Annotated in this window: 53 protein-coding genes (1 of these 53 running past the window's edge); 19 read left to right on the forward strand and 34 right to left on the reverse strand. The window is 71.0% G+C overall.

What is annotated here, in order from left to right; translation table 11 throughout:
* Positions 1-469: 469 nt before the first annotated feature.
* Entirely contained in the window at positions 470-1,807 is a 1,338-nt protein-coding gene (locus E9549_RS08585; protein WP_236826125.1) for a PP2C family protein-serine/threonine phosphatase, read from the forward strand.
* 208 nt (positions 1,808-2,015) lie between these two features.
* Here E9549_RS08585 and glgX read toward each other — a convergent pair whose 3' ends face one another.
* Together glgX and E9549_RS08595 are read right to left on the reverse strand one after the other, a co-directional pair.
* The gene (glgX, locus tag E9549_RS08590; RefSeq protein WP_236826126.1) at positions 2,016-4,151 is read right to left on the reverse strand and encodes a glycogen debranching protein GlgX; all 2,136 of its coding nucleotides are present in this window, start codon (positions 4,149-4,151) and stop codon (positions 2,016-2,018) included.
* 168 nt (positions 4,152-4,319) lie between these two features.
* The gene (locus tag E9549_RS08595) at positions 4,320-4,898 is read right to left on the reverse strand and encodes a DoxX family protein (RefSeq protein WP_236826127.1); all 579 of its coding nucleotides are present in this window, start codon (positions 4,896-4,898) and stop codon (positions 4,320-4,322) included.
* Between the two features lie 181 nt (positions 4,899-5,079).
* Between E9549_RS08595 and E9549_RS08600 the strand changes: the two genes are divergently transcribed.
* Positions 5,080-5,805: an HAD family phosphatase gene (locus E9549_RS08600; protein ID WP_236826128.1), complete on the forward strand. Its 726-nt coding sequence runs from the start codon at positions 5,080-5,082 to the stop codon at positions 5,803-5,805.
* 128 nt (positions 5,806-5,933) lie between these two features.
* Here E9549_RS08600 and E9549_RS08605 read toward each other — a convergent pair whose 3' ends face one another.
* From E9549_RS08605 to E9549_RS08640, 8 genes are all read right to left on the reverse strand, one after another.
* Complete coding sequence (locus E9549_RS08605) at positions 5,934-6,407, reverse strand: Dps family protein (protein ID WP_236826129.1); 474 nt, start codon at positions 6,405-6,407, stop codon at positions 5,934-5,936.
* Between the two features lie 66 nt (positions 6,408-6,473).
* Positions 6,474-6,857: a DUF2267 domain-containing protein gene (locus tag E9549_RS08610; protein ID WP_236826130.1), complete on the reverse strand. Its 384-nt coding sequence runs from the start codon at positions 6,855-6,857 to the stop codon at positions 6,474-6,476.
* A 75-nt stretch (positions 6,858-6,932) separates the two neighbouring features.
* Positions 6,933-7,223 carry a glutaredoxin family protein gene (locus E9549_RS08615; RefSeq protein WP_236826131.1) on the reverse strand — a complete coding sequence of 97 codons (291 nt, stop codon included), beginning with the start codon at positions 7,221-7,223 and terminating at the stop codon, positions 6,933-6,935.
* Between the two features lie 56 nt (positions 7,224-7,279).
* The gene (locus E9549_RS08620) at positions 7,280-7,990 is read right to left on the reverse strand and encodes a peroxiredoxin (protein ID WP_236826132.1); all 711 of its coding nucleotides are present in this window, start codon (positions 7,988-7,990) and stop codon (positions 7,280-7,282) included.
* Positions 7,991-8,163: 173 nt separating this feature from the next.
* The gene (locus E9549_RS08625) at positions 8,164-8,607 is read right to left on the reverse strand and encodes an Hsp20/alpha crystallin family protein (RefSeq protein ID WP_236826133.1); all 444 of its coding nucleotides are present in this window, start codon (positions 8,605-8,607) and stop codon (positions 8,164-8,166) included.
* Positions 8,608-8,815: 208 nt separating this feature from the next.
* Entirely contained in the window at positions 8,816-10,201 is a 1,386-nt protein-coding gene (locus E9549_RS08630; protein ID WP_236826134.1) for an NAD(P)/FAD-dependent oxidoreductase, read from the reverse strand.
* Between the two features lie 188 nt (positions 10,202-10,389).
* Positions 10,390-12,339, reverse strand: coding sequence for an ATP-dependent zinc metalloprotease FtsH (ftsH, locus tag E9549_RS08635; RefSeq protein WP_236826135.1), 1,950 nt, complete (start codon positions 12,337-12,339; stop codon positions 10,390-10,392).
* Positions 12,340-12,691: 352 nt separating this feature from the next.
* Positions 12,692-13,708, reverse strand: coding sequence for a TerC family protein (locus E9549_RS08640; protein WP_236826136.1), 1,017 nt, complete (start codon positions 13,706-13,708; stop codon positions 12,692-12,694).
* Between the two features lie 336 nt (positions 13,709-14,044).
* Between E9549_RS08640 and E9549_RS08645 the strand changes: the two genes are divergently transcribed.
* On the forward strand, positions 14,045-15,328 hold the full coding sequence (locus E9549_RS08645; RefSeq protein ID WP_236826137.1) for an ATP-binding protein: 1,284 nt from the start codon (positions 14,045-14,047) through the stop codon (positions 15,326-15,328).
* Between the two features lie 157 nt (positions 15,329-15,485).
* On the forward strand, positions 15,486-16,049 hold the full coding sequence (locus E9549_RS08650; protein WP_236826138.1) for a bacterial proteasome activator family protein: 564 nt from the start codon (positions 15,486-15,488) through the stop codon (positions 16,047-16,049).
* A 626-nt stretch (positions 16,050-16,675) separates the two neighbouring features.
* Here E9549_RS08650 and E9549_RS08655 read toward each other — a convergent pair.
* Positions 16,676-17,092 (reverse strand): helix-turn-helix domain-containing protein, encoded by a 417-nt coding sequence (locus tag E9549_RS08655; RefSeq protein ID WP_236826139.1) that lies wholly within the window; start codon positions 17,090-17,092, stop codon positions 16,676-16,678.
* Positions 17,093-17,166: 74 nt separating this feature from the next.
* Positions 17,167-17,667, reverse strand: coding sequence for an Hsp20/alpha crystallin family protein (locus E9549_RS08660; protein WP_236826140.1), 501 nt, complete (start codon positions 17,665-17,667; stop codon positions 17,167-17,169).
* A 1,522-nt stretch (positions 17,668-19,189) separates the two neighbouring features.
* Here E9549_RS08660 and E9549_RS08665 point away from each other — a divergent pair.
* From E9549_RS08665 to E9549_RS08685, 5 genes are read left to right on the forward strand one after another with little or no spacing between them, the layout of a single operon-like run.
* Positions 19,190-19,912: a hypothetical protein gene (locus E9549_RS08665; RefSeq protein ID WP_236826141.1), complete on the forward strand. Its 723-nt coding sequence runs from the start codon at positions 19,190-19,192 to the stop codon at positions 19,910-19,912.
* Complete coding sequence (locus tag E9549_RS08670) at positions 19,909-21,681, forward strand: hypothetical protein (protein WP_236826142.1); 1,773 nt, start codon at positions 19,909-19,911, stop codon at positions 21,679-21,681. The genes E9549_RS08665 and E9549_RS08670 overlap by 4 nt, the downstream gene beginning before the upstream one ends.
* 29 nt (positions 21,682-21,710) lie before the next feature.
* A complete protein-coding gene (locus E9549_RS08675; protein ID WP_236826143.1) occupies positions 21,711-22,442 on the forward strand; it encodes an ATP-binding protein in 732 nt (243 codons plus the stop codon).
* A complete protein-coding gene (locus E9549_RS08680; RefSeq protein ID WP_236826144.1) occupies positions 22,442-23,659 on the forward strand; it encodes a hypothetical protein in 1,218 nt (405 codons plus the stop codon). Before E9549_RS08675 ends, E9549_RS08680 begins: the two co-directional genes overlap by 1 nt.
* A complete protein-coding gene (locus E9549_RS08685) occupies positions 23,656-24,378 on the forward strand; it encodes a helix-turn-helix domain-containing protein (protein ID WP_236826145.1) in 723 nt (240 codons plus the stop codon). Before E9549_RS08680 ends, E9549_RS08685 begins: the two co-directional genes overlap by 4 nt.
* Positions 24,379-24,505: 127 nt before the next feature.
* On the opposite strand, the gene E9549_RS08690 is transcribed toward E9549_RS08685, so the two are convergent.
* From E9549_RS08690 to E9549_RS08720, 7 genes are all read right to left on the reverse strand, one after another.
* Positions 24,506-25,321, reverse strand: coding sequence for a DUF3800 domain-containing protein (locus tag E9549_RS08690; protein ID WP_236826146.1), 816 nt, complete (start codon positions 25,319-25,321; stop codon positions 24,506-24,508).
* 188 nt (positions 25,322-25,509) lie between these two features.
* Positions 25,510-27,444, reverse strand: coding sequence for an AAA family ATPase (locus E9549_RS08695; RefSeq protein WP_236826147.1), 1,935 nt, complete (start codon positions 27,442-27,444; stop codon positions 25,510-25,512).
* A gap of 401 nt (positions 27,445-27,845) precedes the next feature.
* Positions 27,846-28,160 carry a DUF2188 domain-containing protein gene (locus E9549_RS24460; protein ID WP_374201428.1) on the reverse strand — a complete coding sequence of 105 codons (315 nt, stop codon included), beginning with the start codon at positions 28,158-28,160 and terminating at the stop codon, positions 27,846-27,848.
* 125 nt (positions 28,161-28,285) lie between these two features.
* On the reverse strand, positions 28,286-31,159 hold the full coding sequence (locus E9549_RS08705) for a vitamin B12-dependent ribonucleotide reductase (RefSeq protein WP_236826148.1): 2,874 nt from the start codon (positions 31,157-31,159) through the stop codon (positions 28,286-28,288).
* Between the two features lie 144 nt (positions 31,160-31,303).
* A complete protein-coding gene (nrdR, locus tag E9549_RS08710; protein WP_236826149.1) occupies positions 31,304-31,828 on the reverse strand; it encodes a transcriptional regulator NrdR in 525 nt (174 codons plus the stop codon).
* A gap of 426 nt (positions 31,829-32,254) precedes the next feature.
* A complete protein-coding gene (locus tag E9549_RS08715) occupies positions 32,255-32,977 on the reverse strand; it encodes a hypothetical protein (protein WP_236826150.1) in 723 nt (240 codons plus the stop codon).
* Positions 32,978-33,101: 124 nt separating this feature from the next.
* Positions 33,102-33,599, reverse strand: coding sequence for a LysM peptidoglycan-binding domain-containing protein (locus E9549_RS08720; RefSeq protein WP_236826151.1), 498 nt, complete (start codon positions 33,597-33,599; stop codon positions 33,102-33,104).
* A gap of 205 nt (positions 33,600-33,804) precedes the next feature.
* Between E9549_RS08720 and lexA the strand changes: the two genes are divergently transcribed.
* Positions 33,805-34,569, forward strand: a complete 765-nt coding sequence (lexA, locus tag E9549_RS08725) for a transcriptional repressor LexA (protein ID WP_236826152.1) — start codon at positions 33,805-33,807, stop codon at positions 34,567-34,569.
* Between the two features lie 67 nt (positions 34,570-34,636).
* On the opposite strand, the gene E9549_RS08730 is transcribed toward lexA, so the two are convergent.
* The 5 genes from E9549_RS08730 to E9549_RS08750 are packed head-to-tail and all read right to left on the reverse strand — an operon-like array spanning position 34,637 to position 40,865.
* Positions 34,637-35,425, reverse strand: coding sequence for an enoyl-CoA hydratase/isomerase family protein (locus tag E9549_RS08730; protein WP_236826153.1), 789 nt, complete (start codon positions 35,423-35,425; stop codon positions 34,637-34,639).
* Entirely contained in the window at positions 35,422-37,251 is a 1,830-nt protein-coding gene (locus E9549_RS08735) for an iron ABC transporter permease (protein ID WP_236826154.1), read from the reverse strand. The genes E9549_RS08730 and E9549_RS08735 overlap by 4 nt, the downstream gene beginning before the upstream one ends.
* A gap of 43 nt (positions 37,252-37,294) precedes the next feature.
* Positions 37,295-38,386: an extracellular solute-binding protein gene (locus E9549_RS08740; protein WP_236826155.1), complete on the reverse strand. Its 1,092-nt coding sequence runs from the start codon at positions 38,384-38,386 to the stop codon at positions 37,295-37,297.
* Positions 38,387-38,445: 59 nt separating this feature from the next.
* Positions 38,446-39,591, reverse strand: a complete 1,146-nt coding sequence (locus tag E9549_RS08745; protein ID WP_236826156.1) for an ABC transporter ATP-binding protein — start codon at positions 39,589-39,591, stop codon at positions 38,446-38,448.
* Complete coding sequence (locus E9549_RS08750; RefSeq protein WP_236826157.1) at positions 39,588-40,865, reverse strand: CaiB/BaiF CoA-transferase family protein; 1,278 nt, start codon at positions 40,863-40,865, stop codon at positions 39,588-39,590. Before E9549_RS08750 ends, E9549_RS08745 begins: the two co-directional genes overlap by 4 nt.
* 110 nt (positions 40,866-40,975) lie before the next feature.
* Here E9549_RS08750 and E9549_RS08755 point away from each other — a divergent pair, with 110 nt between their 5' ends.
* Positions 40,976-41,731, forward strand: coding sequence for an IclR family transcriptional regulator (locus E9549_RS08755; RefSeq protein WP_236826158.1), 756 nt, complete (start codon positions 40,976-40,978; stop codon positions 41,729-41,731).
* 3 nt (positions 41,732-41,734) lie between these two features.
* Here E9549_RS08755 and E9549_RS08760 read toward each other — a convergent pair whose 3' ends face one another.
* From E9549_RS08760 to hflX, 3 genes are read right to left on the reverse strand one after another with little or no spacing between them, the layout of a single operon-like run.
* Complete coding sequence (locus tag E9549_RS08760; RefSeq protein ID WP_236826159.1) at positions 41,735-42,787, reverse strand: hypothetical protein; 1,053 nt, start codon at positions 42,785-42,787, stop codon at positions 41,735-41,737.
* On the reverse strand, positions 42,759-43,481 hold the full coding sequence (locus E9549_RS08765; protein ID WP_236826160.1) for a phosphatase PAP2 family protein: 723 nt from the start codon (positions 43,479-43,481) through the stop codon (positions 42,759-42,761). Before E9549_RS08765 ends, E9549_RS08760 begins: the two co-directional genes overlap by 29 nt.
* 59 nt (positions 43,482-43,540) lie before the next feature.
* Positions 43,541-45,004 carry a GTPase HflX gene (gene hflX / locus E9549_RS08770; RefSeq protein ID WP_236826161.1) on the reverse strand — a complete coding sequence of 488 codons (1,464 nt, stop codon included), beginning with the start codon at positions 45,002-45,004 and terminating at the stop codon, positions 43,541-43,543.
* A gap of 143 nt (positions 45,005-45,147) precedes the next feature.
* Between hflX and E9549_RS08775 the strand changes: the two genes are divergently transcribed.
* Positions 45,148-45,363 carry a hypothetical protein gene (locus tag E9549_RS08775; protein ID WP_236826162.1) on the forward strand — a complete coding sequence of 72 codons (216 nt, stop codon included), beginning with the start codon at positions 45,148-45,150 and terminating at the stop codon, positions 45,361-45,363.
* Between the two features lie 15 nt (positions 45,364-45,378).
* On the opposite strand, the gene dapF is transcribed toward E9549_RS08775, so the two are convergent.
* From dapF to E9549_RS08790, 3 genes are read right to left on the reverse strand one after another with little or no spacing between them, the layout of a single operon-like run.
* Positions 45,379-46,251 carry a diaminopimelate epimerase gene (gene dapF / locus E9549_RS08780; protein WP_236826163.1) on the reverse strand — a complete coding sequence of 291 codons (873 nt, stop codon included), beginning with the start codon at positions 46,249-46,251 and terminating at the stop codon, positions 45,379-45,381.
* Positions 46,248-47,165 carry a tRNA (adenosine(37)-N6)-dimethylallyltransferase MiaA gene (gene miaA / locus E9549_RS08785; RefSeq protein ID WP_236826164.1) on the reverse strand — a complete coding sequence of 306 codons (918 nt, stop codon included), beginning with the start codon at positions 47,163-47,165 and terminating at the stop codon, positions 46,248-46,250. The genes dapF and miaA overlap by 4 nt, the downstream gene beginning before the upstream one ends.
* A complete protein-coding gene (locus E9549_RS08790) occupies positions 47,162-47,887 on the reverse strand; it encodes a hypothetical protein (protein WP_236826165.1) in 726 nt (241 codons plus the stop codon). The genes miaA and E9549_RS08790 overlap by 4 nt, the downstream gene beginning before the upstream one ends.
* A 40-nt stretch (positions 47,888-47,927) precedes the next feature.
* On the opposite strand from E9549_RS08790, the gene E9549_RS08795 reads away from it, so the two are divergent.
* The gene (locus E9549_RS08795; RefSeq protein ID WP_236826166.1) at positions 47,928-49,394 is read left to right on the forward strand and encodes a DUF349 domain-containing protein; all 1,467 of its coding nucleotides are present in this window, start codon (positions 47,928-47,930) and stop codon (positions 49,392-49,394) included.
* Positions 49,395-49,404: 10 nt separating this feature from the next.
* On the opposite strand, the gene miaB is transcribed toward E9549_RS08795, so the two are convergent.
* A complete protein-coding gene (gene miaB / locus E9549_RS08800) occupies positions 49,405-50,883 on the reverse strand; it encodes a tRNA (N6-isopentenyl adenosine(37)-C2)-methylthiotransferase MiaB (RefSeq protein WP_236826167.1) in 1,479 nt (492 codons plus the stop codon).
* Positions 50,884-50,955: 72 nt separating this feature from the next.
* Between miaB and E9549_RS08805 the strand changes: the two genes are divergently transcribed.
* A complete protein-coding gene (locus E9549_RS08805; RefSeq protein WP_308113126.1) occupies positions 50,956-51,234 on the forward strand; it encodes a helix-turn-helix domain-containing protein in 279 nt (92 codons plus the stop codon).
* A 24-nt stretch (positions 51,235-51,258) separates the two neighbouring features.
* Here the strand turns inward: E9549_RS08805 and E9549_RS08810 are convergent, their stop codons facing one another.
* Complete coding sequence (locus E9549_RS08810) at positions 51,259-52,035, reverse strand: hypothetical protein (RefSeq protein WP_236826168.1); 777 nt, start codon at positions 52,033-52,035, stop codon at positions 51,259-51,261.
* 179 nt (positions 52,036-52,214) lie between these two features.
* On the opposite strand from E9549_RS08810, the gene E9549_RS08815 reads away from it, so the two are divergent.
* The 5 genes from E9549_RS08815 (at position 52,215) to E9549_RS08835 (ending at position 56,113) form a co-directional block, all read left to right on the forward strand.
* Complete coding sequence (locus E9549_RS08815) at positions 52,215-52,970, forward strand: amino acid ABC transporter ATP-binding protein (RefSeq protein ID WP_236826169.1); 756 nt, start codon at positions 52,215-52,217, stop codon at positions 52,968-52,970.
* Between the two features lie 38 nt (positions 52,971-53,008).
* Positions 53,009-53,899, forward strand: a complete 891-nt coding sequence (locus E9549_RS08820; RefSeq protein ID WP_236826170.1) for a glutamate ABC transporter substrate-binding protein — start codon at positions 53,009-53,011, stop codon at positions 53,897-53,899.
* 88 nt (positions 53,900-53,987) lie between these two features.
* On the forward strand, positions 53,988-54,641 hold the full coding sequence (locus E9549_RS08825; RefSeq protein ID WP_236826171.1) for an amino acid ABC transporter permease: 654 nt from the start codon (positions 53,988-53,990) through the stop codon (positions 54,639-54,641).
* A complete protein-coding gene (locus tag E9549_RS08830; RefSeq protein WP_236826172.1) occupies positions 54,638-55,537 on the forward strand; it encodes an amino acid ABC transporter permease in 900 nt (299 codons plus the stop codon). The genes E9549_RS08825 and E9549_RS08830 overlap by 4 nt, the downstream gene beginning before the upstream one ends.
* A 111-nt stretch (positions 55,538-55,648) precedes the next feature.
* The gene (locus E9549_RS08835) at positions 55,649-56,113 is read left to right on the forward strand and encodes a hypothetical protein (protein ID WP_236826173.1); all 465 of its coding nucleotides are present in this window, start codon (positions 55,649-55,651) and stop codon (positions 56,111-56,113) included.
* 82 nt (positions 56,114-56,195) lie between these two features.
* On the opposite strand, the gene E9549_RS08840 is transcribed toward E9549_RS08835, so the two are convergent.
* A complete protein-coding gene (locus E9549_RS08840) occupies positions 56,196-56,846 on the reverse strand; it encodes a regulatory protein RecX (RefSeq protein WP_236826174.1) in 651 nt (216 codons plus the stop codon).
* Between the two features lie 7 nt (positions 56,847-56,853).
* On the reverse strand, positions 56,854-57,410 hold the 3' portion of the coding sequence (recA, locus tag E9549_RS08845) for a recombinase RecA (RefSeq protein WP_236826175.1). It continues 481 nt past the right edge of the window; the window shows 557 of its 1,038 coding nt (coding positions 482-1,038); its start codon lies beyond the right edge, outside the window; its stop codon occupies positions 56,854-56,856.

The following is a 57,410-nucleotide window of genomic DNA, read 5'->3' on the forward strand; positions in this document are numbered from 1 at the left end:
CCACCGGCCGAGCACGAGGACACCTTCTACCGGCACAACCCCGCGGCGGCTACCGTCGCCGCGTCAGTTTCGAGCCTCCACTGAACCCGGGGCGGGACACGGGGTGACCGACACGGCGCAGCCGGAAGTCGCCACGGCGACTTGGCCGGCGCTGACCGGCGACAGTCACCCGGACGCATCGTCCCCGCGGCCGGTAGGTCAGGTCTCCCCGACCATCACCTGCTGTTCACCACCCGGTGCCGTCCTGGCGCGCTTGCTTCCGACGCTCCTCCTCGTAGCGGGCCGTTGATGCCGCGCCGAGTGCGACAACCAGCGCGTTCAACACGAGGAAGCCCAAGACCGTCCCGATCAGCCAGCTTCTGCTCCGAGGATGCGGAGACAAGACGCCTGTTGACCGCCTGCTGGTCAGCCGACCGGCGCTGCACCGAAAGCGGGTTTGCCGCTGGCCGAAGGTGATCATGAGAGTGCCATGTCCGCTGATTCGACGATGGACGCCTCCAAACCGGTCGGCTTCAGCAGCGGCGTGGCGGGGCGCCCGACGGCGGAGAGCATGGGCGAGGCCCTGCTGGGCTCGCTGCTGGACCGGGCGCACCTCATCCCACCGCGATTGGTCGGCCCCTTGATCGCGCAGGAGATCCAGGCGATCGGCGGCACCGAGATCGCCATCTACCTGCAGGACTACGACCAGGTGCATCTGCAGCCCCTGGAGGGATCAGGCCTGGTCGGAGAGCGGGTGCTCATCGACAGCAGCCTCGCCGGACGCGCTTTCACCACCGACACTCCTGTCGAGGAGGATCTTGCCGACGGTTCGGTGCGGATGTACCTGCCCATGCTCGACGGCTCTGATCGAATCGGCGTTCTGGCATTACGTCTGCCGGCTGTCAACGATGCCGATCGACGACTGGCCAGAAGGTTGGCCGGCCTGGTCGCCGACTTGGTCGTCACCAAGTCCGGTTACAGCGACACATTCGCTCGATTCCGCACCGCGCAGCCGATGAGCCTGTCTGCCCATCTGCTGCGCCGGACTCTGCCGCCGTTGTCCATGACGAATCCTGATGTCGAACTTGCTGGCATTCTGGAACCGGCGTATCAGGTCGGCGGCGACACCTTCGACTACGCCCTCAACGGCCACATCCTGCACTTCGGGATGTTCGATGCCATGGGCCACGGGCTGGAGGCCGCCACGATGGCCAGCGTCGTCCTCGCGGCTTACCGACATGGACGCTTGAGCGGAATGGGACTCCCGCAGTTGCATGCGGCGATGGACCGCACTGTTGCCGAGGTCTTTCCGGGCCGGTTCGTCACCGCCCAGATCGGTGAACTGGACACCGAGCGTGGCGTGATGACGTGGATCAACGCAGGGCATCCGTCGCCGCTATGGATCCGCGACGGTCGCGTGATCGGCGAGCTGACCGGCACGATCGCCCGCCCGATTGGCTTCGGTGGGGCCAGCGCCCACGTGATGACGGCGAAGTTGGAGCCGGGCGACCGGGTGCTGATCTTCACCGACGGCGTGGTGGAGGAACGACTGGAGGGCGGTGAACAGTTCGGCGATGCCCGACTTCGCCACCTCCTGGAGCGCACCACCTCTCAACGGCTTCCGGTGGCTGAAGCCGTCCGCCGCCTCTCCCACGCGCTCACGGCCGCCCGCTACGGACGGACCAGCGACGACGCCAGCCTGCTGATGATCGAGTACAAGGGGCCGCCGCGTGACGACGAGTTGGCGGCGAACCTCATGGCGACCTTGCGGGCTGGCCAGCACCGCTCCGGGCACCTGAATGTGCAGCGAACCGACGAAGTGGGGTGAGCAGGAGCAGGGTGAGCACCGCGCCACCGCGCGAGGATCGGGGGCGCTGGCGTGGCGGGCGCCCTCAGCCCTGCGGTTGCGGCCGTCGGAAGATTGGCGGGACTTTGATCGCCTCGGCGCGAGGCGCACGGTTGCACTGAGCGTGTTCCAGCGGCTGGTCGGCCGACAGCGGATGCAGGGTGTCTCGGCGTAGTAAGTGTGGCCCGGGTTAGCCGGCCGCGGGCTTCGTTCCGCGGAGCAGACACAGGCAGTGCCCACTCAGCGTCAGGGTCTCCCCCGCGTCGAAGCACGTGCCGTTGCCGTTGCCGCGTTCGAGATCAAGCCCCCAGAGCGGGGCGGTCACCAGCTCCGGTGCCCACGTGAGGCCGTAGGCGCGGTCGGGGAGCGTGAACGTCCGTTCATCGGCGGTGGGATTCACCAGCAGCAGGAAGGAGTGGTCGCGGATCGGGCGGCCGTAGCGGTCGGGTTCGGGGATGCCGCCGCCGTTGAGGAAGACGGTCAGCGCGCCGGCGTGTCCGCTTGTCCATTCGGCGTCGGTCATCGGCTGGCCTTCGGGGGTCAGCCAGGCGATGTCTTCTAGGTCGGTTCCGCGCACCGGGCGGCCCTCGAAGAAGCGGCGGCGACGGAAGACAGGGTGTTCGCGGCGCAGCCGAGTCAGCTTGGCAACGAACTCGGTCAGGTCGCTGAACTGATCGGCCCGGTCCCAGTCGATCCAGGAGGTCGGGTTGTCCTGGCAGTAGGCGTTGTTGTTGCCGCCCTGAGTGTGGCCTAGTTCGTCACCGGCCAGGAGCATGGGCACTCCTTGGGACAGCATCAGGGTGGTGAGCAGGTTGCGTGCCTGGCGCGCGCGCAGTGCCTGGATCTCGGTGTCGTCGGTGGGGCCTTCTACGCCACAGTTCCAGGACCGGTTGTCCTCGGAGCCGTCCCGGTTGTCCTCGCCGTTGGCTTCGTTGTGCTTGCGCTCGTAGGACACCAGGTCGTGCAGGGTGAACCCGTCGTGGGCGGTGACGAAGTTGATAGAGGCGTGAGGGCGTCGTCCGCTGGACTCATAGAGGTCGCTGGAGCCGGTGAGCCGGGAGGCGAACTCCCCGACCGTGCCGGGGGTGCCGCGCCAGTAGTCGCGGACAGCGTCGCGGTAGCGGCCGTTCCACTCGGTCCACAGCGGCGGGAAGTTGCCGATCTGGTAGCCGCCGTCTCCGACGTCCCAGGGCTCGGCGATCAACTTGAGCTGCGAGACGATCGGGTCTTGCTGGACCAGGTCGAAGAAGGCGGCCAGCCGGTCGACGTCGTGGAACTCGCGGGCGAGGCTGGCGGCGAGGTCGAACCGGAACCCGTCGACGTGCATCTCGGTCGCCCAGTACCGCAGCGAGTCCATGATCAGCTGTAGGGAGTGCGGGTGCCGGACGTTGAGGGTGTTGCCGGTACCGGTGTAGTCGACGTAATAGGCCGGGTCGTCGGCAAGGCGGTAGTAGGCCCGGTTGTCGATGCCGCGGAACGACAACGTCGGGCCCAGGTGGTTGCCCTCGGCGGTGTGGTTGTAGACCACGTCGAGGATCACCTCGATGCCGGCCTCGTGCAGGGTGCGGACCATCGCCTTGAACTCCTGCACCTGCTCCCCTCGGCTGCCCCGGGCGGCGTAGCGGTGGTGCGGGGCGAAGAACCCGATGGAGTTGTAGCCCCAGTAGTTAGACAGCCCCCGTTGCACCAGGTGGTGGTCGTCGAGGAACTGGTGCACCGGCATCAACTCGACGGCGGTGACACCGAGCCGCTGCAGGTGCTCCACGACGGCCGGATGCGCCAGCCCGGCGTAGGTGCCGCGCAGGTGCGGTGGCAGGTCAGGATGGCGCATGGTGAGCCCGCGCACGTGGGCTTCGTAGATGACCGTTTCGTTGTAGGGGATCCGCAGTGGGTGGTCGTGGCCCCAGTCGAAGTAGGGATTGACGACCACGCAGCGGGTCTGGTGCGCGGCGGAGTCGTCATCGTTGCGGACGTCCGGGGCGCCGAAGCGGTAGTCGAACAGCGACTCATGCCAGTCGACCGGGCCGTCGATGGCCTTGGCGTAGGGGTCGAGCAGGAGCTTGGCCGGGTTGCACCGCTGGCCGGTCGCAGGAGCGTGGCTGCCGTGCACGCGGTAGGCGTAGCGCTGTCCGGGCCCGACCGCGGGGAGGAAGCAGTGCCAGATGAACCCGTCGACCTCGGTCAGCTCGATGCGCGTCTCGGTGCCGGCGTCGTCGAATAGGCATAGTTCGACGCGGTCGGCCGCCTCGGAGAACAGTGAGAAGTTGGTGCCGTTGCCGTCATAGGTGGCGCCCAGCGGATACGGCTGCCCCGGCCAGATCTCCACGACCCCATCCTGGGGGACGACCGGTTCGACTCGGCCGCGCACACCCCGTGCCGGTCGGCGTCGAAGAGATCCGGTTTAGACGCAGCGGCGGACTCCCCGCCCGCGGGGGCGGGAGCCCGCCGCGCGCCCTCTCCTGCGTGAGGTTGGCTCAGTCCGTGACCGGAACGGCTACTCGGCGGCTGGCGCTGCCGCGGCCGACTCGCTGCCCGTGTTCGTATCGGGCTGCGGCTGGTCGCCCGGCGTGGCGGTTGGCAGTGCCGGCGCGCCGCGGCGACCCAACGCCATGGTGGCGATTGCGGTGGCGACCCCGGTGCCCAGTGCGGCCAGGGCCCAGCGCGTTCCGCTGCGTTCGATGCCGAGCACGTGATCCAGCGACAGCTTGCCCGGCCCCGTCTCAGCCAGTGCGGTGAGCGCGCCGATCAGCACGGCGTTGTATTCCCAGCCGCCGTTGGCCGCCCATGGGCCGTTGGGCAGGTGCACCTTCTTGATCGCGGTCGTCATCACCCCGGTCAGTGCCGCTGACGCCAGCGGGGTGCCCAGCCCGGCCGCCAACAGACCACCACCGACGGTCTCGGTCACCCCGGCGAGCAGTGCATGCACCTTGGCCGGGCGCATGTCCAGCGACTCCATCATAGCTTCAGTTCCGGCCCGACCTGGACCGTCGAACCAGCCGAACAGCTTCTGCGTGCCATGTCCGATGAACAGGCCGCCGATGAGAGCACGTGCCCCTAACCGTGCAACGCTCACGTCGTCCTCCTTTCCTTCTGAGGCGCCCGCTCCATACCGCGGTAGTTGAGGTCTCACACATCGATCGAACCGGATCAAAACAGGCACGCCCGGCGGAAGGCAGTGCTACCGCCGGGCCTTGATCGCTCCTGCCAGGAACGCCGATACCGCACGCCGGTCGAAGACTGCCTACCGTCGCGGTGTGTTCGGTCTTCCTGCTGGTATCCGCGCGTGCCTGTTCGACATGGACGGCGTCCTGACGCGGACCGCGACACTGCACCAGGCGGCCTGGCGACAGGTGTTCAACGAGTTCCTGCAAGCCCGACACCCCGAGCAGCGCCCCTTCACCCAGGATGACTACAACCGGTACGTCGACGGCAAGCCACGGGCCGACGGAGTTCGCGACTTTCTCGCTAGCCGCGGCATCCGCCTGCCTGAGAGCAGCGTCGATGATCCGCCGGGTACCGCGACGGTGCACGGCTTGGCCCGGTACAAAGACGAGTTGTTCCTCCAGCAGTTGGCTGACCGCGGGGTTGGGGTCTTTCCCGGCTCGGCCCGCTACCTACGTGCCGTCAGAGAAGCCGACCTGAGGACGGCCGTGGTGACCGCCTCGGTCCATGGTGCCGAGGTTCTTGCTGCAAGCGGCCTGGCGTATCTGGTCGATGTGCGCATCGACGGCGTGGTCGCCGCGCGCGACGGCTTGCGGGGGAAGCCGGCACCCGACGGTTTCCTGGCCGCAGCCCAGGCGCTCGGTGTGCCCCCGGCGCAGGCGGCGGTGTTCGAGGATGCGCTCGCCGGCGTGGCCGCCGGCCGCGCGGGCGGCTTCGGTTACGTCGTGGGGGTGGACCGCACCGGGCAGGCGGCGGAGCTGCGTACGCACGGGGCGGATGTAGTGGTCACCGACCTGGGGCAGTTGCTGAACGACTGACCAGATCGGGCTGCGCGACGGGCCGGCCGCCCCAGCGTTCGCCCTGCTCGGCCGAGTACAAAGCGATCGGCCGGCCCCCGTGCGGGGGCCGGCCGTTGCCGTCGCGTGGGCTGCGTCGCGTGGGCTGCTCAGCGGGACTGGTTCTCCGCCTGCCACATCCAGTAGTGCTTCTCCAGGGCGGCGGTGATCTCGATCAGCAGATCCTGGGTCACCTGGTCGTCCTCGGTTGCGTCGATGCGCTCCCGCATCCGGGCGACCATCTGGTCGAAGACATCGACGAAGAAGCTGATGGCGTCCTCGGCGGAGATCCACTCGACCGGAGGCTGGGGCACCCGGCTTTGCTCCTTCAGCGCACCGAAGCGGCCGTCGGGCAGCACGCCGATCGCGGCGGCGCGTTCGGCCGCGGTGTCGGTGTACTGGCGAGCCGTCTCCACCACGTCGTCGAGCTGCAGGTGGATGCTGCGGAAATTGCGTCCCACGATCGTCCAGTGGACCTGCTTGGCGATGAGGCTGAGGTCGACGAGGTCGACCAGGGTGCCCTGCAGCGCGTCACCGGCGATCTTCTGGACGTTCTCGGGAAGGGGGCTCTTGATCAGCGCCATGTGCGGTTCCCTTCTTTCAGAGTTGTCGTTGGACGGTGATGGGGGGTGACCGGCTCCGCCCGGTGGTCAGGCGAGGTGTGCCTTGCCGAACAGCGGTGCGTAGCCGGCCGGGAGCTGGGTCAAGATTTGGTTGAGCTCTCCGCCGCTGACGGCCTCGGCAAGGGTGGTGAGCACGGCACTGGCGTCCCACTGGGCGGTCTGCTCGGTCGCGGACAGTTGCCGGGCCAGCCGGCGCAGGAACTCCTCCACGCCGAACGCCTCCTGCGGGCCGGCGGTGAGCACAGCGCTCTGCAGCTCTTCCGGCAGCTGGGCCGCCAGGTCCTTGCGCTCGCCGTCGACCAGGCGCTGGCCGAGCAGGCCGAGCACGGCACGTGCCGCGCGCTCGGCCTCGGCCTGGTCGGCGTACTCGCCGTGTTCGCGGACCTTGGCGAGGAACTCGTCGTAGCGCATGACGCTCCTTTCGTGCCGCATGGCACCGGGATCTCGAACGGCAATCCGGTCAGCTGTGCGGGGTTGCCGCGGTGATCAGATGAGCCCGTGCCGGGCGAGGACCCACTGCAGCTCCCGCGGGGTCGGCTGCTCCAGCCACTCCCCCGCGACGTTGACGACGGGGTTGCGGAGGTCGCCGCCGGCCATCCAGCGCAGCCGACGCTTCATCTCCGGATGCAGGTCGAGGTCGACGTACCGGTAGGGCACACCGGCTCGGTCCAGGATGCGGCGTGTCATCTGGGTGATGCCGCACCACCGGTTGCCGTACACCGTGACCGGGGCGGCGGCGACGGGTGGGCGCACGCCGGTCATGACGGGGACCGTCATGGTGTTTTCTCCTTTCTTTTCGGGCGTGCTGCTGCGCGCGCGAGGGATAGCCGCTCTCAGGCTGCTGACGGCTGGTGAGTCAGCTGGTCGAGCGCGGTGAACAGGTCGTAGATGTCGGGCAGGTGCTCCACCCGCGGCGAGACGTCGACGTAGCGGATAACCCCGTCGGCGTCGATGACGTACAGGGCGCGGTCACTGAAACCGTCGGAGTTCCGCCACACCCCGTAGCGGCGGGCAACTTCTCCCTTGGGGTGGAAGTCAGCCAGCAGCGGGAAGGTGATGCCGCGGACGGTGGCCCAGGCACCGTGGCTGTAGATCGAGTCAACTGAGACTCCGATTACGGCTGCGCCGCGGGCCTCGAACTCGGCCAGCTCCTGCTGGTAGAGCTCCAGCTGGCGGCTGCATCCGGGGCTCCAGTCCAGCGGGTAGAACACCAGCACAACTGGGCGACCGCGGAAGTCCGACAGGCTAACCGGCTGACCGTTGGCATCGGGCAGGGTGAAGTCCGGTGCGGCCGTCCCCACTGGAAGGCCGGTCGACTCGGCTTCTCCGCTCATCGGCGGGGCGGTCAGGTACAGGTCGGCCACATCCTGGAGCGTGGTGCCGATGGTGGCTGGGAGATCACCTGCCGGGGGTGAGGTCTGACGGGCTACTTCCTGCACGATCGCGTGCAGGACCGAGAGGGCCTCGGTGACCGGCGAGTCGTCGAGCTGGTCACCGATGTCGGCGAACCGCTCCTCCAGCTGCTGGAGCCGACTGGTCGTCACAGGCGTCGCAGGAGTTGAGGTCATGGCATTGCACTCTCTTGGTCAGTGAATGGCGGGGATGCCCGGCGTCCCGGGTCGGCGCCGTCGTGGGCGCCGACCCGGAATGGAGACCGGGTGCCCGGGTGGACGACCACCCAAGGGGCGGCTGGGAATGCGGTGAAGCCGCATCCCGGTCAGCTGCTGATCTGGATCCGACGGGGCTTGGCCTGCTCGGGCTTGGGCACGCGCACGGTGAGCACGCCCTCGTCAAGGTGAGCGCTGACCTTGTCCGCGTCGACATCGGCGGGCAGGGTCACCGCGTACTGGAACTGCCCCACCCGGCGGGTGCGTCGGCGCAGGATTCCGGTGCGCTCCTTCTCCTTGATGTCACCGGAGACGGTCAGCTGCCGGTCGGTGAGCTGGATGTCGATGTCGTCGCGCTTGACGCCGGGCAGATCGATCTCGACGACGTAGGCGTCCTCGGTCTCCTCCACGTCAGCCAGGGGCGCCCAGCCCTGCAGGTCGCCCCCGAGGTTGGCCTCCCACAGGGAGTTGACGCGCTGGGTGAGCTCGTCCAGCTCGCGGAAGGGGTCCCAGCCGGCGACTGCGCGCGGCCGCGAACGGACAGGCAGTGTCATCGAAGTGAGCCTCCTTTCGAACCGGAAGGTGTGGGACTGCGACTAAGGAGTAGTCGCGCCGACACCCGTCTAAACCTGCAGTCATCGCTACAGATTCCCGGTAGGGCTGGATCTGCGCCGGCACAGGCAGCCGGGCCGGCCGTGCTCGTCACGCCTCGGCGGCGAGCACGAATCACTGGCGGCAACGGGGTCTCGCCCAGCGGGCTGATCAGCTCGCAGCAGCCTCGCCCTGACGTGACCCGGTCGCTGGCGGCCCGGGGACCCGTGGCAGCCGCCGGTGGCTGTCTCCCCCGCCGGCAGCTGCGACGAAGTCTCGCCATGGGTCCTGCACCTGGCCGAGGGCGATGACCTCACGGCGGAACAGTGAGGACAGCACCCAGTCGGCGACGATCCGAACCTTGCGATCGAGGGTGGGCATGCGGCTGACGTGGTAGGCGCGGTGCATCAACCACGCCGGCCAACCCCTCAGCTTGAGCCCGTAGACCTGCGCCACGCCCTTGTGCAGACCCAAGCTGGCGACCGAGCCGACGTAGCGATGCCGGTATGCCACCGGCTCGCAGCCGTTGAGGGTCGCGACGATGTTGTCGGCCAGTCGCTTGGCCTGCCGGACGGCGTGCTGTGCGTTGGGTGCAGTCGTCGCGCCCGGCTTGGTGAGGTCGGGGACGGCGGCGAGATCCCCGGCAGCCCAGGCGTCTGCGACGTCCTGGACCTGCAGGGTGGGCTTGCATCGCACCCGCCCACGGTCGTCGAGTGGCAGGTCGGTGTGCGCCACCAGCGGGTTGGGCTTGGTCCCGGCGGTCCAGACCAGCGTCTCGCTGGCGAACTGGTCGCCGTCGGAGAGCCGAACCACCCCGTCCTCGGAGATCGACTCCAGCCGGGTGTTCAACCGCACGTCAATGCCCCGCTTGGTGAGCTGGCGCACCGTCCAGGCGGCCAGATCCGCATCGACCTCGGGCAGGATCCTCCCGCTGGCCTCGACGAGCACCCAGCGCATGTCGGCCGACGAGAGCCGTGGGTGGTAGTGCTCGATGGCGTACCGGGCCATGTCCTCGGTCTCGGCCAGGGCCTCGATGCCGGCGTAGCCGCCGCCGATGAATGTGAAGGTCAGCGCCCGCTGTCGGACGGCGGGGTCGTCGGTGGAGCTGGCGGCGTCCAGCCGGGCCAGCACGTGGTTGCGCAGGTAGATGGCCTCACCGATGGTCTTGAAGCCGATGCCGTGCTCGGCGAGGCCCGGAATGGGCAGGGTGCGGGCGACCGAGCCGGCGGCCATCACGAGGATGTCGTAGGAGAGCTCGAACGCGTCGCCTTCCATCGGGGCGATCTGTGCCCGGCGTTGCGCATGATTGAGGCCGGTCACCGCGCCGGTGATGACCCGGCAGCGTGGGAGCACCCGCCGCAGTGGGACGACGACGTGTCGAGGTTCGACCGAGCCGGCCGCAGCCTCGGGCAGGAAGGGTTGATAGGTCATGTGCGGTTGCGGGTCGACCACGACGATGTCGGCCTGCTTGCGGGTGAGCCGCTTCTGCAGGCGCAGGGCGGTGTAGAGGCCGACGTAGCCGCCGCCCACGATGAGGATGACGGGTCGCTGAGCCATGGTGTTGTGCTATCCGAGACGATTGAACCTGCAACTTGATGAGGCGTTGTGACCGTGTCTGCCTGCTCACATCCGGTCGCTGCGACTGACTCTGTCCGGAGCGCCTACTGACGCGTCCGACGGATCGCCTGCGAGCGAGCCGTGGGGGGCTGCGGCCCCAGTCAGACGGGCCGGTCACGCGCGAGTGGCTACCGGGCACCGGCCTTCTCCGGCTCGCCGCTCCACTCAGTAGGCGCACCGGACTCCGGTCGCCCTACGCCAGCTGACATCGTGACCTCGGCGGGCGACTGTGGGGGCAGCCCCGCTGCCTCATAAGCCTGGGCGGCGTCGAGGGTCTCAGCGGCCAGCAGCGCCTGGGCGAGGCGGTCGAGGCGGTCCCGATGCTCGGCCAAGGTGGCGCGGGCTTGGGCGTAGCACTCGTCGAGGATGCGCCGCACCTCGGCGTCGACCAGCTCACGGGTGGCCGGCGCCGGTCCGGCGCCGTCCATAGCTAGCGGCTGCTCGGTGCGGGGATCGGGCAGCACCGAGACCGGTCCGACGGCGTCGGACATGCCCCACCGGCCGACCATCTGCCGGGCGATCTTGGTGGCCTGTTCTAGGTCGTTTTCCGCACCGGTGGTGATGTCGCCGTAGGCGAGGTCCTCGGCGGCTCGACCGCCGAGCGCGCCGATGATGCGGCCCTGCAAGTAGCGGCGGCTGTATCCGTAGCGGTCGGTCTCAGGGCTTTGCAGGGTGACGCCGAGCGCCATGCCGCGCGGGATGATCGAGATCTTGCGGACCGGGTCCGCGCCCGGGGTCAGCATGCCGAGCAGCGCATGGCCGGACTCGTGATAGGCGGTGCGTTCCCGCTCCTCGGGGGTGAGCAGGATCTTGCGCTCCGCGCCGAGGACGATCTTCTCCAGGGCGTCGGTGAAGTCGGCCATCTGCACCCGCTCGTGGTCGCGCCGGGCGGCGAGCAGGGCGGCCTCGTTGACCAGGTTGCGCAGGTCGGCGCCGACCATGCCAGGGGTGGCGGTGGCGAGCACGGTGAGGTCGACGTCGTCGCCGAGTGGGACACCGCGGGTGTGCACGGTGAGGATCTGCTGCCGGCCGGTGGTGTCGGGCGGGTTGACCATGACCCGGCGGTCGAACCGGCCGGCCCGCAGCAGCGCGGGGTCGAGGATCTCCGGGCGGTTGGTGGCCGCCATGACCACGACGCCTTCGCTGCCGTCGAAGCCGTCCATCTCGGTCAGGATCTGGTTGAGGGTCTGCTCGCGCTCGTCGTGCCCGCCCACGGCCGCGCCGCTGCCGCGGGCCCGGCCGATCGCATCGAGCTCGTCGATGAAGATGATCGCCGGGGCGTTCTTCTTGGCCTGCTCGAACAGGTCGCGCACCCGGCTGGCGCCGACGCCGACGATCATCTCGATGAACTCGGCGGCGGACACGGAGAAGAACGGCACCCCGGCCTCGCCGGCGACCGCGCGGGCAAGCAGCGTCTTGCCCGTACCCGGTGGCCCGCTCAGCAGCACACCCTTGGGCACGCGGGCGCCCAGGCGGCGGTAGCGGTCGGGGTTGCGCAGGAAGTCGACGATCTCCCGGACCTCCTCCTCCACGTCGTCGATACCTGCGACGTCATCGAAGGTGGTCCGTGGTCCGGCCTCGGGGCTGTAGCGGCGCGCTTTGGACTTGCCCAGTCCCATCCCGGCGCCAAGTCCGGCGCCGGCGGCCGAGCGACGGGCCAGCCAGACGAACAGGGCGACGAGCAGGATGGTGGGGCCGAAGCCGAACAGCAGCTGCTGCCAGACCGGGACCCGGTCCGGCGGCTCGGCGTTGACCGTCACGTTCTCCCGCAGCAGCAGGCTCATCAGTCCGTCGTCGGCGAACGACGGTCGCTCGGTGGTGAAAAGTGTCGAGCTCCGCGGCTGCCCGCCCAACTGCGGCAAGGCGCCCTCGTCGGATCGCGACTCCTGATTGTCTGGCGGATAGGTCACCGCTTCCTCGAAGCGGCCCTCGATGGTGTCCCCGACGGTGGTGACCTCCGCGACGTTGCCGGCTTCCACCTGTTCACGGAAGACGGTGTAGGGCACATCGAGCCGTTGTGGCGGGGCCAGCAGCAGACCGGACAGCAGCCAGTTCACCACCAGGAGTCCAGCGAGCACGAGCCAGAATCGACTGCCGCCGGGGCGACGCCAGCTGTCGGTCCACCGGTCGGACTCGGTGTCCGGGCGCGCTCCCTCCACCCGCCACGGCGGACGCCATCGCAGGCCGTTGCCTGCGTCCTGTTCGCGCTGCTCGCGCCGGTTAAGCCCGGAGCCACGGTCGACGACTTCTTCCTGCCGGCCGGTCACTCGTGCGCCCCCTTTCGACATTCCCCGACCACTGGGCGGCTGCCGCCAGCCCGAGGCTGCCTCCTGCCGGACACCCACTGTCCACAGGCGTCGATGTGGAAGAGATAGCCCGGCGGAGGGGCTCACTAACACCACATCGGCGGCGCCGCAACCGGTCTCTCCATCAGGCATCCGCACGAGAGGGCGCGGACTCCCGGTCACCTGACCGTTCGTGCAGCGAGCCGGCGTGGGCGCGCGCGTCCGGGTCCCGACGGACCTTGAGCACGCTGGCGATGGTGGCGACAAGCAGGATGACCACGATGACGACCAGCGAATGCCAGGTGGGGACCTCGGGCACGCGGTCGTCCACGGTGTGTCCCCAGTGCAGGATCAGCTTGGCGCCGATGAAGGCGAGGATGACCGCCAGCCCGGTGGACAGGTAGACGAGCCGGTCGAGTAGACCCTTCACCAGGAAGTACAGCGCCCGCAGACCGAGCAGCGCGAAGGCGTTGGCCGCAAAAACGAGGTAAGGCTCCCGCGTCACGCCGAACACCGCCGGAATGGAGTCCAGGGCGAACAGCAGATCCGTTCCGCCGATGGCGAGCAGGACCAGCAGCAGGGGTGTGGCCACCCGTCGCCCGTCGATCCGGACGAGCAGCCTGCCGTCGACGTACTCATCGGTCAGGGGCAGCGTGCGGCGGGCGAGCCGGACGATGCCGTTGTCCTTCACTTCAGGGTCCTCGTTGCGGTGTCGGTACAACTGCACGGCCGTCCACAGCAGCAGCACCCCAAACAACAGGAACATGAAGGAGAACAGGCTCAGCAATGCCGCGCCGATGGCGATGAAGACGGCCCGCATTACCAGGGCAGCGATGATGCCGAAGGTCAGCACCTTGTGTTGATGCTGCTCGGGAACTGCGAACGCTGTCATGATCACGGCGAAGACGAACAGATTGTCGACCGACAGGCTCTTCTCCAGGATGTAGCCAGCGAAGTACTGCGTTCCGTACTCCCCGCCCGCCCACGCCGTGAAGACAAATCCGAAGACCACCGCCACGGCAATGTAGAAGACAGACCACGCCACCGCCTCGCGGAATCTGACCGCGTGCGGCCGCGCCGCGGCCATTGCCAGGTCCAGCGCCAACAGCGCCACGATCACCCCGACGGTGAGGACCCAGACGCTCACGCTGATCTGCAGCATCCCGACCTCCAGCGACTCGCTCGGAAATCTCCCATCCCGACAAGACTCTCGGATCACCCACAAGGGTCGTCGGCACCTACCGCACGGACCCTGTGATCAGGTGACAACGGCATTGCACTCGGAGTCAGTCGAACAACGATGAGCGCGCCCGGTAGGTGCCGCGTCGCTCAACCCGGACGCTCGGCGTACTCGCGTGTAGGGGACGGTTCGACGAACGGTAGCCTAAGTGCCCGACCGACGGTAGCCTAAGCAGGCGACAAACGGTCGCTTAGCGGGCCGGCGCGCGGTAGCACAGGACCATGACCTGCCGCTACGCCAAGCCCCGGAGGAGGAGTGGTGCCGCCGTACCGACGCCGGGTCGTCGACAATGAACTCGACCAGCTGCTAGCCGGTGTTGCAGCCGTCAGCCTTGATGGCCCCAAAGGGGTAGGCAAGACCGCTACTGCCTCCCGCCGAGCCGCGACGGTGTTCGCCCTCGACGACCCGGCCACCGCCGAGCTGGTGCGCGCCGATCCCGCGCGGCTGACGGCCGGCGCACCGCCAACCTTGGTTGACGAATGGCAGCGATACCCCACCTCCTGGGATGTCGTGCGCCGAGCCGTCGACGCCGACAACTCGGCCGGCCGGTTCCTGCTCACCGGGTCCGCCTCACCACAAACACCGACCACGCACTCAGGAGCAGGGCGGATCGTCGGAATCCGGATGCGGCCGCTCACCTTGCCTGAACGAGGGGCAACCAGCCCGACGGTCTCCCTAGCGGCCCTGCTTGCCAGCACGACCAGCGCACCAGCTGTGATCACCGGGACGAGCAGCATGGGGCTGGAGCAGTACACCGGGGAGATCGTCACCGGCGGGTTCCCCGGCATGCGCGCCTCCAGCGACCGCGTCCAGCGGGCCCTGCTCGGCTCCTACGTCGATCGCATCGTTGACCGCGACTTCCCCGAGGCGGGCCTGGCGGTGCGCAACCCGGCCCTCCTGCGTCGCTGGCTGGCCGCCTATGCCGCTGCGACGGCGACCACCGCCTCCTACGAGGCGATCCGCGATGCGGCGACGGCTGGCCATGCGAACAAGCCGGCCAAGACGACGACCATCCCCTACCAGGACACTCTGGAGCGCATCTGGATCTCCGATCCGCTACCGGCGTGGATTCCGACCCGCAACCACCTGCACCGGCTCACGCAAGCCCCCAAGCACCACCTAGCCGACCCGGGACTGGCCGTGGCACTGACCGGCTCGTCGGCAGCCGATCTTCTTGATGGCCGCAATCCCAGCCAGCCCATCCCCCGGGACGGCACCTTCCTCGGCGCCCTGTTCGAATCGCTGGTCGCCCTGCACGTCCGGGTATTCGCCCAAGCCGCAGAAGCCAGAGTTGCCCACCTGCGCACCAAGGGCGGTGAGCGGGAGATCGATTTCATCGTCACCGGGCCCACCGGTCGTGTCCTTGCCCTGGAGGTGAAGTTGACGCATGCGGTGTCCGACAGCGACGTCCGGCACCTGCGCTGGCTCGCCGAGCAACTCGGGCCGGACTTGGTCGACGCTGCCGTGATCACCACCGGCCCCGACGCCTACCGGCGCGCCGACGGCATCGCTGTCGTGCCGCTGGCGCTGCTCGGCCCGTGACGCACCGACCACGCGGACCGCGGCCACGCCCGAACACAGCGGGACTGTCGTCGGAGAGGCGCGAACAACGGACTGAACTGATAGGTCTAGTTCAAGGAAGAGGCTACGTCGCCTCCAACGCGGCCAGTAACCGTCCAGTACGAGATGGGATGAAGGCATGACTGTTCCGGCCAACGGAAGCACGCGTCCTCAGCAGGGCCTTGTCGTGGGGCCCGACGGCCGACCGGAAGATGCCGCCGATGCACCATCATCGCCCGCGGCCAACGGCGCCAACGGCGATCATGACGGCCTTGCCCAGGTCGCCGACCTGGTGGCCGAGCCGGCCAAGATCATGCGGATCGGCACCATGATCAAGCAACTACTGGAGGAGGTCCGGACTGCTCCGCTAGACGAGGCCAGCCGCAATCGGCTCCGCGACATTCACTCCCGGTCGATCCGCGAGTTGGAGGCGGGCCTCTCGCCGGAGCTGCGGCAGGAGCTGGAGCGGATCAGCCTGCCGCTCAGAGAGGACGCCACGCCGTCCGACGCCGAGCTGCGCATCGCCCAAGCCCAACTGGTCGGCTGGCTGGAAGGAGTCTTCCACGGCATCCAGACGGCCTTGTTCGCCCAGCAGATGGCCGCCCGCGCACAACTGGAGGAAATGCGCCGGCGAGCGGTGCTGAACGCCATGCCACATCCCCAGCAGCCAGACATCCGTCCCGGCGGCGGCCAGTACCTGTAGGAAGGCGCGGGCCCGGCGGAGCGACCCACCGTCGCGTTGCGCGTCACCGCAGGTTGCGCTCACCACGGGATCGGGGCGGCTCGCCCCTTTCACGGGCGCGAGGGGCGACATGGCGCCCATGCTCTGCGGTCGCTAACCAATGTCAGCGGCTCAGACGGACAGGGCAACCTCCACCCGAGGGCCGTCTACGCGTAGGTGTCCTCGACTCTGCCAGTGGACCTGGGCATGGGCCAGCCGCAGGGATCTGACGTCCCCGACGCAGAGACGGCCGTGGAGACCTCCCCCGGGCCTCCTGTGGCGACACCCTGCGGCGGCCGGCGGTAGCGAAAGCGCAACATGGGCGATCTCCATCAGCCGGCTCGCCTTCTTCGCCTAGCGGCGTGGCGTTCAGTCCGAGGACAGCGACGCTATGAGTGCCCGTCGATTGTCGATGGGCCATTGATCCCACCTTTGATCAGCCGATCCGTTGCATGGCGTTCGACGGCGAACTCACTTGCCTTGTCCAGCGACGGCGCCGGTCGACTGAAGAGCAGGACCGGGATGGAGAGGCCCCCTACCTTCGCCCGGGGTGAGCGTGCGCCGCCGGCACTCGCTGGAGCCGCTGACCGAGCAACCGCAGACTCGCCTTAGACGAGCCCGCCCGCGGAGGGCAAGAGCCCGGCCGGGGAGCCAACCGTCCCCCGCGAACGAGGCGACAACTCCGAGCGCGGCCGGTTCAGACTGGCCCGCAGCCGATCGCCATCGGCCCGGGCATCGGCGAGATCAGCCTGGGCATCAGCGAGCTGGTCCTGAAGCTGGACGATGGCTCCCGCAGAAGCGACTGGATGCCCGTCGTCGATCAGCTCGCGAATGCGCGCGGCCAAGGTCAGTTGCTCTCGCGAGTACCGGCGATGGCCGCCGGGAGAGCGCTGCGGATGCAGCACACCGGAACTGTCGAGGCTACGGAGAAAGGCTGGCTGCACGCTCAGCAGCTCGGCGGCCTGACTCATTGTCAACGAGGGGTACTGCGGATCGTCGAGCCGACGCAGCGGATCCTCACCCATGGGCCTGCACACCTCCTTTCCAACAGCGGAGGGGCCGAGCCCAGTGAGTTCGGCCCCTGCGACCGGGCATGCGATCAGGCCTCGACAGCCTTGTCGGTCGACTCGGCCGCCTCCCCCTCGATGGTCCTGTGCTCCATCTTCGCCGGGGCATCGGCGCGAGTAACGGTGATCTTGCGGGCCCGAGCCTTCTCCGCAACCGGAATGCTCACCGTGAGCACGCCGTCGTGGTAGCTGGCCTCCAGCCGATCGGTGTCCAGGCTCTTGCCCAGCACCAACTGCCGGGAGTAGCGGCCATACGGCCTCTCGGCGATCGCCCACTCCGCGTTCTCCAGCTGCGGTACCGAGCGCTCCGCGGTGATGGTGAGCTGGGTGCCCTCCACGGAGACGTCGATCGAGCCCGGGTCCACGCCAGGCAGGTCGAAGTGCGCCACGAAGTTGTCGCCGACTTTGTAGGCGTCCATCGGCATGCCCGCAAGGGGGTGGGCAGTCGCGCCCGTCCTGCCGGCGAGCTGGTCCAGCGCCCGGAAGGCAGCGGACGTGGCGGCGAGCGGGTCATAGGCGGTCAGCATCGCCATCGAAGTGCAACCTCCAATCGCGTCGTTACGACTACCACGGAGCCAATTCTCCAGTGGCGGCTGCAGATTACCGAGCTGGCTGCGAGCGTAAACACGTGGCGTGCCAACGCGTCTGAGGCCTCGGCGGCGACTCAGGCATGCCCGTGGCCGACACGGCGGCTTTCCGGGTCATCGTCCTCGGTGGGACAAGACATCCTGAGGGCGCCTGTCTCGTTCAGCCGGCGGTCGAGGCGCGGCCGGCGGCCGGGCCGGAGACTGCGCGCAGGTTTGGATACCGCAACAGCTTCCACTCCAGCAGGCCGATCATGGCGTGCTCTCCGCGCGTTCGCGCGGCGTCCAGCTGACGCTCCAGCGAGCGACGTTCCCGCCCGTAGAGGTCTCGATGCGCTCGCCCACAGAACAGCGGCTGGCGGCCTGACCCTTCGCTGCGGAACTTCAGCCGCCGGGTGCACCACGGGTACATGCAGGCAGCCTTAGGAGCTTCCAGAGGGGGCCAGTCACGCCGAACGGAGTCGTCACTTGTCAGACTTTGGGCCACCGGTTCTCCCAGCATTGAGCGGGTCAAGATGCAGGTAAGAGCCCATACTAACTCACCTGGGCGCGCGTTGAATCGGTTGAGCTGCGCGCGATGAACTGAAGCCGGCCTGGCCTCGGGCGGGTGACTGCGTAACCAACTCCGCATACATCGTGTCAAGCAGATGGCCCTCGGTGGGCGCCAACGCCTCGTGCCCCAGCGCGTTGAACGCCATCGCCTACGCGCGCTGAACCGTCCCGACCTGTGATAGGACTGGACTCACTCGCGTAGACGAGCACGCAGCCGAGGACTCAGAGGAGGAGCCGCGCCACCAACCCGCACCGCGGCCGCGTAGTACCGGCCACAGCCCGCCGCCAGAGCCAGCGGCTACTCCGGCTCTTCGCCCCCGCTATGGGGCGGAAAGACGTGGGGCGCCTGCGATCGCGACTCGCAGACGCCCCGTGCAGACCACTCCGTCGGTCGTCAACCCACAGAGAAGTGATCTTGCATGCCCATTTTTGCTGACCAGCCGGCCAGTTGGCAACCCCGCGTCACTGCTGGCACCGTGGCTTTCCGAATCGAGACGCTGCCCGCGTCCCGGACGGTCGCCCCCGCGCTGCCAGCGGGCAATCAGCCCGCCCGACAGCACGACCTCACCGCCTGCCCGACTGCGGAACGAACTGCAGCTCTACGGGAGTGGAGGGCCATCGATAGCTCCGGCCGCCCAGCCCCTCGCCGGTCGGGCTGCACCACCGCGAGGGTCACGTCCCGCACGGACCCGAACGGCGTGGTCGCGGGATCGCCAGCCGTTCAGCCGCAGAGCAGCGTCCTCCCTGCGGGTGAGCCGTTCACGCTCCGTGCTCAGTATCTGACCAGCAGCTTCCGTCTCTACTTTGTGATCTTCGGTGAGACCGCGGCGCGACCCGCACCAGCCAACCGGCCACAGCCGTCGCCGTCCCTGGGCCCGGACGCCACCAGCCCCGGCGGCTTGCCTTCAGGGTGGGGCCGGTGACGGGGCCGACCCCGCCGCGCCCTCGCAGGTTCGCGCCCACCCGCCCGCCGCACGTCAGCGCGGGGCATCTGCGCCGCACGCGCCGTTCGGTACTGGACGTCGTCGAGGTCCCGGAGAGTGCCTCACTGAACTTCGATCGCATCGTCGGATCACTCGCTCAGCGTCTGCTCGCCGACAACCTGGACACCGCCCGCAGCCTGACGCCCTCGGCGTTGGTCGATCTCCTCTTCGACCAGGCCGTGGCCCTGGTAGCGGCGGAGATGGTGCGCGGACGGCGGCAGGCCGCCGCCACCCGGATCACGTCACTGGCCAGCCACTACGTGCAGCGTCTAGCGCCGCCGTCCTTCGTCGCCTATCTCGGCGCCGAACAGGCCCTGGGTGGGGGCCGGGTCGACCTGACCTATGAACATCCCACCCTCGGGGTGTTCTTCGATGAGCTCAAGGCGTGGAGGAACCCGCAGCTGGTGCTCGACGAAGCCACGCTGGCCCAGCTCGACCGATTCGTGCGCGGCGCGTCGGCCTACGGCACCCCGTGCGTCGGAGTACGCCTGCTGCCGGTCAGCGCACTGGCCAACGCGCAGCTGCATCGACCCGACGGTTCCGTGGCGCCGTTGGCGGCCACGCCGCTGTCCCCTGTCGCGCTACGCGACCAGCACGAGGCGCTGATCGGCGCTGGCGGAGACCTCTCGGTGCTGCCCGAACTGGGGGCGGCGGCATGACCTCCTGGTCGGAGCGAGCCGCCGCCTACGAGGCTGCCTGCCGGTTGCGACGGGGCGACGGCTCTTGGTCCAACGACTCGCTGCGCCAGCTCGCGGACCTCTACAACATCGGCTACTCGACCCTGCGCCGCTGGCTCAAGGACGGTTTTCCCGAACCGGCGGCCGAGCGCGGCTGGATGCCCACCCCCGAGGACTACGTCGCCGTCGCCACTCACCTGACTGTGCAGGAGGCGTGGCGGGAGCGGCACGACGCGGGCCACGTACCCGTCACGTACCAGACCTACTGCCGGCGGCTCAAAGAGGTCGACCGCGGCCTGTTCGAGTCCGCGTTGCACGGCCACGAGGCGCTGGTCCGCAACCGGCTGTATCTGATCGGCAAGCCACTGCACCGCAACCACACCTGGGGCTTCGACCACACCGAGTTGCCGGTGTGGGTGACGATCCCGCGGTTCAAGGACCCGATCAAGCCGTGGATGACGATCGTGACCGACTTCTACAGCCGCTCCCTGCTCTCGGTCATGTTGATCATCGGCCGGCCAACGGCGGAGACGGTCGCCGCGGCGCTGACCGAGGCCGCCGTCGGCCGCGTCTACGACGGCACCTTCATCGGCGGCCTGCCGGTGCAGGTGCAGTACGACAACGCCAAGGAGCATCTGGGCGAGGTCATCGCCAAGGGCATCGCCCGGCTCGGCATCGTCGGGGTGCCGATCGACAACCACGCGCACTGGCAGAACGGCCAGACCGAGACCAAGGTCGGCCTGCTCCAACGGGAAGCCCTGCGCGGGGTGCCCGGAGTCACCCTTGGCGGGTTCACCCGCTCGGGGACTCCGCGGTTCATGCCGCCCAACCGCGGCGACCTGTGGGGTATCGAGAAGCTGGCGCGCCATCTGGATGAGGTCCGGGTGCACTGGAACGTCGGGCGCGTTCAAGGTGTGCTGCAAGGCCGCGCCCCGGTAACCAAGTGGCTCAGCGACGACACCGAACTGGTGGAGATCGGCGAGGACTCCCTGGTCGCCAACATGATGAAGGAAGGCGCCAGCCACAAGATCCTCACCAAGGGGGTCTTCTTCCGGAACAGCTACTACACCCCCGTCGACGACAACCACCGGGCCGGGGAAGACGTCTACGTCCGGTATCTGGAACGCAACGCCGACTTCATCGCGATCAGCCCGACCCGCGAGTTCAACCACTTCACCTTCGCCATTCACGAGGACCGCATCACCACCGCCAACCGGGTGAAGCTGATGCAGACCCGAGCCAAGCAGGAGGAGATGGCCCGGCGAATCGACGCCGATGCCACCTCCCGCCGCTTGCACGGCCAAGCCGTCTCCACCGACAGCGAACCGACCTGGAGCGCAGTGAACGACCCGGCCGACGACTGGACTCCAGACGGCTCTTCCACCAGCGACCGTGACCACCCCGCCGCGGTAACCCAGGAGCCACCTTCCGACCTGTGGGGTGACATCGCGTCGGGCTCAGCAGTCGACGAGTCCACCACGCCCGGAGCCGGTGAGCCTGAACCGGAGCCCGACCTCACCGTCACCGCCGCGAAGTCAGGTCCCGCCGATCAGGGGTCGGGGTCGGTCACCGTGATCAACACCGAGCGCAGCCGCGCAACGCCCGTCCACCGCCGCAAGGCCCCCCTCCCGCCGGCACCCCCGCGCGGGGAACACCCGGCGCGCACGAAAGCCCGCGCCAGCCGCGCCGCCGACCGAGTCGCCCGCCGAGGCCTGTCCACGCCCAAGCCGCCCCACCCCGAGGAGAAGTGATCGCCATGAGTCGCCGCCGCATCTCCGGCATGCCCGAAACCGTCGTCACCACCCCGTTCTTGATCGAAGGCGTCGACACCGCCGACACCGTCCTGCGCAACCAGGCGATCGGGCTGTTCGACGGGCCGGTCGGCACGGGCAAGACCACCACCGCCGAGTGGGTCGCCTCCCAGCAAGAAGTCCCCACCATCAACCTGACGATGCCACCCCGACCGGCGAAGCTGACCGCCCTGCGCAAGATCGTGCGCGCGCTCAGCGGCGACGACTTCGACGCCAGCGGCGACGCCCTGGAAGACGCAGCGATCGATCTGCTGCGCGACTGGAACGGCCTGCTCATCGTCGATGAGGTGCAGACGATCGGCGGGCAGGGCATCAGCGAGCTGCGCTACATCCACGACGTCACGCGCGAGTCCTTCGGACTGCTGCTCGTCGGCAACGGGGTGGAGACCGCGATCCGCACCCAACCCGCCCTGGACGACCGCGTCCTCGTCCGCGCCCGCTTCCAACGGCTGACCGGTGACGACCTGATGACGGTGCTGCACGACCTGGATCCGCGGCTCAAGCGCACCGCGGCCGGCATCCTCGCCAGGCTCGACCAGCGGCACTGCCGCGGCCGGCTACGCGACTGGTCGCAGATCCTCCTGCTGCTCGACTCCGACTACCCCGAGGCCACCAGGATCGACGGCGCGCTCGCCGACGAGCTGCTGCTACGGGTGGACCGTCGAGACATCGTGGACAGCTCCGACCAGGACGTGGCCTGATGCGCATCACACACACGCACAACCCGGTTGAGATGCCCACCAGCCAGCTGCTGGACCTGAACGCGCCGGACGCCGGCACGCTGGCGATCAGCATGCGGCCGGGCAGCAAGTACGGGAACTGGGTCTACCGGGACCTGCTGGCCGCGATGGGCAAGGACCGGGACTACGCCGCCGCCCGCACCCAGTCCGTCGCCGACGACCGCGCCGTGACTCAGGCCTACCTGCGCGCCCACACCATCCAACGGATCGTGGTCGTGCACTGCGAGTGGGCACGAGCCCGCACCCGCGACGAGGGGCTGGGCTATCTGCTGGAGCTGGCCGACGACCTCGACCTCGACCTGGACCTGGTCAGCGAGCTGGACCGCAACAGCACCGCCCGCAACTGGGTCGCCGCGACCGGAGGCGACCTGCTCGACTGGGACCCGCAGCGCTTCCAGGCGCCGGCCGAGATCATCGAGCGGCGCGGCACCTCTGCGTTCCCTCCCGAGGTTCCGTACGTGGACTTCCCGCTGTTCCGGGCCACCTGCCGGCGACTCCTCAGCCCTGAGGAGTTCCGGCAGGTGGACAACGCCTACGTATTCGCCTTTCGCAGCGCTCGGGCCATCCTGACCGGCGACCTCACCGAGGCCGAGACCATCAACTTCCTGCGCGTCCAACTGGCATCGGTCGTGAATCCGGCCCACGCAGCGACGATCCTTCGGGCCTGCCAAGCGGCGGCGTTCGTTAACGGCATTCTGCTCAAGATCGACCTGAGCAGCCTCGGCTACTTCATCGCCGACGCCACCCATCGTCGGCTGACCGGCGACGAACTACGGCTAGTCCGCCGCCTCTACGCCCCGTGGAAGGCCGCGGCAGTCGTGCTCACCGACGCCCAGCTCAGCATCGAGCAGCTCCTCACGCTGCAGGTCAGCGACGTAACCGACACCGGCGCGGTGACCGCCGCCGGCACTCCCGTGCCGCTGTGCGACGAGGGCCGGCTACACCTGCGCGCCCTCCGCTTTCAGCGGTGTGCTGAAGAGGCCAAGCGCCGCACGGCCGCCACGACCCGGCTGTTCACCAGCGAAGCCCCGGCAATCCGCACCGCCCTGCACGCCGCACGGCGCGACCTGGGACTCCCTTTGACCATCCCCCGCTGGCGCGACGCCACCGGCAAGCACCCGTTCGTGACAGACCTCGACCTCAGCGTGCACCGACTGCGCGACGGAGCCGCGGCGTGAAATCCGAACCGATCAACGGGCACATCGTCCGCCGCCGCCGGCAGATGCTCGGCGACCAGGGCACCCTGCGGGCCTTCGCCCGCCGAACCGGGCTGTCTGGCCCCAGCGTCCGATCCATCGAAACGACCAACCGCATCCCCGGCGAGACTCCGCTGCACCAACTAACACGTATCGCCGACGTCCTCGGCGTCCCCGTCACCGACCTGCTGCCCCGCCACGACGGCGATGCATCTCCGCACCCCGAAAACCCGTACGAACCCGGCACCAGCGACACCCTTGCCGCAGACGTCAGCCGCCTCGGCCGCCTGCTGCTGCAAGACACGCGGCTCCTGCGCAAGGTCACCATCGCCACCGTCTTCCAGTGGGACCGCGCCAGACTTCGCGCCGCCCAAGACGCCCTCACCGCCCAGCTGCAACCCGCCGGCATCACCATTCACGAACTCAACGGCGGGATCGCCTTGCGCCCTATCGACAGCAGCGGCGACGAGGACGCCGACCGCGTCGCCTCCCATCGGATCGCCTCGGACGGGATGGACCTGCGCCAGGCAGAAATCCTTCACGGCATCATGACCGGCCGGCTGCACAGCACCCGCCTGCAAGAAGACAAACTGATGCCGTTGGCCGGGCTCATGAACCTGGGCATCGTCTGTCATGAACTGAACGGCGGCAGCAACAGCCACCGCCTCACCCCCGACGCCGCCTACGCATTCGACGCCTGACCGCGGCGCGTCTGACCACCGACTACGCCTGGAGCAGGGGCGAAGCGATCCCCCCGAGGCCACAAGTCGCCTGTTGAGCGCTTGAGCACCCACCGACCTCTCCGCCTGGCCACACGGCAATTGCCGATCAAATGGCGGTGCGGCTCACACACGGCGGGCAGGGGCATTGCCGGAACTTGGCTGTGATGTGAATGAGTCCGCTTAGTTCGCCGCGGTCGTTGGTGTCGACCAGCGGCCACAGTCCGGTGGAGTGCGTCTGGTCGCTGGTCGGCTGGTAATGCCGCCACAGCGCGTACGCGACAAGATCGGCGGCCTGGATCAGGCGGCTGGCTCGGCTATCGATGAACAGCGGCACCTGCAGCAGAGAGTCCAGCCCAGCGCCCTTGCGCTGCCAGATCCGGGTCTGCTCCTGGATGCGGCGTTCGTGCTGCTGCCGGCGATCGTGAATGATCACGCCGCGCTGGTGGGAGGGTGCGGTGGCGTTGAGGCGGCCGAGCATCTCGTCGAACCGGTGCAGAACGTGTTCGTAGGCGTAGGCGTCGGCGGCCTTGACCGGCCCGTACCGGGGATGGCTGCGGTCGATGACGGCGCCGAAGATGCGCGGCGGGTAGGCCGGGTCGGTCGGAGCGAGCGTGGTGATCGCGGTGTGGACGTCGGAGAGGATGGCGAGACGGACCGCGGAGGGAACGCCGACCCATTCGCTCGGTTGAGTCGCCGGGTAGGGCGGCCGAGCCGGTCGTCCCCGGGAGGGCGTCTTGAGCTCTTTCGCGTGCAGTTCGTACTGGTCGGCGTCGAGCCCGAGCGGGGTCAGGTGCTGGGTGAGCACGCCGTGCAGCGCCTGTTCAAGGAGGCGGACGTCGGCCTCGTGCACGGCGAGTCCGGCGAGCAGCAGTACGGGTGCTCCGCTGTGCGTGCCCGACTCGTCCAAGGCCAGGACGTACACCGGGTGTTCCTCCTATCAGCGGCGGAGGCGCCCTCCCAGCCGGGGGGCGCCTCCACTTCCGGCCAGCCGGCCGGCTACCCGGGCCGGTTCCCGCTTACGCAGTCCCGGCTCCGGGTGACGGTTCCCGCATACGCAGTCCGTCGCATTGAAGTGTATCGGCGGGCTCCGACAGAACTGGAGCCGGACGGCTAGCCCGTTCCGCCGGGCAAGGCGGCGACCGCAGCGACAATCTTCTCCAACGTCGCAGACCGGTGCCCGTCCCGGTGCAAGCCGCGCACCACCGTCCGCACCAGGTACCCGTTCTTCATCGTCGACTCCGGCAGCCCCATCGACCGAGCCGTAGACGCATACGCCGACCGCACCACCGCCACGTTTACTTCGTCGTCCAACACCGCACGCAGGCTCGGCTTGGCCGCCGCCCACCGCTCCGTGACCTCGGTCTCCGGGCGCTCCTCCCCCGGCCCGCCGGCCAACCGGGACAGCATCGCGTTCAACCGCAGCGCATCCGCATCGCTGTGCTGCCCCGCCGGCTTCTCGTCGGTGTCGAACAACACGAACACCGGCACCCCGAGTTGCCGGATGATCTCGGCGGCGAGCAACAGGTTAGCCTTGCCGTCGACTGCGACCAATGCGATCCCGGCACCTGCCAGATCGGTACCGGCCGCCTGAGCGGCGCCGTCGATCAAGCCGACGTCCTCATCCCCCTCGACTAGGACCACCGCGTCAGCGAACAACCCCTCCGAGACCGCCGACCCGAGCAGCGCCGGCAGTTGCGCAGCAACCCGCGCAGCAGTCCACGGCTTCCCCGCCCCGTTGCGAACCTCGTCGAGACGCTCAGCGATCGCGGTGAGCGAGGCCGCGTAGGCACGCGTGCACGCCGCTGGCCCCGCCTGGGCGCCGACGGGGCACAACCGCAGCAGCCGCACCGCCGGGACATCGTCCACACTGACGAAGTACGGGCTGTGCGTCGTGTACACCACCTGCGTCGAGCGGGCCGTGTCACCGGCCAAGTCCGCCAGTACCCGGGCGACATACCGCGCCCGCACCGGATGCTGATACACCTCCGGCTCCTCGATCACCAGCAGCAACCCCGGCTGCCCCGGCGCATCACCGCGGCGCGCATCCAGCAACGCGCGCAGCAGCGAGAACACGTACGCGCGTTGCACCCCGTGTCCCTGCCGGCCGATGTCGGCCTCATGGCCCGACTCGATGATCCGGGCCCGGACCGGCGGCGGCGCCAGCGACGGCAGCCGCGGCTCCCACGCCAAGGTCACCTGCGTGCCCGGTGCGAACGCCGCAATCTGCTCGGTGATGCTCGCTGACAAGTCATCCAGCCGAGTCCCGGCGCCATCGGCGAGGATCTGCTCGTACTCGCGAGCTGTCCTCGACGACAACTCCGCCAGCTCACCGTCCAGGTCCAGACCGGACCGGACCGTCAGCTCGACGAGCCGCCCAAGGGTGCTGCCCCTACCGTCGGACGCGTCGTCGGCCGCGTCCCTCATCGCCGGCAACACCAGCAGCTCCAACAGTCCACCCAGATCCCATACGCCGCCACCGCCAAACCGCAGAGTCGCGTCCGGGCCGGACTGGGTCGCCGCCTCTGGGTGCGCCGCTTCATACGCGTCCATTGCGTCCACCGCCGCCTGCTTGCTCGAACACCCGGGCAGGCCGTCATCGAGCGTCGCGCGGGCCTTCGCGTACAGCTCCTTCACCGTGGCAGCCGGAGCACCAGCAGACACCGCGGCCCGTACCTCGACAAACTCCGGCACCTGCGCCCGCTCACCCGACCAGGCCACCACGGGACGACCGTTCTCCCCGATCACTCGCGACCGCGTGATCACCAGGTCACCCACGCCGTTCAGCCATGGCCGAAGCCGCTCAGCCCACTCCAGCGGCAGGTCGGTGATCGTCGCGGTCACCGACAACTCAGGCTCACCGAGCCCGTCAGTCACATCGTCGTCATCCAGGTCGACCTGACCGAACAAGAACTGCAACGCCCGGACCGTGCTCGACTTCCCCGCCCCGTTCGCGCCGATCAGCGCCGTCAACGGATCGAACGGCAACTCCAGCCCATGCAGGCAGCGCAAGCCCCGCACCGAGATCCCCGCCAGCCGCGCCGCCACCCCACTCCCCCTCTACCTTGCCGAACCCGACCGCCACCGTTGATTTCGTCCCCGGCAGCACTTGGGGAGGCGCAGCACCGCCGCCCCTCCCCAAGGCCCGTCGTCAGATCAGCGGCCAGTCCTCGTAGCCCACCCGCATGACCCGCGGAACCCTCGGCACACGTGGCACTCGCGCACTCCGAGTCCGCGGACTCGGCGGAGTACGCACCTTGTGCGCCTTGTTGCCCTTCCGGATCAGTCGATCCTCGATGACCTCACCGAGATACCGACCATTCCGCGCGTCAAAGACCTCCGACCCGTCGAACTTGCCGACATGCGAACCGTCCTGCCGAGAAAGTTGGTCCCCATCCCGGAATCCGAACGAGGCACCATTCCAGGTCCACAGCCACTGGTCCACGAGATCACTTCCGATCCCGCGGCGGATTCGGGTCATTCCCTGGCGCGACCGTGTCCGAGTCCCGAACCCTGCCGTCCCGACCATGGATGCGCACCTCACCACCGCCGGCGTTACGGACGATGTCACGTGCCCGGTCCGTCGCCTCCGACTGCGTCCGCGTGTGCGCGCTCGCCCGAGAAGCCCCGGGCGCCCGCACATCCCAGCCACCATTCTTGCCCGGCACCACGTGCCGATCATTCTTAGTCACCGGAACTCTCACCACCTTCCAAGCATCGTTTCGTACTGTGACAGAACTCGGCCCATGCCGTGGATACCGCACAGAACGTCGATCTGAGTCTCACTGCGCGATCCGAGTCTCACTCAAGTCACATCGGAGTCTCACCGATACGTTATTCGAGTCTCATGGAGCCGCGATTTCGGTCTCATTTACCTTCACGTTTCCCATCAGCTGCAGCCGCTGGTGGAGCCGCAGCCCTCGCAGACGTAGCAGCTGCCGGCCGGCCGCATCTTCGTGCCGCAGGTCATGCACAGCGGCGCGTCGGTGGCGGTGCCGGTGACCAGCTCGAGCAGCTCGGCCGAGGAGTGGGCCTCCTTCACCGACTTCGGGCCCTCCGGCGTGACCTTCTCCTGGGCGGGAGCCGTCTCGATCGGCGCGGAGCCGCGCAGCTGCTCCAGGTCGACCTCGTCCTCCTCGACGACCGTGGCCGTCGACGCCGAGGTGCCGTAGCCGGCGACCTGGGCCGCCCGCTCCTCGGCGGTGAAGATGCCCAGGGTGGCCCGCTTCTCCACCGGCAGGTGGTCCAGCGCCAGGCGGCGGAAGATGTAGTCCATCACCGACTGGGCGATCCGGATGTCCGGGTCGTCGGTCATGCCGGCCGGCTCGAACCGCATGTTGGTGAACTTCTGGATGTAGGTCTCCAGCGGCACACCGTGCTGCAGCGCGATGGACAGCGAGATGGAGAAGGCGTCCATCACACCGGCCAGGGTCGACCCCTGCTTGCCGAGCTTCAGGAAGACCTCGCCGAGGCTGCCGTCCTCGTACATGCCGGCGGTCATGTAACCCTCGGCGCCGGCCACGCTGAACGAGGTGGTGACGCTCGTCCGCTTCTTGGGCAGCCGCTTGCGCACCGGGTGCGAGACCGGGCTCGGCGCGACCTCGGCCTCGACGGCCTTCTCCGCCTTCTTGGCCTTGGCGTCGGACAGCGGCTGGCCGACCTTGCAGTTGTCGCGGTAGATCGCCAGCGCCTTGAGGCCCATCTTCCAGCCCTGGAAGTAGATGTTCTCGACGTCCTCGACGGTCGCCGTCTCGGGCATGTTGACCGTCTTGGAGATGGCGCCGGAGATGAAGGGCTGCACCGCGGCCATCATCCGGACGTGACCCATCGGGGAGATGGCCCGCTCACCCATCGCGCAGTCGAACACCTCGTAGTGCTCGGGGCGCAGGCTCGGCGCGTCGACGACGTGGCCGTGCTCGGCGATGTACTCGACGATCGCCTCGATCTGCTCCTCCTGGTAGCCCAGGCTGCGCAGCGCCCGCGGCACCGTCTGGTTGACGATCTGCATGGAGCCGCCGCCGACCAGCTTCTTGAACTTGACCAGCGAGAAGTCCGGCTCGATGCCGGTCGTGTCGCAGTCCATCATGAAGCCGATCGTGCCGGTGGGGGCCAGCACCGAGGCCTGGGCGTTGCGCCAGCCGTTGTCGGCGCCGATCTCCAGGCACTCCTGCCACTGCTGCGTGGCGACCTTCAGCACGTCGGCGTCGTCGGCACCCACCGGGCGGATGGCGTCGTTGGCGGCGGCGTGCTTGCGCATCACCCGGGCGTGCGCGTCCGCGTTGCGGGCGTAGCCCTCGTACGGCCCGACGATGCCGGCGAGCTCGGCCGAGCGCCGGTAGGCGGTGCCGGTCATCAGCGAGGTGATGGCCGCGGCCAGCGTCTGGCCACCGCGCGAGTCGTAGGCGTGGCCGGTGGCCATGAGCAGGGCGCCCAGGTTGGCGTAGCCGATGCCCAGCTGGCGGTAGGCCCGGGTGGTCTCACCGATCGGGTCGGTCGGGAAGTCGGCGAAGCAGATCGAGATGTCCATCGCGGTGATGACCAGCTCGACGGCCTTCACGAAGTTCTTGGCGTCGAACGTGCCGTCGTCCTTGAGGAACTTCATGAGGTTCAGCGACGCCAGGTTGCACGAGCTGTTGTCCAGGCTCATGTACTCCGAGCACGGGTTGGACGCGTTGATGCGGCCGGTCTCGGGGTTGGTGTGCCAGTCGTTGATCGTGTCGTCGTACTGGATGCCGGGGTCGGCGCACTCCCACGCGGCCTGGGTGACCTTGCGGAACAGCGACTTGGCGTCGACGGTCTCGATGACGGAGCCGTCGAGGCGGGCCCGGAGACCGAACTCGTCGCCCTCCTCGACCGCGCGCATGAACTCGTCGGAGACGCGCACGGAGTTGTTGGCGTTCTGGTACTGGACGCTGGTGATGTCCTTGCCGCCGAGGTCCATGTCGTAGCCGGCGTCGCGCAGCGCGCGGATCTTGTCCTCCTCGCGCGCCTTGGTCTCGATGAACTCCTCGATGTCGGGGTGGTCGATGTCGAGGACGACCATCTTCGCGGCGCGGCGGGTGGCACCACCGGACTTGATGGTGCCCGCGGAGGCGTCGGCGCCGCGCATGAAGGACACCGGGCCCGAGGCGGTGCCGCCGGAGGAGAGCAGCTCCTTGGAGGACCGGATGCGGGAGAGGTTCAGGCCGGCGCCGGAGCCGCCCTTGAAGATCAGGCCCTCCTCGCGGTACCAGTTGAGGATCGAGTCCATCTCGTCGTCGACGGCGAGGATGAAGCAGGCGCTGACCTGCTGCGGCGCGCTGGTGCCGACGTTGAACCAGACGGGCGAGTTGAAGCTGAAGTACTGGTGCAGCAGCATCCAGGTCAGCTCGTGCTCGAAGATCTCGGCGTCGCCCTCGGAGGCGAAGTAGCCGTGCTCGCGGCCGGCCTCGGTGTAGGTGAGCACCACCCGGTCGATGAGCTGGCGCAGGCTCGTCTCGCGCTGCGGGGTGCCGACGGCACCGCGGAAGTACTTCGTGGTGACGATGTTGGTGGCGTTGATGCTCCACTCGGACGGGAACTCGACACCGCGCTGCTCGAAGTTGATCGAGCCGTCCCGCCAGTTGGTCATGACGACGTCGCGACGCTCCCAGGTCACCTCGTCGTACGGGTGCACACCAGCGGTGGTGAAGACGCGCTTGATCTTGAGGCCCTTGGCACGGCTGGGCGTCTTGGCGCTGCGGCGGGTGCGGGCGCCGGCCACGCGGTCGTCGGTCTCGGTCATGGTGTGGAGCTCTCCCTGGTCGTGTGTCGCGTGGTGCATCGCGGGGCTGCGCGGTGGTGCTGCGCGGTGGCGGATCGGGGGCTGGGGAAGAGCCGCGATCGGTAACTGCTCGAACTGCTGTCTATCGGGTGGCACCGACAGTTCTCAGGTGCCGGCGGGGGTGCCGGACGGCACCGGCTGACGGGGTGCGGGCGGCCCCTCCTCCCCCGGCGGCGCGCCGCCGGACTGCCGGGCCCGGAGCTCGGCGATCTCCCGCTCGAAGTCGGCCACCGAGGTGAAGGAGCGGTAGACGCTGGCGAACCGGAGGTAGGCCACCTCGTCCAGTTCGCGCAGCGGGCCGAGGATGGCCAGGCCGACCTCGTGGCTCGGCACCTCCGCGGCGCCGCTGGCGCGGATGGCGTCCTCCACCTGCTGGGCGAGGAGCTTGAGCTGGTCCTCGTCGACCGGCCGGCCCTGGCAGGCCCGGCGGACGCCGGCGACGACCTTGCTGCGGTTGAACGGTTCGCTGACGCCGTTGCGCTTGACGACGGCGAGCACCGCCTCCTCGACGGTGGTGAACCGCCGGCCGCACGCAGGGCACGAGCGGCGACGACGCGTCGTGGCGCCCTCGTCGGCCTCCCGCGAGTCGATCACCCGGCTGTCGGCGTTGTGGCAGAACGGGCAGCGCACGATGGTTCACCTCCTCCGCCGGGCGCCCGCCACCGGCTGCCTGTGGAGCTCCCTGGGGACATCCGGTGGACGCCGCGGGGAGAACCTGAGGATGGGCCTGTGGACGGGCTTACAGCTGTGTAACTACTAGATGTAGGGGAACCCTAGGACGGCGCCCACAAGATGTGCAAGTGATCGTTTCTCCGGCGTGTTCCGCCCCGACACTGCGGTGCGCAGGCGGAACAGCGGCCCCCAGCCGTCACAGCGGCACCGCGGCGACACGCCGACGAACGCCCCGCGGGAGGGCACCCGTCGCGCCGGGCACGGTCGACCGCACACCCGACACACCGCGAGCGCGCCGGCCACCCGGCCGACGACCACCCGGAGGCCATGTACGGCAGCAGGGCGAGGCCGGCCGCCGGGCCTCCGTCACGGGGCGCGAGCGGGTCAGACGTGGACGGCGCCGTCCAACCGGGGCCGCCGGGAGTGCGGGACCTGGTTCCCCAGGCGCATCGGCCGGGTGAGCAGGTCGGGCTCGACGTCCGCGGGAGGGGTCCAGCCGTGCCCGGCCGGACGCCGCTCCACCGGGTGGGCGGCGCGCGCCGCGGGCACCGCCCACGCGCCGGACCGGTTGCCACGCGCCACGACCGGCCCACCCGTCACGACCGGCTCGAGGTGACCGGTGTCGGCGGCCCGGTGCCGACCGACGGCAGGGGCGGAAGCGGTCGCCGGGGCCCGGTGACGACCGGCCGCGGTCGCCGGCCTCGGAGTGGCCGGGCTCTCGGCGACCTCGGGAGCCCGCCGACGCCCCTCGGGGCGAGCGGTGGCCGGGCGGACGCCCGCATCCCGCTCCAGCGGCAGACCGGCGGTCTCGTCATGGGCGACCGGGCCGGCCTCCTGCGACGGGGAAGGCGCCTGCGCGGGCATCACCCGCGTCGCCGGGACGGCCTCGGCGGGCGGCGGCTCGGGCAGTCGCACCGCTGCCAGATCGGTCCAGGCCGTGCATTCGACACCGTCGACCACGACGCGGACCCACATCTGGCAGGCGCCCGCGTCGTCGTGCCGCCAGCCCAGGAGCTCGCCGGCGCACCAGTTCCCCGCCTGGTGGACCTCGACGACCTGGGGCTGGCTGGTGAACACCGCGGCGCGACTCTCCATGACGCTGGACACGGGATGACCGTAGGCGGGCCATGAGCACACTGCGTGAACGCGCCGACACAGAGGGTTGACGAAGTCGTCGAACGGGCATTGTGAACCTCTCGCCATGGCCGCGCGGCCGCACGGGACCGGCCGATCAGGGCAGCAGCAGCACCTGACCGGGAGCGATCGCCGCGCTCCCGAGCTCGTTGAGCCGGCGGATGTCGACGATGACGTCGCGCACGTCGCGCCCCCCGGCTGCTGCACCCGCGATCGACCAGAGCGTGTCCCCGGGTTCCACGATCACCTTCGTCGTGCCCATCAGCTCCAGCCCGCCCCCGTCCTCGCCGAGGGCGGCGCCGACGAGGGCGACCACCCCGAGACCCAGGAGCAGGACGGCCACCGCGACCACGCGGCGCCCGCGCGCCGTCAGCCGGAGCGGTGGGACCGGCGGCGGCACCGCCCGGCCGGCGACCGTCCGGGCGCGGCCCGCCGGCCGGGACTCCCCCTGGCGGGTCGCGGGCGCGACGGGTTCCGCGTAGGCGCGGGGCGGTGGCAGGACCCTCAGGTGGCGCGCGGGCACCCGCGCCGCGCTGCCGTGCGCCACGCCCACCGACGACTCCGCGCGGACGCGCAACGCAGCACCGCTGTCCATGTCTCCCGCCCTCCTGGCCGGCACCCCGCCGGCCCGAACACCTGTTCGATTCGAACGCCTGTCCGATGTCTACCGGACGATGCCGACAGAAGCGATGCGACACGGAGAACTTTCGAACGTGTGTTTGAACTGGCCCGGGATCGGCGCTACCGTTCAGCGGACGACGACGGTCGAGCGCTGCACGGGCAGCCGGCGAGGAGGAGACGTGGCGGACTCGAGCGGGACCTCCGGCGGTGGGCGCGGCACGCGCGGGGCGACCCCGGAGGCGGGCGGCACCGCGTCGGTGCGCACCTTCCCCGATCGCACGGCTGACGGCGACGGGCTCACCCAGCGGCAGCGGCGGGTCCTCGAGGTGATCCGCGACTCCATCGACCGCCGGGGCTACCCGCCGTCGGTCCGGGAGATCGGCGAGGCGGTGGGGCTGTCGTCGGCGTCCTCGGTCGCCCACCAGCTGTCCGTGCTGCAGAAAAAGGGCTGGCTGCGGCGCGACCCCAACCGGCCCCGCGCGCTGGACGTCCGGCTCCCCGGTGACACGGGCCGGGGCGCGGCCACGCACGCCGAGCCGCCGGTGGTCGCCGACGGCGAGCAGGCCTCCGCCCCCACGTACGTCCCGCTCGTCGGGCGGATCGCCGCCGGTGGCCCGGTCCTGGCCGAACAGGCGGTGGAGGACGTCTTCCCGCTCCCCCGCGAGCTCGTGGGCGAGGGGACCGTCTTCATGCTCAAGGTGGCCGGCGACTCGATGGTCGAAGCCGCCATCTGCGACGGCGACTGGGTCGTCGTCCGCCAGCAGCCCACTGCCGAGAACGGGGAGATCGTCGCCGCCATGATCGACGGCGAGGCGACCGTCAAGACCTACAAGCGGCGGGACGGTCACGTGTGGCTGCTGCCGCACAACCCGGCCTACGAGCCCATCCCGGGCGACAAGGCGACGATCCTCGGCCGGGTGGTCTCGGTCCTGCGCCGGGTCTGACGACACGACGTCGGTGGCCGGCCGGGGCTTCGTGCCGGCCGGCCACCGACGTGCACGGGCGCGGTGATCAGCGCCGCTGGTAGTTCCCGTCCCGCTTCTCGAAGAAGGCCTGCAGCGCCTCCTGGTGGTCGTCGGTGCGGAACATCTCGAGGAAGCGCTTGGTCTGCAGCGCCTGCCCTTGCGCGAAGTCCATCTCGAACGCCCCGGTGACCGCCTCCTTCGTCGCCTCCACGGACAGCGGCGCACGGGTGGCGATCCGCTGGGCCTTCGCGAGCGCGGCCGTCATGAGGTCGGCCGGCTCGTGCACCTCCGTGACCAGGCCCCAGTTCAGCGCCTGCTGCGCGGTGTACCGGGCCCCGGTCAGCAGGATCTCCTTGGCCGGCCCCAGGCCGATGACACGCGGAAGACGCCAGAAGCTCACGATGAGCCCCACGTTCACCCCGGCAGCCACGAAGAACGCCTCGGTGGATGCGATGCGGATGTCGCAGCAGAGCGCGAACTCCAGCCCGCCGCCGATGGTCGCCCCGTTGATCGCGGCGATCACCGGTGCCCGGAAGTTCTGCACCCCGTTCAGCACCCGGCCGAACCCGGCCAGGTAGTCCTCGAGCTGCTCGTCGCTCATGGACTGGTCCTCGCCGAGGTGGGCACCTGCGGTGAACGCCCGCCCCTCCCCGGTGATGACCAGGCAGCGCACCTGCTCGTCGGCGTCCAGGATGTCGAGCGCCCTCATGAACGACCGCCGGCTCTCCCAGCTGAAGGTGTTCGAGGGCGGGCTGTCCAGGGTGAGGACGGCGATGTGCGGGGTCTCGTAGCGCAGGTGGACCCCGGGGCCTACGTCGGTCGTGGTCACGGTCATGCGGCTTCCTCCGAGGATGCGTGGGCGTCTGGACGGGGCGTCGTCCGGCGACGGCGGGACTCGCCGGGCCGGTGGTCGAGCAGTCGCATGGCGATGACCGCCACGACGATGTTGATCAGCAGGATGACCACCGAGAGAGCACCCACCCGCTGGTACAGCGACTCGTTGGACAGGTTGTAGAGGACGGTGGCGATGGTCGGGTTGGCGCCGGTGTAGAGGAACACCGACATCTCCAGCTCCCGGAACAGCAGGACGAAGTTGAGCAGCCCCGCCGCCAGCAGCGACGGGCGCAGCAACGGCACGGTGATGCGCCGCCAGGTGCGAGCCCACGAGGCGCCCAGGCTCCGCGACGCCTCCTCGACCTCGGCGCCGATCTGCCCCATGCCCGCGTGCACGTAGGCGAAGGTCAGCGGTAGCGCGCTGCCGACGTAGGCGATGAGGAGGATGGTGAGCGACCCGCCCAGACCGAACGGCGGCGCGGCGTAGGCGATGATCAGCCCGATACCGAGGACGGCGCCCGGGAACGCCAGCGGGGCCGCCATCGCCGGTGCGATCACCGCGTTGCTGCGCGCCCTGGTCCGGTGCACGAGCCACGAAGCGAGCAGCGCGAGCGCGAGCGCCAGCACCGTCGCCGCCACGGCCAGGAAGAAGCTGTTGCCCATGGCCGCCGTGATCAGCGGCTGGCTGAACACCTGCTCGTAGTTGCCGGTCAGCGTGAAGTTGTCCGCCCCGAACGGTCGCCCGAGGGCCTCGCGGAACGACGTCGCCAGCAGGATGCCGAACGGCAGCACGATGCTGAGGACGACGACCAGCGTGCAGAAGGCCAGCCCCGCGACCCGGCCGGCGGGACCGAGGTGGGTCAGCTCCTGCCGCCCCGGCTTGCCTCCGATGACGGTGAACTTCTTCCCCCCGACGAGACGCCGTTGGACCAGCAGCAGTCCCGCGATGATCACGAGGATCGGCACGGAGATGACCGCCGCCGCCTCGATCCGGGGCGGGAACTGCATGAGGCTCAGCAGGACGGTCGGGATGGTCTGGAACCCGGTCGGCGCACCCAGGATGGCGACCGGGCCGAAGATCACCGCGGCGCTGACGAAGACGAGGATCGACCCGGCGATCAGCGCCGGCGCGATGACCGGGAACGTCACCGTCCGGAGCACCCGGGCCCGGGAGGCACCGAGACTGGCCGCCGCGTGCTCCAGCGCCGGGTCGATGCCCTCGAGCGCGGCCGACACCGGGAGGAAGACGAGGGGGTAGAGGAAGAGGGAGAGGACGAAGATGATCCCCCACGGGCTGAAGATGTCGAACGGCGCGGACTCCAGGCCGAAGAGGGACATCAAGGTGGTGTTCAGCAGCCCGTTGCGCGGCCCCAGCAGGAGGATCCACCCGAGTGCGGCGATGAAGCTGGGCGCGGCGAAGGTGAGGACCGCGGTGCCGCGGAAGAAGCGCCGGAACGGCAGATCCGTCCGCACCGCGAACCAGGCGACGGGGAGGCCGAGCAGGAGGCTGCCCACCACGGTGCCCGAGGCGATCCACAGCGAGTTGAGGATCGCCTCGACCAAGCGGGGTTCGCTGGCCAGCAGCCCGTAGTTGCCGAGCGTGAACCCGCCGTCGTCGGCGACGAAGCTCTGGCCGAAGACCTGCGCGACCGGGTAGCCGATGAGGGCGACGATCGCGACCACCCACACCCAGCGCATGGCGCGCTCGAAGCCGGTGCCGCGCCGATGGGCCTGCCGTCGGCGGCGGGGCGGAGCCCCGGTGTCCCGGGGCACCCCGGCCGCGTCGGTGCCCGACGCGGCCGGGGCGGCGGAGCTGGTCAGCGCCATGACGGGCGGCCCGGGGGTGCGGTGGAGCCGTTCGGTCGGCGGCTCATCGGTTGAACAGCTCCGCGAAGCGGGCAACGACGTCCTCGCCGCGCTCCTCGATCTCCGAGAGGTCCGCGGTCAGGAGCGTGGCGTCGGAGAGGTCGGCGCCGGTCGGCGGCTGGGGACCACCCTGGAGCACGCTGCGCCCGCCCTGGTCGGCGAGGGCCTGCTGGAAGTCCTCGCTCAGGTGGTACTGCACCAGCAGCTTCGCGGCGTTCGGGTGCGGCGCGTCGGCGAGCATCGCCAGCTCGGACGCGAAGGACGGCACCCCGTCCTCCATGAAGGCGATCTCCAGGGGCTCGCCCTCCTCCGCGGCGCTGATCACGGCCGACTCGATGGCCGGGATGCCGATGTCGGCCTCACCGGTGAGCACCAGCTGTGCGAGGGCGAGACTGCTGTCGGTGACGGAGACCTGCCGCTCGGCCAGCTGCTCCAGCCACTCCTCGCCGTGGAGGCCCGTGAGCATCGTGTAGTAGGCCAGCGCGGTGCCCGATGCACCCGGGTCGGCGCTGATGATGGCGCCGTGGTCCTCGCCGGCCAGCTCCTCCCAGGTGGTGGGGAGGTCTGCCGGGTCGGTGTTGGCGGAGTTGTACATGATCCCCAGCGGGACGAGGCTGTAGGGCACCTGCGGGTTGTCCGGGTTGTCCAGGCCCTCGCTGATGTCGGCGAGGTTGGGCACGTCGGCATCGGCGATGACGCCCTCGTCCGCCCAGTCCTGCATGGTGCCGGGATCGGTGAGGCTGACGACGTCCGCGTTGACCGACCCGCTGGCCAGCTCGGCGGAGATGGAGTTGGCGATCGCGCCCGAGTCCTCGCGGGTGAAGGTGACCTGGATGCCGAAGAGCTCCTGCATCCGCTCCTGGAGCAGCTCCAGGCCGGGGCGGGTGTGCCCTCCGGCGTAGAGGACGACGCCGCCCTCCTCCTGCGCGGCCTCGACCAGCTCCTGGTCGATCCCCTCCACCGCGGCCGGCTCGCCGCCGGATCCGGCGTCCGACGCCGGTGTGGTCGAGCCGTTGCCGCAGGCGGCGACGAGCACGACGGCCATGGGGACGGTCAGGCTGGTGAGCAGGCGGCGCGCGGAGCAGTGGGAGAACACAGGGCCTCTTCTCGGGTGGGTGACGCTGTTCGGACGGGGGGATCGGGAGACGGCGGCGCTCACGCCGCGGACCGGCCGGGAACGGGTGCCGGGACGGCGCTGACGTGTTCGGTGGCGGCCGCGGGGCGGTCGCCCAGGACGGCGGCGGCCCCGCGGTCGACCCCGAGCGACACCGCCTGGCCGGGCTGGAGCCGTCCGACGCTGGGACCGGTCGCCTTGATCGGCTCGGTGAGCCCGGGTAGCTCCACGGAGTACTGGACGTGATCGCCGAAGAACAGGGCCTCGCGGACCACGGCACCGGAGGTGTCGCCGGGGTCGGCCGGGGTGAGCCGGACGTCCCCCGGGCGCACGGAGACCATGACGGCCTGGCCCTCGCCCAGCGGGCCGTCGGCCGGCGCGTCCGCCTCGACCGGGACGCCGCCGGGCAGTTCGAGGGCGACAGCTCCGCCGACGGCACCGCGGACGGTGGCCGGCAGCACGTTGGTCGCTCCCAGGGCGCGGGCGACGAACCCGGTGCGCGGCCGGCGGTAGACGTCCTCGGGGCTGCCGACCTGCACGATGCGACCGTCGTGCATCACCACCAGGCGGTCGGCCAGCGACAGGGCCTCCGCCTGGTCGTGGGTGACGTAGACCATGGTCACGCCCAGCGACCGCTGGATCCGCTTCACCTCCGACCGCATCTCCTCCCGCAGCCGGGTGTCGAGGTTGGACAGCGGCTCGTCGAGCAGGAGCAGCGCGGGGTCGTTGACCAGGGCCCTCGCCAGCGCGACGCGCTGCTGCTGGCCGCCGGACAGCTGGTGGGCGTACCGGTCGGCGAGCCCGTCCAGCTGGACCATCGACAGCGCCTCGTCGGTCCGCCGCCGCACCTCGGCGCGGCCCACCTTCGCCGTCGTGGGTCCGTAGCCGACGTTCTCGCGCACGCTCAGGTGCGGCCACAGCGCGTAGCTCTGGAAGACCACCGACATCCGCCGTCGCTCGGGTGGCACGAACGTGCGCCCACCGACCAGGACCTCGTCGCGGAGCCGGATCTCGCCGGCGTCCGGGCGCTCGAAGCCGGCGATCATCCGCAGGCACGTGGTCTTGCCGCAGCCGCTGGGCCCCAGCAGCACCACGGCCTCACCCTCCTCGATGGAGAGGTCGACCCCGTCGACGACGCGGGCGGCGCCGAAGCTCTTGGTCAGTCCGGACATCACGAGGTGGGTCACGCGGATACCTCCGTCGGCTCGGGAGAGGGGGCCTCCGACGCGGCACCGGGGTGATCCCCCGCGGAGGTGGTCAGCAGCACGCCGTCGGCGAGCAGCTCGTCGATGTCGGAGGCGGACATGCCGGCCTCCACCAGGACCTCGCGGCTGTGCTGACCGAGCAGCGGCGCCGGCCGGCGGATCGCGGCCGGGGTGCCGGACAGCTTCACCGGGGCCCCGATGTGGCGCACCGTGCCCATCCGGGGGTGCACCGTCTCGACGACCATGTCCCGGGCCCGCACGTGGGGGTCGGAGTAGACCTGCTCGATGTCGTAGAGCGGACCGCTCGGCACGCCCGCGGTCTCCAGCACCTCGAGCCATGCGGCGGTGGGGCGGGTGCGGAGCCTCGTCGCCAGCTCGCCCGCCAGCTCGATCCGGTGCTTCATGCGCCCCGGGTTGTCGGCGAAGCGAGGATCCAGGGCCAGTGCCCGGCAGTCCAGCGCCTCGCACAACCGTTCCCAGTTCCGCTGGTTGGCCGCGCCGACGGCGATCCAGCCGTCGGCGGTCGGCAGCGCCTCGTAGGGCGCGGACAGGCGGTGCGCCGACCCCATCGGCCGGGCCACGTCACCGAGCCCGAAGAACATCGCCGTCTCCCAGACGGTGTAAGCGATCCCCGCCTCCAGCAGCGACGTGTCGACGAACTGCCCCACCCCCGTCCGCAACCGGTGGATGTAGGCCGACAACACCCCGTAGGCCGCGAAGACGCCGGCGTTCAGGTCGCAGATGGGCACGCCGACCTTCACCGGCGGGCGCCCCGGCTCGCCCGTCATGCTCATCAGCCCGCTCATCGCCTGCGCCACCAGGTCGTAGCCGCCGCGCCCGGCGTAGGGGCCGGTGGCACCGAACCCGGAGATGGAGCAGTAGACGAGCCGGGGGTTCTCCGCCCGCAGCGCCTCCTGCCCGAGGCCGAGCCGGTCGAGCAGACCGGGCCGGAAGTTCTCCACCAGCACGTCGGCGTCGCGCGCCAGCCGGCGGACCACCTCGGCCCCCCGCGGATCCTTCAGGTCCACGGCCAGGCCGCGCTTGTTCCGGTTCATCGCGTTGAACGCCGGCGACAGCTCCACGTCGGGACCGCGCGACATCCGCCGCGTGTCGTCCCCGCCCTCGGGCCGCTCGATCTTGATCACGTCGGCACCCATGTCGGCCAGCAGCATCGAGCAGTACGCCCCCGCCATGACCTGGGTGAGGTCGAGGACCCGGACCCCCGCGAGGGCGCCCGGCTGGACGGGTTCGGACACGTGCGCTCCCTGCTGTTGACGGTTGTGCCACTGTGTGGAACGGTGAACCGTGTAGTGGCACGGTATGACGCCGGCCACAGTAGGGAGTCGAGAAGGGTGACGTCAACCACATGAGGTCGGTGTCCGTGGCGCTGGCCGTGCTCGAGGCCGTGTCGGAGCGCCAACCCGTGGGCGTCAGCGAGCTGTCGAGGGCCATGGGCCTGCCGAAGTCCACGACCCAGCGGATGCTGCTGGCCCTGGGCGAACTGGGGTGGATACGGGCCGGCGGGGAGGAGCCGACCCGGTGGTCCCTGACCGCGAAGGCGATGGCCATCGGGTCCCGGCACCGGGGGGACGAGGAGATCCGGCGCGTCGCCCTGCCCGCCATGCACCGGCTCTCCGCAGCGACCGGTGAGACGGTGCACCTGTCGGTCCCGGACGAGCGGCGGATCGTCCTTCTGGAGAAGATCGAGGGCGTCCACCCCGTGCGGACCAACGCCGTCGTCGGGCACGGCGCCCCCATGCACACGACCGCGTCGGGCAAGGCGCTGCTCGCCGCCATGCCGGAGGCCCAGGCGGCGGCCCTCCTCCGGGCAGCGCCGCTCGAGGCGCTGACCCCTCACACGGACACCGATGCCGACGCCCTGCTGCGCGAACTGGAGCAGGTGCGCCGGCAGGGTTACGCGGTCACCGTCGGCACGCGGCACCCGGACATCGCGGCCGTCGGTGCCGCGGTCCTCGGCGGGGCAGGGCGGCCGGTGGCGACCCTGAGCCTGTCCCTGCCGGCACAGCGGCTCCCCCGGCGGCTGTGGCCGGTCTACGGCGAGCAGGTCGCCCGGGCCGCCGAGGAGTGTAGCCGGGAACTCGGTGGCGGGCGCCCGGCCTGACCGTCAGGGCCGGCGGCGCAGCCGCCCGGTCAGCCAGACCACGACGGTGGCGACGGTGGCGGCGATCACCGCCGCGGCGATCGGCGAGCGGTCCGAACTGGTGGTCAGCTCGGCGAGGGAGGGCAGCGGCGCCCCGGTGGGCGCCGGGCTCGTCGCGGCGACCCCGGCCGGGACGGGCACCACGGTGACGGCGCTGGGCAGGCCCTCGCTGGCGACGACCAGCGCCTGGCCGTCGGCGGTGAAGCTGATGGCCTCACCCTGCGGGGACTCCGGGAGCGCCACCCGCACCGGCTCCCCGGCCAGTGCGCCGAGGACGTCGGATCCGGTGAGCGGCCACACGTACGCGTCGGTGTAGGTGCGCAGCGCCAGGGCGCTGCCGTCCGCGGCGACCGCGCCCCCGGTGACCAGGAGCTGCCCCGCCCGGCCCACCGGCCCGCCGGGGGTCCCGGTCAGCGTGACGTTCACCGTGCCCACCCGTTCCAGCGGCACCGTGCCGCCGTCCACCAGCGCCGCAGCGGGGCGGTAGACGCCGCTGGACCCCAGCACCTCCTTGGTGACCAGGTACGGGGTGCCGTCCGGCGCCAGGAGCAGCGCCTCGGCGTCGTGCGCGCCGTCCGGGTAGGTCAGCCGGTGCAGCGCGGCCGTGCCGTCGGGTTGGAGGACGTGCAACGCCACGGTCGGGCGGACCGTGCCGTTGTCGCCGATGTCGGCCACCCAGACGCTCCCGTCGGGCGCCACGCCGAGGTCCTCGGGGTCGAACGGGTCGGCCGCCGCGGTCCGGACGTCGACGACCGCGCACGAGGAGTCCAGCCCGTGGACGGCCACCTGCTCGCCGCCGTCGTTCAGCGCGAGCACCTGCTCCCCCACGTCCACCAGCCCCGAGAGCTCGGCGAGCCGTGGATCGGTGATCGAGCACCGCACCTCGGGCGCGGGCGCCGCCACCTCCGCGAGCGCCGGGGCGGGGGCGAGCACGGCCGCGCCGCCCACCAGGGCGCTCGTGGCGACGGCCCGGCACCGCCGGGCACGGTCAGGAACCGGGACGGCCTGCTCGGGCACGTACCCAGCGTGACAGAACCAACTCGTCCAGTGCATGAACCACGCCCAACAGGACGATCCCCACGGCGGCGCCCACCACCGCGTCGCTGACCCAGTGGAAGTCCAGCGACACCATGGCCACGCCGGTGGCGACCGGCCCGACGACGCTGAGCCACCAGAAGGTCCGCTGCACCGCGGGAGGCAATCCGTACTCGACGGCCTGCCACCGGGCCACGCCCCACATGAGCACCGCGTTCGCGACGTGGCCGGAGGGGAACGAGACGCCGTCGGAGTGGAAGAAGTAGGAGCCGGGGAACGCCGGCGCCGTGCGCCCGAACCCGTGCTTCATCGCATAGACACCCGCGGTCAGCAGCCCCAGGGCCAGCAGCACGCGGACCGCCGGCAGCCAGGTCCCGCGCCGCCACAGCAGGTAGCCGATGAGGCCGGCGAGCACGACCAGGATGGTGACGCGCCCGCCGATCTGGGTGACCACCCAGACCGCCGGGTAACCGGGTGTGTCCCGCAGCCCCCAGTCGCTGACGATCTCGGACACCCGCAGGTCCAGCCGCTCGGACGGCCCGTGGGTGACCAGGTCTGCGGAGACGAGCACCGTGACCAGCAGCGCGGCGGCGACCAGCCACCACGGTGGCCGGCCGACCGGGACGACGGGAGCCGCGCGCGGTGGACCGGTCTCCCGCACCGCACCCCTGGTCACGCCGCCACGGTACCGGCCCGTGACCGGATCGTGATCCGCGGCGGTCGACGCGTCGGCTCTCAGCCGACGGGAACCGCGAACTGCTCGAGCACCGCCGCCAGCGCGCCGTCGACCCGTGCGGTGAGCCGCGTCCCGCCGGCCTCGTGCCGCTCGCCGAGCACCTCGCCGTCGCGGTGCACCCGCGAGACCAGGTCCCCCCGCTCGTAGGGCACCAGCACGTCGACCTCGACGTCGGGGTGCGGGAGCCGCTCGGCCACCAGCCGACGCAGGCCGTCGATCCCCGCCCCCGTGCGCGCGGACACCCAGACGGCACCCGGGAGCGCCTGCCGGAGCATGAGGATCTCCTCCTCGCCCATGGCGTCGACCTTGTTGACGACGATCAGCTCGGGTACCGACGCGGCGTCGATCTCCCCGAGCACGACGCGCACCGCCTCGATCTGGCCCAGCGGATCCGGGTCGGAGCCGTCGACGACGTGCAGCAGCAGGTCGGCCTCGGCCACCTCCTCCAGCGTGGAGCGGAAGGCGTCGACGAGCTGGTGCGGCAGGTGGCGCACGAACCCCACGGTGTCGGTGAGCGTGTACTCCCGGCCGTCGGGCGACTGGGCCCGGCGCACCGTCGGGTCGAGGGTGGCGAACAGCGCGTTCTCCACCAGCACGCCGGCACCGGTCAGCTGGTTGAGCAGGCTGGACTTGCCGGCGTTGGTGTACCCGGCGATGGCCACGCTCGGCACGGCGTTGCGGCCGCGGCTTGCCCGCTGGGTCGCCCGGGCGGTCGCCATGCCGGCGATCTCGCGCCGCAGCTTGCTCACCCGGGCGCGGATGCGCCGCCGGTCGGTCTCGATCTTCGTCTCGCCCGGACCACGGGTACCGATCCCGCCACCGCCGGCGACCCGGCCACCGGCCTGGCGGGACATCGACTCACCCCAGCCGCGCAGCCGCGGCAGCATGTACTGCATCTGGGCGAGCTCGACCTGCGCCTTGCCCTCCCGGCTGGTGGCGTGCTGGGCGAAGATGTCCAAAATCAGCGCCGTCCGGTCGACGACCTTGACCTTGAGCACCTTCTCCAGCTGGTTGAGCTGGCCGGGCGTCAGCTCGCCGTCGCAGATCACGGTGTCGGCGCCCGTGGCGGCGACGATGTCGCGGATCTCGGCGGCCTTGCCCGAGCCGACGTAGGTGGCGGCGTCGGGCTTGTCCCGGCGCTGGCTCACCGCCTCGAGCACCTGCGACCCGGCGGTCTCGGCGAGGGCGGCGAGCTCGGCCAGGGAACGGTCGGCGTCGGCCTGGGTCCCCTCGGTCCACACCCCGACGAGCACGACGCGCTCGAGCCGCAGCTGCCGGTACTCGACCTCGGTGACGTCGGCGAGCTCGGTGGAGAGGCCGGCCACCCGGCGGAGGGCACCGCGCGCCTCGAGCGCGTAGGAACCGGTGGTGTCATCGGCCTCGTCCCACCGCCCGGCGGGAGCGGGGGCGGGGGCGGGGTCGGCCTGCTCGTCCACGGGCAGGGCATCGGGGGCGGTCGTCATCGTCTCCAGCGTGGCACGGTCCTTCGGCGAAAGCACCTGAGTTGTCATCGCCCGGTGCAACGCACGGAGCACCCGGATGCATCCCGGTCGCCGCCACGGGTAGGGGTCCCGGCGACGAGACGCCCCGCGACGAGGAGGAACCGATGACCGAGCACGGATCGACCCGCCTGGGTGCCGACGGCGACGTGGAGGACCCCGGCCGCGACCCGAAGGGCATCGGCGGGCCACCGCGGAACCCCCTGGGTGCGGGGGCGGACCAGGACAGCGGCCGGGGCGCGCCGCCGACCCCTCCGCCCACGGACGACGACGACGCGATGGTGCCCATGGCGCCCGACGACGACCGCCGCGACAGCTCGTGACCGGCGAGGCGAGAGCTAGCCGAGGAGCCACTCCGGGCAGAGCGCGCCGGCCGACACCAGGACCGCCGGCCCGCTGAGCACCGTCGTCCCGGGGGCCACCTGCACCGACAGGCGGCCCCCGGGGACGTCGACGACGACGGTCCCCTCGGTGGCCCCCTCCGCCCGCAGCGCCGCGTAGGCCGCCGCGCAGGCGCCGGTCCCGCACGACCGCGTCTCCCCCACCCCGCGCTCGGAGACCCGCAGCCGCACGTGCGCGCCCGGTTCGAGGACGTTGACCAACTCGACGTTGACCCCCTCGGGGAACAGCACGGGGTCGAAGGCCGGGGCCCCGGTCAGGTCCAGCTCCTCGACGGGCACGTCGGTGAGGCAGGCCAGGTGCGGGTTGCCCATGCTCACCGCCACCCCCTCGAACGTCCGGCCGTCCAGCTCCGCCGAGCCCTCGCCAAAGGGCCGCGCGGGCCCCATCTCCACCCAGTAGCCACCGTCCGCGCCGGCCCCGACCCGCCGGGGCCCACCACGGGTGCCGACCAGCAGTCCGTCGGCGCACCCCTCGCGGTCGACCAGCCCCTCGGCGACGAGCGCGTGCAGGAACAACCGGATGCCGTTGCCGCACATCTCGGCGTAGGAGCCGTCGGCGTTGCGGTGGTCCATGAACCACTCGCACCGGTCGAGGTCCTCCCCCAGCACGGCGTGCGCGTCGGGCACGTGCGCGCTGCGGACCAGCCGCAGCACGCCGTCGCCCCCGAGCCCGGCCCGGCGCTCGCACAGCCGCCGGACCATCGCCGCGTCCAGGCGGTCGCCGGCCCAGACCTCGCCGTCGGGGTCGGGCAGCACGACGAAGTCGTTCTCCGTGCCGTGGCCGATCAGCACGCGGGGCGAGGAGCTCACCGGTCGATCGTATGCGCGGTGATCACCGCGACCGCGGCGTCGGCCAGGTCGGCCCGCCCGGCGTCGAGCCACGAGGTGCCGGTGTCCCGGCGGAACCAGGAGCGCTGCCGGCGGACGAACCGGCGGGTCGTGGTCACCGTGCGCTCGCGCGCCTCCTCGGCCGACAGGGCGCCGTCGAACTGCGCCAGCACCTGGGCGTAGCCGAGCGCGCGGGAGGCCGTGGGGCCCTCGCGGAGGCCGTCGGCGGCCAGCGCGGCCACCTCCTCGACGAAGCCCGCGGCCCACATGCGGTCCACGCGTGCGGCGATCCGCTCGTCGAGCTCGGCGGGCTCGCGGTCCAGGCCCAGGAGCACCGCGGGGTAGTGCGGGCGCGGCTCGGGGAGCCGGGCGCGGAACGGCCCTCCGGTCAGCTCGACCACCTCGAGCGCGCGCACGATCCGCCGTCCGTTGCTGGGCAGGACGGCCGCGGCGGCCGCCGGGTCGACCGCCGCGAGGCGCGCGTGCAGCGCCGCCGAGCCTGCCTCGGCGAGCTCGGCCTCCAGCCGGGCCCGGACCGCGGGGTCGGTGCCCGGGAAGTCCAGCTCGTCGAGGACGGCGCGCACATACAGCCCGGAGCCGCCGACCAGCAGCGGCACCACCCCGGCCGCCCGCAGCCGGTCGATCTCGGCTCGTGCACGGCGGCGGTACTCCGCCACCGACGCCGGCTCACGCACGTGCCACAGGTCGAGCAGGTGGTGCGGCACCCCAGCGCGCTCGGCGAGGTCGGGCTTGGCGGTGCCGATGTCCATGCCGCGGTAGAGCTGCATCGAGTCGGCGTTGACCACCTCGCCGCCCAGCCGCCGGGCCAGCTCGACGGCGAGCGCGGTCTTGCCGGTGGCCGTCGGCCCGACGACGGCGACGACCGGCGGCGTCACGCCACGACCCAGTCGGCGACCGGGTAGCCGACGCCGAAGGGCGCGGCGTCGTGGCGCAGGTGGGCGGTGACGTGCCGGCCGGCGAGCGCGGCGCCCACCGCGCGCCAGACCGGCACCCCCGCGGCGAGCAGCCGCTCCCCCTCCGCCGGGTCCAGCGCGGCCAGCGCGGCGGCGTCCCCCGTGGCGAGGGCGGAGGCGACGGCGGCGTCGAACGGCTCGGCCGCCGGGTCGAGGTAGCCGGGCGCCTTGACGGTGCGCCGCGCCGAGCCGTCGCCCATCGCCAGGACGCCGACGGTCGGGGGCAGGTCACGCAGCAGCTGGCCCAGGTCTGCGGGGCCGATCCCCACACGGGTGCCCGCGAACGCCACCTGGTCGAGCAGCCAGGCACCCACGAGGTGCGCCGTCGGGAGCCGGCGCCTCCCCGGCCGCAGCCGTCCGTCGAACGGCAGCTCGAGGTCGACCCCGAAGCCGCGCAGGGCACCGCCGTCGCCGGCACCGAACCGCTCCCCCCGCGCCGCACCCGGCCCGACGACGACGACGACCTCCGGGCGGGCGCCGAGCAGCGCGGTGACCGCCTCGACGCAGGCCGCACGCAGCGCCGTCGTCTCCGGCGCGGGCCGCCCCTCCACCGCCGGGACGAGCAGCGGCGGGCACGGGCAGAACGCCACGGCGGCCGACGGACGGGGCGCCGGGGCCGGGACGCCGCCGGGGAGGGAGGTCACGGCAGCAGTGTCGCCGATGCGACGTGGGACACTGCGGGACGTGTCGAGCACGGACGACCCCGGCAACGGGGTGCAGCAGGCCGCTCCGCCGATTGCGGAGACCCCCGAGACCCCCGCCCCCGAGGTGGCGACGCCGCCCGGCGGCTCCGAGGCGGTGACCCCCGAGGCCGGTACACCGGCGGCACCCGCGCCCGCGGACGCGGCGCTCGCCGACCCCGCCGCGGAGCCGGCACCGCCGGCGGCTCATACCCCGGCGCCCGCCCCCGCGCCGCCCGCCGCACCGGCGGAGACCGTGGTCAGCGACCCGTCGCAGTGGGGCCGGGTGGACGAGCAGGGCACCGTCTTCGTGCGCACCCCCGACGGCGAGCGCGAGGTCGGCTCCTGGCAGGCCGGGGACGCCGAGGCCGGGCTGGCCCACTACGGCCGCCGCTACGACGACCTCGCCACCGAGGTGGCGCTGCTCGAGGCGCGGCTCAAGGCGCACACCGGCAACCCGGGCGAGATCAAGGCCAAGGCCGAAGCGCTCGCGTCGTCGATCCCCACCGCCGCCGCCGTCGGCGACCTGGAGGGGCTCGCCGCCCGGGCGCACGCCATGGTGGCGACCGCCGAGTCCGCCGCCGCGGAGTACCGCGCCGAGAAGGCAGCGGCCCGCGCGGCGCAGGTGGCCCGCAAGGAGGCGCTCGCGGCCGAGGCCGAGCAGATCGCCGCCGAGTCGACGTCGTGGAAGGCAGCCGGCGACCGCCTCAAGGCGATCGTCGAGGAGTGGAAGACCATCCGCGGCATCGACCGGAAGACCGACGACGCCCTGTGGCAGCGCTTCGCCGCCGCCCGGGACGCCTTCGGCCGCCGCCGGGGTGCCCACTTCGCGCAGCTCGACGCCCAGCGCGGCGAGGCCCGCGCGGCGAAGCAGGAGCTGATCAAGGAGGCGCAGCGGCTGTCGACGTCGACCGAGTGGGGGCCCACCAGCGCCGCCATGCGGTCGCTGATGGACCGCTGGAAGGCCGTGCCGCGCACCGGCCGGGACGGCGACGACGACCTGTGGAAGCAGTTCCGCGCGGCGCAGGACGTCTTCTTCAGCGCCCGCGCCGAGCAGGACAAGGCGCGCGACGCCGAGCAGGTGGCCAACCAGCAGGCGAAGGAGGAGCTGCTGGCCGAGGCCGAGCAGCTCGACCCGGGGAAGGACCTGCGGGGCGCGCAGAACGCGCTCCGGAAGATCCAGGAGCGCTACGACGCCATCGGGCACGTGCCGCGCGCGGTGATGCGCCAGCTCGAGGACCGGATGATGGCCGTGGAGCAGAAGGTCCGCGGCGCCGCCGACGCCGGCCGGGTGCGCACCGCCCCGGAGAACCCGATGGTCGCCTCGATGCGGGCCGCCGTCACCAAGGCCGAGGAGCAGCTGGCCAAGGCCGAGGCCGCCGGTGACGAGCGCCGGATCGCGGAGGCGCAGGCCAACCTGGCGACCCGCCGGGAGTGGCTGGCCGAGGCGGAGAAGTCCGCCCGCCGGTAGGCACCCGGGGTCAGCAGCCGCTGGAGAGCACCGGCAGCGGGGCGGGGACGCCGACCTGGGGCATGCCGAGCGAGACGCCTGGCGTCGTCGGCCGGGTACCGGCCTCGCTCGCGTCCCCGGCGCGGGTGCGCCGGTGGGACAGCAGCGGGCCGTCGGCGACCAGGTGGTGCGGCGCGGCCTGGGTGACGACGGTCTCGACGACGTCACCCGGCCGCACGCCCCCGGCCGCCGTGAAGTGCACGAGGCGCCCGTCGCGGGCCCGGCCGGAGAGCCGGCCGCGCGCGGCGTCCTTGCTGCCCTCGCCCGCCGCGACGAGCAGCTCCACCCGCCGGCCGACCAGCTCCCGGTTCTCGTCCCAGCTGATCTCGTCCTGCAGCGCGGTCAGCCGGATATAGCGCTCCTGCACGACCTCCTTGGGCAGCTGCCCGTCCATCTCGGCGGCCGGCGTCCCGGGGCGCTTGGAGTACTGGAAGGTGAAGGCGCTGGCGAAGCGGGCGCGCCGGACCACCTCCAGCGTCTGCTGGAAGTCCTCCTCGGTCTCGCCCGGGAAGCCGACGATGATGTCCGTGGTGATCGCGGCGTCGGGCATGGCGGCGCGGACCCGGTCGATGATGCCCAGGTAGCGCTCCTGCCGGTAGGCGCGGCGCATCCGCTTGAGGACGTCGTCGGACCCCGACTGCAGCGGCATGTGCAGCTGGTGGCACACCGCCGGCGTCTCGGCCATGGCGGCGATGACGTCGTCGGTGAACATGGCCGGGTGCGGGCTGGTGAAGCGGACCCGCTCCAGCCCCTCGATGCGGCCGGTGGCCCGCAGCAGGTCGGCGAACGCGCCGCGGTCGCCGAAGTCGCTGCCGTAGCTGTTCACGTTCTGGCCGAGCAGCGTCACCTCGAGCACGCCCTGGTCCACCAGCGCCTGCACCTCGGCCAGGATCTCGCCGGGTCGGCGGTCCTTCTCCTTGCCGCGCAGCGCCGGGACGATGCAGAACGTGCAGGTGTTGTTGCAGCCGACGCTGATCGACACCCAGCCCGAGTAGGCGGAGTCGCGCTTGGCCGGCAGGGTCGACGGGAAGACCTCGAGCGACTCGACGATCTCCACCTGGGCCTCGGCGTTGTGCCGCGCGCGGTCGAGCAGCGCAGGCAGCGAGCCGACGTTGTGCGTCCCGAAGACGACGTCGACCCAGGGAGCGCGCCGCACGATCTCCCCGCGGTCCTTCTGCGCCAGGCAGCCACCGACGGCGATCTGCATGCCGGGGCGGGCGTCCTTGACCGGGCGCAGGTGCCCGAGGTTGCCGTACAGGCGGTTGTCGGCGTTCTCGCGCACCGCGCAGGTGTTGAGGACGACGATGTCGGCGTCGTCCCCCTCCGCCGCGGCGGTGTAGCCGGCCGCCTCGAGCAGGCCCGAGAGGCGCTCGGAGTCGTGCACGTTCATCTGGCACCCGTAGGTGCGCACCCGGTAGGTGCGGGCGGGGCTCTGCGCTGCGCTGCTCATGACAGGAGGAAGGGTACGTCGCGGCGGGCGCAACGCCGGTCGTTGCCATCGACGGTCGATACGGTCCGCGGAGTGACGACGAACCGCCCCGTGACCCCGCGCCGCGACGGGCCGGCGCCGGACGACGCCGCCCACCGGGTGGTGTGCCACCTCGACCGGCTGCCGGAGGAGCGGGGCATGACGCTCGTCGAGCTCTCCGAGCGGGTCGGCGTCTCCGTGGTCGACCTCTCCGTGCTCAAGAACGGGCGGGCGCGCGCGGTGCGCTTCTCCACGCTGACCGCGATCTGCGACGCGTTGGCCTGCCAGCCGGCCGAGCTCTTCTCCGTCGCGCCGCCACGGTCCGGTGGGTAGCGCCGAGACTGCCCGCGACCGCCGTCAGCGCGACCGGCGGTGGCGCCGGTCGTCGCCGGGGACGTCCACCCGGATCCTCGCCACGACCGCGTGCACGGCGATGAGCGCACCGGCCATCTCCAACCCCTCCTCCGCGGCGACGAGCAGGTGGTACCGACCCGTCAACCACGGGTTCGGCAGATCGCTGGAGAGGGCGAAGGCGGCACCGAGCGCCTCCATGCCGACCGCACCCGCCATGAAGACGGCGCCGGCGAGGACCAGCCGTCGCCGCAGCGCCGGCTCGATGCCCCGCGCCAACCACAGGAGCAGCACGCCGACGACGAGCAGCACACCCGCGCCCGGGATCAACCAGGCGTTGAAGGTTCCCAGCCGGTCGGTCACCCGCACGCCCACCTGGTTCAGGAACTCGTGCACCTGCGCCCCCTCGTCGAGCGAGAGGAAGAGCGCGACGCCGGCGAGGACCCGGTACCGCGACGCAGGTCCACCCTCCGACCGGGCGGCGATCGACAGCACGGCGAGAGCAGCCGCCAGGACCGCCAGCAAGGCCGCCGAGAACCAGGACCAGGCGTTGCCCTCCGCATCCGCGTAGAAGAGGCGGGCCCCCTCTGCCAGGAGCGCGCGCCGGAACGAGGGCTCGGGCGCGACGTTGATGTGCGCGTAGTTGAGGATCAGTCCGGCCGCGAGGACCACGGCACCCACGGCCCCCGCGACGGAGGTCCACCGCCGAGCGGCGCGCGGCCCACCGATCGAGGTCGCGTTCGTGCCGGCCGCCGAGGCGGCGCCTGCCGGTCGGGGGGTCATCGTCTCGAGTCTGCCCGAGGCGTCACGCCGCTGCCCGTGGACCGGCGGGACCACTCGGGGTGGGCGATCACCCGAACGGGCGGACTCCGGCCGCTGACCGCCCGGCCCGCCCGCGTTCGTTACGCCTTCGTGATCCCGCAGTGCGGGAACCGCGACCTCGCGCCCTTAGGGTCCCCAGGGTGACCAGCCGTCCCAACGGAGAGCCTCTCGTCCGCCTGTCCGGCGTCAACAAGTGGTTCGGCGAACTGCACGTCCTGCAGGACATCGACCTCGACATCGCCCGGGGCGAGGTCGTCGTCGTCATCGGGCCGTCGGGTTCGGGCAAGTCGACGCTGTGCCGCGCGATCAACCGCCTCGAACCCATCGAGAAGGGCGAGATCACCATCGACGGCGAGCGGTTGCCCGAGGAGGGCAAGGAGCTCGCCCGCCTGCGCGCCGACGTCGGCATGGTGTTCCAGAGCTTCAACCTCTTCGCGCACAAGACCGTCCTCGAGAACGTCACCCTCGGGCCGACCAAGGTGCGCAAGAAGTCGAAGGCGGACGCCGAGAAGCGCGCCAGGGAACTCCTCGACCGCGTCGGGGTGGCGAGCCAGGCCGACAAGCACCCCGCCCAGCTCTCCGGCGGCCAGCAGCAGCGCGTGGCGATCGCCCGGGCGCTGGCCATGGAACCCAAGGTGATGCTCTTCGACGAGCCGACCTCTGCGCTCGACCCCGAGATGATCAACGAGGTCCTCGACGTCATGGTCGGCCTGGCGAAGGACGGCATGACGATGGTCGTGGTCACCCACGAGATGGGCTTCGCCCGGCGGGCGGCCAACCGGGTCGTCTTCATGGACGGCGGCCGGATCGTGGAGGCGGCCGAACCGGAGTCGTTCTTCACCAACCCGCGCTCGGACCGCGCCAAGGACTTCCTGTCCAAGATCCTCACCCACTGACACCACCGACCGCACGAACGATCGAGAGGACCCGTCCCATGAGCTTCCGCAGAGGTGCGCTCGCCGCCACGATGACCGCCACCGCCCTCGTCCTCGCCGCCTGCGGCGGCAGCGGGGACGACACGGCCGCCCCCGAGCCCGAGGTCGCCGAGGCTCCCGAGTTCGAGGCCGGCACGACCATGGCGGAGCTGGCCGAGGCCGGCACCATCCGGGTCGGCACCAAGTTCGACCAGCCCGGCTTCGGCCTGGAGAACCTCGAGGGCGAGGTGGAGGGCTTCGACGTCGAGATCGCCAAGATCATCGCCGGGGGCCTCGGCATCGCACCGGAGGACATCGAGTGGGTGCAGACGCCGTCCGCGGTCCGCGAGGAGGTCCTCGAGGGCGACGAGGTCGACATGGTCGTCGCGACGTACACGATCAACGACACCCGCAAGGAGCGGATCTCCTTCGCCGGCCCGTACTACACGGCCGGCCAGCAGATCATGGTCGCCGCCGACAACGACGAGATCACCGGGCCGGAGTCGTTCACCGACAACCCCGACGCCACGGTGTGCTCGGTCACCGGCTCCACCCCGGCCGAGCAGATCACCGAGTACCTCGCCAGCCCTGACCAGCTGGTCCTCTTCGACGAGTACTCGCAGTGCGCCGACTCGCTGAGCAACGGCCAGGTCGACGCCGTCACCACCGACAACGTCATCCTGCTCGGGTTCGTGTCGGAGAGCGACGGCGAGTTCAAGCTCGTCGGCGAGCAGTTCACCGAGGAGCCCTACGGCATCGGCATCCCCAAGGGCGACGTCGCCTTCTGCGAGTTCATCCACGAGACGCTCCGGGAGAACGAGGACGCCTACACGGAGGCGTGGGAGGCCACCGCGGGCCAGGTCGAGGGCACCGAGACCCCCGAGCTGCCCGAGTTCGACGAGTGCGCCTGACCGTCTGATCGCCCCGCGGCCGGCCGGAACGCCGGCCGGCCGCGGGGCACCGTCCTGATCCGAGAGCGCCGGCGCCGAGAGAGAGCCAGTGAGTCCTGTCCTCGACAACATCGACCTGTTCGTCGACGGTTTCCTGACCTCCCTGGAGATCATCCTCTGGGCGCTGGCGGGGACGCTCCCGCTGGGGGTGCTGATCGCCGCCTGCCGGGTCTCCCCCATCCCGCCGCTGCGCGCCTTCGGCACGTTCTGGGTCACGACGTTCCGCAACACACCCTTGACCGTGGTGCTCGTCTTCTGCGCCTTCGGTCTCCCCGAACTCGGCATCAACCGGTCGTTCTTCTTCTTCGGCGTGCTCGGTCTGGTGCTCTACACGTCCGCGTTCGTCTGCGAGGCCGTGCGCTCGGGGATCAACTCCGTCCCCGCGGGCCAGGCGGAGGCCGCCCGCTCGATCGGGCTCAACTTCACCCAGGGGTTGCGCTACGTCGTGCTCCCCCAGGCGCTGCGGACCGTGGTCCCGCCGCTGGGCAGCGTCGTCATCGCCATGATGAAGAACTCGGCCGTCGTCGGCGCCTTCGGTGTGGGCGGTGACCTGTGGAGCACCGGGCAGCGGCTCACCAGCGCGCTCGGCTACGAGACCTTTCCCATCTTCGTCGGCGGGGTCGCCGTCGGCTACCTGATCATCACGCTCACCGCCGGTGCGCTGTTGCAGGTCCTCGAGCGGAGGGTGGCGATCGCCCGATGAGCCAGCAGCAGACCGTCCTCTACGACGCCCAGGGGCCGCGTGCCCGCCGGCGCACGTTGATCGGCACCGTCGTGGCGGTCATCGCCCTCCTGGGCCTGGCCTTCGTGGTCTACCGGCGGCTCGACGAGCGCGGCCAGTTCTCCATGGAGGAGTGGGGACCGCTCATCGATCCGGGCAACGACGCCTTCGACGCCGTCTGGCGCCTGATCGGCGAGGGCATCGTCAACACGCTCAAGGCCGCCACGGTGGCCATGGTGCTGTCGATCGTCCTCGGCACGCTGATCGCGGTGGCCCGGCTCTCGCTCGGCCGGGTCGGCCGGATCCCGCTGATCGGCCTGGTGGAGCTCTTCCGCGGCATCCCGGTCGTCGTGCTCGTGTACATCGGCGTCCGCGTGCTGCCCGACGTGGGCGTCGACCTGCGCGGCTTGCCCGGCGGGCAGGTCTTCTGGGGCCTGGTCATCGGGCTCACCGTCTACAACATGGTGATCTTCGCCGAGATCGTGCGGGCGGGTGTCGCCTCGCTGCCCAAGGGGCAGCGGGAAGCCGCGCTCGCGACCGGGCTCACGTCCTGGCAGACGATGCGCATCGTGCTGCTCCCGCAGGCGTTCCGGACCATGCTGCCGGCGATCATCAGCCAGCTCATCGTCGTGCTCAAGGACACCTCGCTGGTCACCTTCATCGCCAACTTCGACGAGCTGCTCAGCCAGGGCGAGAGCATCCAGCGCAACCTGGGGAACCCGATCCAGACGTTCTTCGTGATCGCGGTGCTCTACATCGCGATCAACTACGCACTGGGGCGGTTGGCCCAGTGGATCCAGGCCCGGCAGGCGAGGGGCGGTTCCGCCGTGAAGGCGACCGCCCGCGGAGACCTGGCACCGGTGCGCGACGGCGCCTGACGACCGGCGCGGCTCGCCGCGCTGACCTGCACTTTCCCGTCCGACCCACTCGTCCCAGCCGGGCGCGCCGAACGGCTGACGGGCGGAACTGTCGGGACACTGGTCCTCACGATGGAGACGATGCACGCGGCGGGGCGCCGCAACCTGCCCCCGGTCCCCCGGACCTCGGCCGAGACGACCCCGCCCGCCGAGCAGGCGGCCGTCCCGACGGTCCTGGCCGCGGCCGCCCGGCTCGACGCCGGCCAGGAATTCGTGACCCGGCTCCGCGCCGCTGCCGCCGCGTTCGCGGACGCGGCCGGGGCCGAGAGCGCCGTCGTCCGGGAGGTCGTGCCGCCGGCCCGCCACCGGCGCTCGCGCTGCCGCGTGGTGTTCCGCTACCCGGACGGCACCGAGACCGACCTGACCTTCGTCGGTGAGCGGCGGCGGCCGGACGCTCCGGCGGCCGGCGCGCTGGACGGCGAGATCACCCGGTGGCTCGCCGACGGCCAGCGCCGGGACCCCGCCTGGCTGGTGGACGACGAGGAGGCCTCCGACGGGCTGGCCGTCGACGTGACCGCCTGGCTCGCCACGGGCTGAGCCGGGGCGACGGCGGAGACGCGACGAGGCGGCCCGGGCGATCCGGGCCGCCTCGTCGCGCACCGGGGTGAGGAGCCGCCGCTCAGGGCAGCGCACTCTCCTCGTCGAACTCCACGTCCGCGCCGTCGTCCTCCGCCGCGCCGACCTCGTCGAGGACCTCGCGCACCACGGCCGCCGCGAGGCCACCGTTGTACCCCTTGCGGGCCAGCATGCCCATCAGCCGCCGGGTGGCCGTCTGGCGGTCCAGCCGGCGCATGCCCGGCGCCCGGCGCTCCACCAGCCGCCGGGCCGCCTCCCGCTCGTCGTCGTCTCCGACGAGCTGCACCGCCTCCGCGGCGGTCTCCGGATCGACGCCCTTGGCCCGGAGCTCAGCGGACAGCGCCCGCCGGGCGAGCCCGCGGCCGGCCTGCCGGCTGCTGACCCAGGCCCGCGCGAAGGACGCGTCATCGATGAGCCCGACCTCGGTGAACCGGTCGAGCACGGCCTCGGCGGCGTCGTCCGGGATACCGCGCTTCGCGAGGAGATCGGCCAGCTGCTGCCGGGTCTTGGGCGCACCGGTCAGCGCGCGGAGACAGATGTTCCGCGCCGCCTGCTCCGGGTCACCGAGGTCATCCTCCGGGGAACCGGGGGCGACGTCCGGGGTCAGGGGATCGTCGCCGCCCGGCGTCCGCGGGCGCCGGCCGGCCCGGGTCTCCCCGGGGCCGCGCCGGCGGTTCGGTGGCCGTTCGTCCACCGGCAGGTCAGAAGTCGGGGGCGTCGACCGGCGCCGGGGCGTCGAGCTTCGGGCCGATACCCAGCTTCTCCTTGACCTTCTTCTCGATCTCGTCGGCCAGGTCGGGGTTGTCCCGCAGGAAGTTGCGGACGTTCTCCTTGCCCTGGCCCAGCTGGTCGCCCTCGTAGGTGTACCAGGCGCCGGACTTCTTCACGATGCCCTGCTCGACACCGGCGTCGACGATGCCGCCCTCCCGACTGAAGCCCTGACCCCAGAGGATGTCGAGCTCGGCCTGCTTGAAGGGCGCGGCCACCTTGTTCTTGACGACCTTGATCCGCGTGCGGCTGCCGATCGCGTCGGTGCCCTGCTTGAGGGTCTCGATGCGGCGGACGTCGAGCCGGACGGAGGAGTAGAACTTCAGCGCGCGCCCACCGGTGGTGACCTCGGGCGAGCCGTAGACCACACCGACCTTCTCGCGCAGCTGGTTGATGAAGATCGCCGTCGTGCCGGAGTTGCTCAGCGCACCGGTGATCTTGCGCAGCGCCTGGCTCATCAGGCGGGCCTGCAGACCCACGTGGCTGTCAC

Source organism: Blastococcus sp. MG754426 (genome assembly GCF_021699055.1).
Classification (GTDB): Bacteria; Actinomycetota; Actinomycetes; order Mycobacteriales; family Geodermatophilaceae; genus Blastococcus.

Excerpts from the sequence above, each read along its gene's own strand:
- E9549_RS08585 (WP_236826125.1), top strand. The coding sequence starts at position 470 with ATGTCCGCTGATTCGACGATGGACGCCTCCAAACCGGTCGGCTTCAGC.
- E9549_RS08605 (WP_236826129.1), bottom strand. The coding sequence starts at position 6,407 with ATGGCGCTGATCAAGAGCCCCCTTCCCGAGAACGTCCAGAAGATCGCC.
- E9549_RS08610 (WP_236826130.1), bottom strand. The coding sequence starts at position 6,857 with ATGCGCTACGACGAGTTCCTCGCCAAGGTCCGCGAACACGGCGAGTAC.
- E9549_RS08615 (WP_236826131.1), bottom strand. The coding sequence starts at position 7,223 with ATGACGGTCCCCGTCATGACCGGCGTGCGCCCACCCGTCGCCGCCGCC.
- E9549_RS08625 (WP_236826133.1), bottom strand. The coding sequence starts at position 8,607 with ATGACACTGCCTGTCCGTTCGCGGCCGCGCGCAGTCGCCGGCTGGGAC.
- E9549_RS08630 (WP_236826134.1), bottom strand. The coding sequence starts at position 10,201 with ATGGCTCAGCGACCCGTCATCCTCATCGTGGGCGGCGGCTACGTCGGC.
- E9549_RS08640 (WP_236826136.1), bottom strand. The coding sequence starts at position 13,708 with ATGCTGCAGATCAGCGTGAGCGTCTGGGTCCTCACCGTCGGGGTGATC.
- E9549_RS08650 (WP_236826138.1), top strand. The coding sequence starts at position 15,486 with ATGACTGTTCCGGCCAACGGAAGCACGCGTCCTCAGCAGGGCCTTGTC.
- E9549_RS08655 (WP_236826139.1), bottom strand. The coding sequence starts at position 17,092 with ATGGGTGAGGATCCGCTGCGTCGGCTCGACGATCCGCAGTACCCCTCG.
- E9549_RS08660 (WP_236826140.1), bottom strand. The coding sequence starts at position 17,667 with ATGGCGATGCTGACCGCCTATGACCCGCTCGCCGCCACGTCCGCTGCC.
- E9549_RS08670 (WP_236826142.1), top strand. The coding sequence starts at position 19,909 with ATGACCTCCTGGTCGGAGCGAGCCGCCGCCTACGAGGCTGCCTGCCGG.
- E9549_RS08675 (WP_236826143.1), top strand. The coding sequence starts at position 21,711 with ATGCCCGAAACCGTCGTCACCACCCCGTTCTTGATCGAAGGCGTCGAC.
- E9549_RS08680 (WP_236826144.1), top strand. The coding sequence starts at position 22,442 with ATGCGCATCACACACACGCACAACCCGGTTGAGATGCCCACCAGCCAG.
- E9549_RS08705 (WP_236826148.1), bottom strand. The coding sequence starts at position 31,159 with ATGACCGAGACCGACGACCGCGTGGCCGGCGCCCGCACCCGCCGCAGC.
- E9549_RS08720 (WP_236826151.1), bottom strand. The coding sequence starts at position 33,599 with ATGGACAGCGGTGCTGCGTTGCGCGTCCGCGCGGAGTCGTCGGTGGGC.
- E9549_RS08730 (WP_236826153.1), bottom strand. The coding sequence starts at position 35,425 with ATGACCGTGACCACGACCGACGTAGGCCCCGGGGTCCACCTGCGCTAC.
- E9549_RS08735 (WP_236826154.1), bottom strand. The coding sequence starts at position 37,251 with ATGGCGCTGACCAGCTCCGCCGCCCCGGCCGCGTCGGGCACCGACGCG.
- E9549_RS08755 (WP_236826158.1), top strand. The coding sequence starts at position 40,976 with ATGAGGTCGGTGTCCGTGGCGCTGGCCGTGCTCGAGGCCGTGTCGGAG.
- hflX (WP_236826161.1), bottom strand. The coding sequence starts at position 45,004 with ATGACGACCGCCCCCGATGCCCTGCCCGTGGACGAGCAGGCCGACCCC.
- E9549_RS08775 (WP_236826162.1), top strand. The coding sequence starts at position 45,148 with ATGACCGAGCACGGATCGACCCGCCTGGGTGCCGACGGCGACGTGGAG.
- miaB (WP_236826167.1), bottom strand. The coding sequence starts at position 50,883 with ATGAGCAGCGCAGCGCAGAGCCCCGCCCGCACCTACCGGGTGCGCACC.
- E9549_RS08810 (WP_236826168.1), bottom strand. The coding sequence starts at position 52,035 with ATGACCCCCCGACCGGCAGGCGCCGCCTCGGCGGCCGGCACGAACGCG.
- E9549_RS08820 (WP_236826170.1), top strand. The coding sequence starts at position 53,009 with ATGAGCTTCCGCAGAGGTGCGCTCGCCGCCACGATGACCGCCACCGCC.
- E9549_RS08830 (WP_236826172.1), top strand. The coding sequence starts at position 54,638 with ATGAGCCAGCAGCAGACCGTCCTCTACGACGCCCAGGGGCCGCGTGCC.
- E9549_RS08835 (WP_236826173.1), top strand. The coding sequence starts at position 55,649 with ATGGAGACGATGCACGCGGCGGGGCGCCGCAACCTGCCCCCGGTCCCC.